Origin of the sequence: Caproicibacterium amylolyticum (assembly GCF_014467055.1) — a bacterium.
Lineage (GTDB): Bacteria > Bacillota > Clostridia > Oscillospirales > Acutalibacteraceae > Caproicibacterium > Caproicibacterium amylolyticum.
In genome coordinates, this window is the sequence record NZ_CP060696.1 from 1893882 (window position 1) to 1951552 (window position 57671).

Consider the following 57671-nt stretch of genomic DNA (forward strand, 5'->3'; position numbering starts at 1 on the left):
GATGGCTTATGTAAACGCAGACGGCAGTTGCTTTGGTGACATTGACGCTCCCTATAGTTATCATTCCTATTTCTCCTCTGACCAAAATCAGGCTATTTTTTCCTGTGCCGCAGTGGAAGATGATAAACTGATTTTTCAACATGCCGGAATGAACTATAATGCATTGCTGACCGAAAATTTCCGTACGCAGTCATTTCTGCTGAAAATTACGCTGCAAAATTTTAAAGTCACAGATGTAAAAATTCTGCAGGATGGCAACATTCTTAAACCAGAAGCCAGTGAATGGATTTTTAAACTCCGCAATAGTTTGCTTGGCATAACAATACCGGATTTTACTGACGAAAACCGTAAAATTACATCTGGGGTAAAATCCGACAAAGGCCGTACTTTCTACTTTACTATCACAGATTCACTTCCCAGCACCAATGTTTACAGCGCTTATGCTACTGAAAAGCAGCTATACAGAGGCATTACCGAAAATTCTGCTTTGCTAGCATTGGCAGTGCTGTTGCTTGCGGTCAGCATCCTCTTTTACCCAGGTAAGCAGAAAGGTGACCGTGCCTTTGCTTCCCTTGTAGGACACATTCCGATAGAGATTAAGCTGCTTCTGCTACTAGTGCTGTATATTTGCCCAATAATGTACTCTACTGGCCATCTGCATATCTTTACCGGTCTCGAAACTCTCCACTTTGCTTTGGTAAATTGCCTGTTTTACCTTTTGTGGTATGTATGGCTCACCTATTTTGTGGTAAACGATATTCGATACAAAACCTTTGCAAAGCATAGCATTATCCGCCGCCTGTGGCAAACCGCGCACGGCGCGGTACAGCAGAACAATGTAAAAACACCGCTTGCAAAGCAAATTCAACGCTGGCTGCTGCCGCTTTTCGTTTTGGTAGACATCTGCATGGTGCCATGTGTACTTTTCTTCGGCCTTTCAGACAACATCTTTGCTACTAGTTCCGGTTATCACCATTTACTGCGCCTTATCTTCTTCGGTGGACTTGCCGCGGCTGTCATTTATTTGGAGTACCGCATCTGGAAAAAGTCGAAATTTCTCGGCACACAAATGGCAAAGCTGACGGAACAGATTCGGCTGATTCGCAGCGGTGCACAGCCGCAGCCAATCCACGTTGGCGGATGCGACCAGCTTTCCGCAGCGGCGTATGACCTGAATGCGGTACAGGACGGCATTGAAGCCGCCGTGAATGAGCGCGTGCGCAGTGAGCGCATGAAAGTGGAACTGGTGACCAACGTCAGCCATGACCTAAAAACACCGCTGACCTCCATTATTAGCTACGTTGACCTGCTGGGGCAGGAGGAACTTTCCCCTACTGCCCGCGATTACGTACAGATTCTGGCACAGAAAAGTGACCGGCTCAAGGCTATTGTGCAGGATGTGTTTGACATTTCCAAAGCGGTCAGCGGCAACCTTGCCGTAAATAATAAAACACTTGACCTTGCAAAGCTTCTGCGCCAAACGCTTGCGGATATGGATGAACAGATTTCGGCGGCACCGCTCACATTCCGCGTGCAGCTGCCGGAACAGCCGGTATGGATTTACTCAGATGGTGACCGACTGTATCGCGTTTTCCAAAATTTAATTCAAAACGCTGTGCAGTATTCTTTGGAAAACTCACGGGTGTACATCACGCTGGCGGTTTTGCAGGGATACGCCCACGCAAAAGTGCGCAACACCTCTAAACATGAAATTGGTGACGCTCAGGCGCTGCTGGAGCGTTTCACCCGCGGTGACAAAAACCGTACCACAGAGGGCAGCGGCCTTGGCCTATCGATTGCGCAAAGTTTTACACAGGCCTGCGGCGGCACGTTTTCCGTTTCCGCCCAAGCTGATCTGTTTATAGCCGAAGTTGTTCTGCCACTTGGGCAGGCACCTCAAACAAACAATTCATCCGGTACGGTTTTGGAGCCCGTACTGGCCGACAGCCCCAAAAACACAAATACACCTGCTTCTTAAAAATACACCAATTACAAAGCATATCTTTTTGGCACAAAATTCCGCCCGGCACCGCCCTTTTGAAACATCTTTGGGGTAGTGTGCCGGGCGATTTTGTGCTATAATAATTTGGAATACGTTCCGTGTGGAAAATTCATGCGGCGAAAGGACGTGTGCGATGCATAACTTTGGCTCACGTGCAGCTGAATATTTTCGGCGCACTGATAAACTGCTTTGGATTGTCATGCTGGCAATTTCTGCTTACAGTTTACTGCTGTTAAAAACTGTTCCCAAAACGGGCGGCGGCCGCAGTTTCTTCTCTGTACAGCTGATAGCTATTGTTATTGGTTACATTGGTGCAATTATTTTAACTCTGATTGACTACCGCTCAATCAGCAATTACTGGTACTTGGTCGGTGTCTTTTGTATCTTTTTAATTTTGCTGACATTATTTAAAGGCATCACCATTGAAGGTTCTGACGGTGTACAGGCAAAGGCATGGCTTGCGATGCCGGGCGGACTGACTTTTCAGTCCAGCGAGCTGGTCAAAATCGGATTTTTAGTTACCTTTGGCAAGCATTTGGACATGCTTCAGGAGCGGGATGAACTGAACAAGCCGCTGCATGTACTGCTGCTGACCGCGCACGCGCTGATTCCAATGGGCTTGGTACATTTACAAAAGGATGACGGCACCGCCATTATTTTCGGTTTCATGTTCCTGTTTATGGCTTTTTCCGCAGGCATTAAATTGCGCTATTTTGCAGCGCTGGGCGGGATAATTGCTGTCATGCTGCCAGTTGCATGGAACTTTGTACTGGCAGACTACCAAAAAACCCGAATGCTGATTTTCCGCCACCCGGAGACCGACCCGCAGGGATATGGGCTGCAGCAGCTTGCAGGAAAAATGAGTATTTCCAGCGGTCAGCTGACCGGACGCGGCTTGTTTGTTTCCCCGCGCGTCAATTCCAGTGTTGTGCCAGTACAGGAAAGCGACTTCGTTTTCTCAGTGGCAGGTGAGCAGCTTGGTTTTGTTGGCTGTGTAGCGATTATCTTTCTGCTAATTACGCTGCTGCTGCTGTGCCTGCGCAACGCACACCGTGCCACTGATTTGCAGGGCAGCAGTATCTGTATGGGCTTCTTCGCTATGGTGTTTGCGCAGACGCTGTTTAACCTTGGGATGTGCCTCAACCTGCTGCCAGTTATGGGCGTAACGCTGCCGTTTTTCAGTTACGGTGGTTCCTCCGTGATGTGCCTGTACTTCGGCTTTGGATTGGTACAAAGCGTGATGATTCACCGCGAAGACGGCCGCAACAGTCGACGGCTGTTTGAATAAGGGACAAACAGCGACCAAAACTTTTTTCTGAAAAAATTATATAAAAATCCGCTTCATGCAAAACGCAGTAGCTTTGCTTAAAGCGGATTTTTTATAGTCAAAACATTTATCAGAGCAGCGAAAGCTGCTTCTGTGGTGTACACAAAAAGCTGCAGGGGCAGTTCTGGCGTAAGGTCTGAAACGCTGCTTCTGCCTTTTCTTTCGTATCAAACAGTCCAAAAACTGCCGAGCCGGAACCGGTCATGCAGGCACCCAGCGCACCGGCCCGCCGGAGCTGCTGCTTTAAATTCTGTATCTGCGACAAATTGACAACCGCTTCAAAAGCATTGCCGAACGCTTTACCAAGCTCCTGCAGACTGTTCATCTGCAGTGCCGCAAGAACACCGGGCGTATATGGTTCCGGTAAAGCTGCCGTCTCATCGGCGCGGCGGTACGCCTGTGCGGTATCTACGCCAACCGGTGGCTTGCATACCACAAACCAGCACGGCGGCAGGGATTCGAGCGACGTCAGCACTTCTCCGATTCCCTCCGCAAGCGCTGTTCCGCCCTGCACACAGAACGGTACATCCGCACCAAGGGTTTCTGCCATCTTATACAATGTTTCTGCGGGAAGCGAATGCTGATAAAGCCGACACAGGCCACGCAGAGCAGCGGCGGCATCCGCACTTCCGCCGCCCATACCAGCCTGACTCGGAATATGCTTTTCAACTAAAATCGTCACGTTCCTATCCGGCTCATCGGTTAGCTCAAAGAAAGCCTGCGCCGCGCGATACACAAGGTTGTCCTTTCCTTCCGGTGCCGCGGGGTTGCCGGACAGGATCCGGCTCTGGGCACAGTGCACCTGCAAACCGCCGGGCACACGCTCAAAAGCAAGCGTATCACACAAAGAAACACTTACGTTAACCATGCGCAGCAGATGGTACCCGTCCGCACGCTTTCCTGTAATGTCCAGTGCCAGATTCAGCTTTGCAAATGCGGGTTCTATCAGCACGGAAATCCTCCTTATAATGTATCAGCGTGATGATTCTGTACAAAATGGCCGATGCGGGAAAGTGCTTCTGTAATATGTTTGATGCTATAGGAATAGGAAACGCGCACAAAGCCTTCGCCGCAGTCGCCAAATGCAGAGCCGGGAACTACTGCAACATGTTCTTCCTGAATCAGTTTTTCACAAAAATCGTCGCTGGTCAGACCAGTGGAACGAATGCATGGGAAAATATAGAACGCGCCTTCCGGCTCAAAGCAAGTAAGTCCCAATTCGTTAAAACCGTCCACAATCAAACGGCGGCGCATATCATACTGTTCACGCATATAAGCGCTGTCGTTGTCACCATTTTTCATGGCTTCCACCGCCGCGAGCTGACTCATGGTCGGTGCGCTCATAATTGCATACTGGTGCAGCTTGGTCATCTGTTTAATAATAGGGGCCGGGCCAAGCGCGTAACCCAAACGCCAGCCGGTCATAGCAAACGCTTTGGAAAAGCCGTTAATGACAATCGTGCGTTCCTTCATATCCGGAATCGCCGCAAATGAAACATGGCGTGTGTCACCGTAAGTCAGTTCACTATAAATTTCATCGGAAAGCACCATGATATCTGTACTCCGGAGAACGTCTGCAATCGCATTCAGATGTTCGCGGCGCATCACCGCACCGGTCGGGTTGTTCGGATACGGCAAAACCAGCAGCTTGGTTTTGGGCGTAATTGCTGCTTTTAACTCCTCCGGCGTCAGCCGGAAGCTGTTTTTCGCCTTGGTTTCAATAATGACCGGCACACCGCCAGCCATTTCCGTCAGCGGCTGGTAACAGACAAAACTTGGCTGCGGAATCAGCACTTCATCGCCGGGCTGAATCAGGCAGCGCATGCAGCCGTCGATTGCTTCACTGCCGCCGACTGTAACCAGACATTCCGTTTTTGGTTCATATTCTAAGCGGTAATGATGGGCAAACCAGCGGCAGATTTCCTCACGCAGCTCAATAAAGCCGCGGTTTGGGCTGTACCAGGTTTTTCCGTCCTCCAAAGATTGGATGCCCGCCTGCCGAATGTGCCATGGCGTAACAAAATCGGGCTCGCCGATAGAAAGGGAAATGACATCTTCCATTTCGTTTGCAATATCAAAAAATTTCCGGATGCCGGAGGGCTTCAGCGCCTGTATCTCCGGATTAAGCCGGTTGGAATACTCAATCACAGGAAAGGTCCCTCCTCCCGTCCGTCTCCTCGGCGGCGTTCATAATAATGCCGTCTGCCTTGTAGCGGGTCAGGACGAAGTGCGTGGCTGTAGAAAGAACGCTGTCCAGTGTAGAAAGACGGCGCATTACGAACATGGCAACTTCCTGCATGGTGCTGCCGTGGATAATGACGGCAAGGTCATAGCCGCCGGAAACTAGGTAAACGCTGTCCACTTCCGGCAAGCTCATGATTTTATTGGCAATTTCATCAAAGCCGCGTTCACGTTTCGGGGACACGCGCAGTTCAATAATAGCAATGGCGTTGTTGCCATCCACCTTTTCCCAGTTGATAATTGCCTTGTAGCCGCGAATTACGCCATTCTTTTCATATTCGGTAATGGCGTTGCTTACATTTTCCTCAGTTTCATTGAGCATAACGGCCAGCTGTTTGGTTGTAAGCCGGGCGTTTTCATTCAGCAGTGTCAGAAGTCTATCCATTGCATTCACTCCTCATACATATTTCCCGAGCAAAAAGCTGCACGGACTTTGTTTTTTACAAATTTACTCTATCATAACACAAAACCCCGCAAAGCGGGGTGATTTTTTGCAGAATCTTACGAGAATTTTCGGTTTGCCGAACAAAGTCCATACTATGAAATAGGATACATGTCTGGCTCGCGGCCGGTGTAAACCGCAAAGTGTGTAAAGCCCAACTTTTCCAAAAGCCGCAGGCCATCTTCGATTCCGCTGCCAATGTCGCCCCACCGGTGGGCATCACTGCCCAAGGTGACGCGCTTACCGCCAAGCTCCCGGTAACGTTCCAAAATCGGCCTGTCCGGCAAAGTTGTGCCGATACGCTGGCGCAGACCGCTGGTGTTTACCTCCAGGCTTTTGCCCTGCCGAATCAGTTCCTGCAGCACAGCATCAATTTCCTGCTTGTATGGTTCGTAGCTGATTTCCATGTTGTTATGTTCACCGTGCGTGTAACGCCACGGATAGGTCATGTGTGCAAGCGAATCGAACTTTCCCCACCGCACCATTTCTAACATTTCTGCAAAATACTGATGCAGCAGCTCATGAATATTACACTTTGTGTAGTCTAAATCATAAAAATCAGGTGTATCCTTTATATTGTGGATACTGGCAAGCACAAAATCATAGTCACACAGGGAAAGTGCCTCTTCCGAAGCAGAATGATCCTGCAGCGGCTGGCCCAGCTCAATGCCTGCGCGAACGTGCAGTCTGCCGCGGAAAGCAGCAGCAGCCTTGCGTGCTTCAAAGTAAGACTGAAGCACCACTTTGTTGTAGCCTTTGTCCCAATATTCATTACATTCACAGTGGTCGGTCACTGTCAGGGAAAAAAGGCCCTGACGCACCGCACTGTCACACAGCATCATGGCGGAATCCTGCCCGTCAAAGCTGCAGTCCGTGTGGCAGTGTGAATCTGACATATAACGATACCGCATTTTTTGCCTCCTCTCTGTTTCCGCCGGAAAATACCGCAGCGGTGGAAATAGAAACTACCCGCAGTTTGTTGCTGCAGGCAAAATACCGTATTTATATTGTAACATATTGGTTCAAGGAATCCTACAGCTAAGGTTCACGTTTCGCCGCACCGCCTGCGAAATATTTTGAACACTTTGACAAGGCATTGACAAGACTGTGAAACTCGTTCATAATATGTTTATATTATTTTGCGCAGTAAAGCGCAACAAAAACCGGAGGAAAATAATATGCGTGCTGTCATAACCGTTCTTGGCAAAGACATGGTCGGTATTTTGGCCAAAGTTTCTGCCATCTGTGCCGAAAACAGTGTAAACGTCGTGGAAGTTACTCAGTCCGTTCTGCAGGACTTGTTTGCCATGATTATGCTGGTAGATATTTCCACAAGCAAAGTTCCCTTCAGCCAGCTTTCCGACACCTTTGTCGCACTTGGTGAAAAGGAAGGACTGACCATTCACGTTATGCACGAGGATATTTTTAATTCCATGCACAAAATTTGATATTTTCAAAAGATTGGGACGGTGAGAACATGATTGATACCCATGATATACTGGAAACAGTCCAGATGATTGACAATGAAAATCTGGATATTCGCACAATTACAATGGGCATTTCCCTGTTGGACTGCATTGACAGTGACCCGGACCGCGCCTGCGACAAGATTTACGACAAAATCTGCCGCTATGCCGGCAAACTGGTGCAAACCGGCGAAGACATCAGCAAGGATTACGGCATTCCAATCATTAACAAGCGCATTTCGGTAACGCCGATTGCCATGATTGCCGGTGCCTGCCCAGGCCGCGACCCAGTACGTTTTGCAAAGACGCTGGACCGCGCCGCAAAAGAAGTCGGTGTGGATTTGATTGGCGGTTACTCCGCGCTGGTTCAGAAAGGCTTTGCACCCGGTGACTACGCACTAATTGAAAGCATCCCGCAGGCACTTGCCGAAACTGAACGTGTCTGCTCCAGTGTCAACGTCGGTACCACAAAAGCCGGCATCAACATGGACGCTGTAAAAAAGATGGGGCAGATTGTTGTGCGGACATCTAAAGCAACCGCAGATCAGGGCTGCATTGGCCCTTCCAAGCTGGTCATCTTCTGCAACGCTCCGGAGGACAACCCCTTTATGGCCGGTGCATTCCACGGCACCGGTGAACCGGACTGTGTCATTAACGTTGGTGTTTCCGGCCCAGGCGTTGTGCGTGCGGCTCTGCACAAATGTCCGGACAGTGACCTGAGCGAAGTCGCCGACATCATTAAAAAGACGGCTTTTAAAATCACCCGCATGGGGCAGTTGGTTGCACAGGAAGCCAGCCGTCGGCTGTGCGTACCCTTTGGCATAGTTGATTTGTCACTGGCACCGACCCCTGCCGTGGGCGATTCGGTTGCTTATATTCTTGAGGAAATGGGTTTGGAAAGCTGTGGTGCCCACGGCACTACCGCCTGCCTTGCCCTGCTGAATGATGCCGTGAAAAAGGGCGGCATTATGGCAAGTTCTCATGTTGGCGGCCTTTCCGGCGCGTTTATTCCGGTTTCCGAGGATGCGGGTATGATTAATGCCGCTAAGTGCGGTTCACTGTCTATCACCAAACTGGAAGCCATGACCTGCGTGTGCAGCGTTGGATTGGATATGATTGCCATTCCCGGTGACACTTCTGCAGATATTATTTCCGGTATTATTGCGGATGAAGCGGCAATCGGCATGGTGAATTTGAAAACCACCGCTGTGCGTGTCATCCCCGCTCTAGGGAAAAAAGCCGGTGACGACCTGAACTTTGGCGGATTGTTCGGCCACAGCCCAGTTATGGAAGTAAACCCGTGGTCTCCCAAAAAATTCATTGACCGCGGCGGACGTTTGCCTGCTCCTATGCAAAGTTTGAAAAACTGAATTGAAAGCAGCTGCATTGGTATTTGTTACCGATCAGCTGCTTTTTTATACTGTATATCATTCTTGTGTAGAAGTTACGTGTATGCATTCATAACTATAATTTATGAATGCATAATTTAATTTCATCCTTTTATTCTTCTCCTGCCGAAATTTTGTAGTAAAAGTCGATAAGAATTAGTTAAACAACTGAAACTGGATTTTCGTTCACAGTTTAGAAACAAATCGGTATGAAAGAGTGATATAATGCTGGGATGAGCGTAACCTATATAATAAGTATAGGACCAACAAGCTAGGAGGCGCTGTTCATGAAGGATATGATCAAAGAGATCGTAGACATTGACCGCGAAGCGCAGCAGATTACCGATGCGGCTCAGCAGAAAAAGCTGAGCTCTGCTGAAGAAGTCGCCAAACGCCGGGAAGAGATTCGTGCTCAGTATCTTGACCGTGCACGCAAGCGCATCGCAAAAAATGAGCCGGCGGAGCGTGCTTCTGCCGAAAAAGAATGGGAAAAGACAGAAACACACTACGCTGCAGTCCGTGAAAAGCTGGAAGCGGACTATCAGAAAAACGGCGACCAGTGGATAAAAGAGCTCGTCAGCCGCGTGTTGGGAGCGTGAAAAAATGTCGAACACTGCCATTGTCAGTAAAGCGCGCGCCATGTACGGCCGCCGGCTGACACAAAGCGACTGGGAAGCGCTGCTTGCCTGCTCCTCTGTAGCGGAGGCAGCCGCCTACCTAAAGTCCAGCACAGCGTACGGTTCTGTACTCAACGGCATCAATGAAAGCAGCATTCACCGCGGCGAGTTGGAAGATCTGCTGCATCAGCGGCTCATGCAGGAAACTCTGCGCCTAAGCCGCTATGATTTGGGCATAGGTGAGCACACTGCAAACTACCTGCTTGGGCAGATAGAGGTTGACCAAATTCTTCATGCGGCCATCCGCATCAACTCCCATCAGGAAACCGATCTGACCCCGCCAAACCCTTACCTGAACAGCCACACTCGCTTTGACCAGCGGCTTGTGGATCAGGCAGCCACCTTTGAACAGCTGCTGGAAGCAGTACAGGGAACCCACTATTATAAGGTTCTGCTGCCTTTCCGCACTGCGGAAGGCGGTATGCAGAACTACACCGGGTTGGAACATGCATTGCTGATGGATTTATATACGCAGCTGTACAAGGTGATTGGCAAAGAATCACATGGTACAGAACGTAACGCTCTGCACGAAATGTTTGATGACATGGCCGACCTGCAGAATTATGCGAGAATCATCCGATTAAAGTCTTACTACCATGTTACAGATTCTCAGCTTCGCGCGTGCCTGCTGCCCTTTGGAAAATTGCCGAAAGCAAAGTTGGAACAAATGATTGCAGCAGATACACCGGCGCAGGCCACCGCAGTCATGGCAACCACACGACTTGGCAAGCGGGCATTTCAACTGCCGTATGACCTGCCGGGCGACTTGGTACTTCAGGTCCGCTATCGGGAATGCCACCGGAACATTTTCTTTAGTTCCGAGTCCAGTGTCGTGATGCTCTCCTACATCTTCCTGATGCAGACAGAACTAAACGGCCTTATCAATCTGATTGAGGGACTGCGCTACGGTGTTTCCAAAGCCGAAATCAAGCGGCTGCTGAATCCCTACGAATTTGGATGAAAGGAGAATCTGAATGTGGCTGTAATAAAGGTCAAAGTTGTCAGCATCATCGGCAGAATCGGTGAACTTGACAACGTTACGGAAATCTGCGGACGCAGCGGCGTGTTCCATCCCGACCACGCGCTCCAGTTTTATGACAGCGCTGAGCAGTTTTCGCAGTTGAATGAAGAAAACCCGTTTTCCTCCTCGCTGCAAAAACTGTTTGATTCTTTAAGTGTCATTGGTCAAACTCCCACCCTGCTGCCGGAAAAGGAAATTCGGAATCTATCCATTGTGTCCCAAGAAGCGCAGGACTATGTTTCATATTTTGCTCACAGCATGAATGACCTGCAAACCGAGCGGGCAGAAACGCAAAAAGGAATTGATGCCTGCGTCCAGGAAGCGCAGGACATGTCCCACTTTGTAGGCATTAACCTGAATCTGGACGAAATCCGCGAGTGCAAGTTCATCAAGGTGCGCTTCGGTTCCCTGCCAAAAGAAAGTGCGGAGTCCCTGAAAACAACCTATAAAGATAATCCCTATGTCACGTTTTTCCCCTGCACAGAGGATCAGCGGCATCTATGGGGCGTGTATATGTGCCCGATTGACCAAATTGCCGAAGTAGACAAGATTTTCAACAAACTGTATTTTCAGCGGCTGCGGCTGCGGGTGATTGCCGGCACGCCGGAAGAACTTGTAAAATCCCTGAAAGAAAAAACGGGCGAACTAAAAGCACGTCTGCAAGAGCTGCAGCAGAAGGCAGATGCTTTCTGGGCAGCAGAGCAAAAGCATTTTACAGAAGTTTATTCCTATCTTGCGGAGCGCAGCACTTACTTTGGTGTACGGCATTATGCCGCTTCCTACCATGACAGTTTCATTTTAACAGGCTGGGTTCCGGCAGAAAGTGAACGAAGTTTTACCACTGCGCTGGACGCACTTCAAACCGTTGAATACAGTTTGGAGGATGCCGACAACGTGCTGACACATTCGCCGCCGGTCAAGCTTAAGAATCACTCCATTGTGCGTCCGTATGAATTCTTTATCAATATGTACGGACTGCCAAACTACAAGGAAATTGACCCAACCCCGCTAGTCGCCATTATCTTCACCATTCTGTTTGGCGTCATGTTCGGCGATGTTGGACAAGGCTTGTGCCTTGCATTCTTTGGTTATTTCTATATGTGGAAGCACCGCAAAATGCCAATTGGCAAAATCCTGCTTCCCTGCGGTATTATGGCGACGCTGTTTGGCTTTGTGTTTGGCTCATGGTTTGGCAACGAACATTTTCTGGATCCGCTCTATCACGCCATGGGCTTTGCCCAAAAACCCATCAGCGTTATGGAAGGCAGCACAACCATAACCATTATTTTGATTTCCGTTGGTGTTGGCTTTGTCTGCATCTGCATTTCCATGCTGCTCAATATCTACTCCAGCTGCAAGCGCAAAAACTATGCACGTGCGCTGGTCGGGCAAAATGGTGTTGCCGCACTGGTGTTTTACCTTGCATTGGTACTCGGCCTGGTTGGCCAGGTGGTAACGGGAAAACAAATTGTAACTGTTCCCTACCTGATTTTCCTGATTCTGTTGCCGCTTGCCATTGTGTTCCTGCAGGAAATGTTCACAAGCATGATTCACCACGAAAAATTCCAGCCGGAAAGCTGGGGGCTGTTCTTTATGCAGAGCTTTTTCGAGTGGTTTGAATTCCTGCTTTCGCTGATGAGCAACACCATTTCATTCCTGCGTATCGGTGCATTCGTACTGGTGCATGCGGGTATGATGACCATGGTCGTTACCTTGGCACAGATGGTTGACCCCGCACTTGGTTTTGGCTGGTACGCCGTCATGGCCGTGGGCAATATCTTTGTCGGTGTTCTGGAAGCACTGCTGGTCAGCATCCATGTGCTGCGCCTCAACTTCTACGAAATGTTCAGCCGCTTCTATGACGGTGACGGCCGTGCATTTACACCAATTCATGTTAAAGGTCTGCTGAAAGCATAACCCGTAAATATTAACGGGTCTTGCATAAACTATTTATATTTTATTTATTTGGAGGAATCAATTATGCTGTTCAATGCAATTCTTCTCGCAGTTCCTGTCGTATTTCTGGTCGCTTCCGTTGCGCTTTCCGTGCGCGCTGTAAACCACGGCAGAAAGCCGAAAACCGCTTTGATGGCTCAGGTTTTTGCCTGCCTGCTGGTTGCAGCAGTCTGCATCGCAGCTCCTATGGGTGTACATGCGGCCACCGGTGCTGAAATGAATACCACCGGCCTGATTGCAATGGCTCTGGCCATTGGTATTGCCGGCATCGGCAGCGGCATTGCTGTTGGCCCCTCTGCAGCAGCAGCTATCGGCGCTACCAGCGAAGACCCGAAGAACTTCGGCAAGGCCATTATCTTTGTTGCTCTTGGTGAAGGTATTGCTCTGTACGGCTTGCTGGTTGCTATCCTGATCTTCACAAAGGTCTGATGAATCATGCGCTTTTATTTAATCAGTGACAACGTGGACACACAGGTTGGCATGCGCTTAGCAGGCATAGACGGTGTGGTTGTTCACACAGCAGATGAGGTTAAAAACGCACTGAAGGAAGCTGTAGCCATGGATGATGTTGCGGTCATTTTAATTACCGCAACCCTGCTGGCCCTGTGCCCCGAAATGGTGTATGACCTGAAGCTGAAAATGAAGCGCCCGCTGATCGTCGAAATCCCCGACCGGCACGGCAACGGGCGCACCAAAGACTCCATCACCGAGTATGTCCGCGAGGCAATCGGTGTAAAAATCTAACCGGGGAGGCTGCAGATGGATATGACTGAGGAAAAAGTTTTCAACAGTGACGAAAAAGTCAGCAAATTCCATGATGCCATCAACCATTACGCCACCGAACAGCGCAACAAAATTGAGCAGGAAGTGGCCGAGTACAAGGCACGTGAACTGGAAAATGCCGAAAAAGAAGTTTTAAACGAAGCCTACCGCCTGATTCAGGCGGAAATGGCCGATATGCGTAATAAAATTGCCCGCGAAATGGCACTGCGTGAGCAGGATGCCCGCCGCGAACTGCTTACACGCCGCCAGCAGATTACCAACGAGATTTTTGCCAAGGCAACCGATGCTATGAAAGCATTTGCCGCCTCTGACAAATACGATGCGTTTCTGACCAAAGCTGTTAAGGAAGCGGCACCGCTGTTTCACACAGAAGACACTGTTTTCTGCATGATGCCCGGCGATGAAGCACATCAGCAGGCCGTAAAAGCGGCATTTGGCGGCAGTTGTACATTCGCAGAAGATAAAACCATCCACCTGGGCGGTCTGCGCATTATGAGCAAGAGCCTGGGATTGACCGCCGACCAGACGCTGGACGCTATGCTTGAAGATCAGCGTGACTGGTTTGAAACACATTCCGGCCTGGCCGTAGTTTGATGAGGGGTGAGCAGATGAATAATGACGTAATCTTTGGCATCAACGGCCCGGTCATCACCGTAAAAGACACCCACACATTTGCCATGGGCGAAATGGTTTACGTCGGCAAGGAACGCCTTGTCGGTGAAATCATTGGTGTGAACAGCAAAATGACCACAATCCAGTGCTACGAGGAAACCACCGGCCTGCAGCCGGGCGAACCGGTAACAGGCACCGGTGCTTCCATGAATGTTACACTGGGGCCCGGCATTCTGGACAATATTTTCGACGGCATTGAACGTCCGCTGAAAAAAGTTGCTGAGCAGTCCGGTGCATTCATTGCACGCGGCTGTGCCGTATCTTCCCTGAATGAAGACCGCCTGTGGAATGTTTTTGTAACCGTAAAGGAAGGTGACAAACTTTCCGGCGGCGATATTTACGCAACCTGTCCGGAAACACAGATTATTGAGCACCGTTGCTTAGTGCCGCCGACGCTTTCCGGCACTGTCACCAAAGTAATGCCGAACGGCAGCTACAAGGTAAGCGACACGGTTGTAGAATTGACAGACGAAAACGGAGACGTACACAGTCTGACACTCTGTCAGCGTTGGCCTATCCGTACTCCACGCCCAGTTAAGGCACACTTGCCTATCAACATTCCGCTGATTACCGGCCAGCGTGTCATTGATACCATGTTCCCAATCGCCAAAGGCGGTGCTGCTGCAATTCCTGGCGGCTTCGGCACTGGCAAGACCATGACCCAGCATCAGCTGGCAAAATGGTGCGACGCTGATATCATTATTTACGTTGGCTGCGGCGAACGCGGCAACGAAATGAGTCAGGTCCTGGAGGAATTCAGCGAACTGATTGACCCGAAGAGCGGCCGCCCCATGACCGACCGTACCGTACTGATTGCAAACACCAGTAACATGCCTGTGGCCGCCCGTGAAGCTTCCATTTACACCGGCGTTACACTGGCAGAGTATTACCGCGACATGGGCTACCACGTAGCAATGATGGCTGACTCCACTTCCCGCTGGGCTGAGGCTCTGCGTGAAATCAGCGGCCGTCTGGAAGAAATGCCTGCTGAAGAAGGCTTCCCGGCGTACTTGCCCAGCCGTCTGGCAGAGTTTTACGAACGTGCCGGCATGGTGGAAACACTGAACGACAAGCAGGGCTCCATCACATTGATTGGTGCTGTTTCCCCTGCGGGCAGTGATTTCTCTGAACCTGTTACGCAAAATACCAAGCGTTTTACTCGCTGCTTCTGGGCACTGGACAAAGCACTTGCCTATGCGCGTCACTATCCGGCTATCAACTGGATGGAAAGCTACAGCGAATATCAGCCTGACCTTGAAAACTGGTACAATGAAAACCTTGGTCCTGATTTTGTAAAGTACCGCCAGGGTATCAATGCGATTCTGCAGGAAGAGAACTCCCTGATGGAAATCGTAAAGCTGATTGGTGCCGACGTTTTGCCGGATGATCAGAAGTTGATTATCGAAATTGCACGCGTGGTGCGTGTTGGTTTCCTGCAGCAGAATGCGTTCCATCAGGAAGATACGTTTGTGCCGCTGAAAAAGCAGGAATTAATGATGAAAGTCATCCTGCACCTGTATGAAAAAGCAAAGCAGCTGGTCAGCGCAAGTGTGCCGATTTCCAGCATTCTTGCAACCGGTCTGTTTGACAAGCTTGTAAAAATTAAGTATGATGTCCCGAATGACCGCCTGGATATGTTCGACGATTACATGAAAGAAATCGACGAAGCCATGGCCGGCATCGTGACCGCATAAGGAGGTGTGCATATGATTCTGGATTATGTAGGTGTAAAGGAAATTAATGGTTCCCTTATTGTCCTGGATAATGTGCCGAATGCCACTTCCGAGGAAATGGTCACGATTCGGCTTGACAATGGCACGACCCGTCAGGGACGTATTGTACAGATGGAAGGCAGCAAGGTCGTTATTCAGGTTTTCGAGGGCACTCGCGGCATTTCGCTGGACAACACAGAAACACGTTTGATGTGCCACCCGATGGAACTTTCCCTTTCCCCGGAAATACTCGGCCGTGTTTTCAACGGCGCAGGCAAGCCGATCGATGGACTGGGCGATGTTTTCCCGGTCAAACGTGCAGACATCAATGGCACGCCAATCAACCCGGTTTCCCGTGTTTATCCAAAAAACTTTATTAACACCGGTGTTTCCACCATCGACGTGCTGATGACGCTGATTCGCGGGCAGAAGCTGCCGATCTTCTCCGGCTCTGGTATGAAGCACAACGAACTCGCTGTGCAGATTGCACGTCAGGCAAAGATTTCCGACGAAAATGGCAGCAATGATTTCTGCATTGTGTTTGCCGCCATGGGCGTTAAGCAGGATGTTGCGGATTACTTTCGCCGCAGCTTTGACGAAAGCGGCGTTTTGGGGCGTGTTGTCATGTTCCTGAACCTCGCAAACGACCCGATTATTGAACGTACCCTGACCCCGCGCTGCGCACTGACCGCTGCAGAATACCTTGCTTTTGAGCAGGGCAAGCACGTTCTGGTTATTATGACCGATATGACCAGCTACTGCGAAGCACTGCGTGAGTTCTCTTCCAGTAAAGGTGAAATCCCCGGCCGTAAAGGCTTCCCGGGCTACCTCTACAGTGACCTTGCTTCCCTGTATGAACGTGCAGGTATTGTCCGCGGTAAAAAGGGCAGCGTTACGCAGCTGCCGATTCTGACCATGCCGAATGATGACGTTACCCATCCGGTGCCTGACCTGACCGGCTACATCACCGAAGGTCAGATTCAGCTGGACCGCAGCTTGGACGCTTCCGGTATTTACCCGCCGGTCAGCGTGCTGCCGTCCCTTTCCCGTCTGATGAAGGACGGTATCGGCGCAGGCTTTACGCGTGAGGATCACTCCGCGGTTTCCAACCAGCTATTTGCTTCCTACTCCAAGGTAATGGATGCCCGTTCTCTGGCTTCTGTTATCGGTGAAGAGGAACTCTCCCCTGTTGACAAGCAGTACCTTGCCTTTGGTAAGCTGTTTGAGGCAAAATTCGTCAACCAGGGCTTTAATGACAACCGTACGATTGAACAAAGCCTTGACCTTGGCTGGGAGCTGCTGACTTCTCTGCCGCGTGGCGAACTGGACCGTGTAGATGACGAGGTACTGGATAAGTACTATGAACCTGCTAAAAAGCGTGTGGAAGCACGCACACAGCAGAGCACAGAGGAAAAGGCCACTGCATAATTTCCGCATTTGACAGATAAGAGGTGTTCTTATGGCAAACACAACCGTGCCAACCAAAGGCAATTTGCTTGCAACCAAAAAGTCGCTGCAGCTCAGCCGCACCGGCTTTGAACTGCTTGACCGCAAGCGTAACATCCTCATTCGGGAAATGATGCAGCTGATTGACCATGCAAACAGTATTCAGTCAAAAATTGACGATGCCTACACTGCTGCCTATGCGGCTCTGCAAACCGCCAATATCACACTGGGTATCTGCAAGGAACTGGCCGCAACTGTGCCGCTGGACAACGGTCTGAACGTTGCTTACCGCAGTGTTATGGGTGTTGAAATTCCAATGGTCGAGCTGGAAAAGTCCGATGACGTGGAGCCGGTTCCGTTTGGCCTGCATAAATCCAACACCGCGCTGGACATTGCCTATCAACAGTTCCAGAAGGTAAAGGAACTGACCGCCGAGCTTACAGAGGTGGAAAACAGCGTTTACCGCCTTGCGGACGCAATCAAGAAAACCCAGAAGCGTGCAAACGCTTTAAAGAACATCATGATTCCCCGCTTTACAGCAACGGTTAAGTTCATTACCGAAGCGCTTGAGGAAAAGGACCGCGAGGAATTCTCCCGCATGAAGGTCATTAAAGCACAGAAGCAGAAAGCACAGCAACTTGAAGAAGAAATGAAAGCTGCCGCTGCTTCCTGAATCTGAACACAATATAAAAAACCGGCCGCAGTTTTTAAAGCTGCGGTCGGCTTTTTCGTTTCTTACAGTAAAACCTCACCGCCCTTTCAAGGGCGGTGAGGTTTTCAAGGCTCTGCGCTTGCGGCGTGGCTTCGCCGCCGCAGAGAACGTGCTGCTAGGTACTCATTTTTCGTATCAAGGGCTTTACGGTCAGAGGATAAGGCCGTGGGCTTCGCCCACACCTACCGCCTTTGAAAAGGCGGGTGAAACTTTTACTGTACAGTTATTCCTGTGCATATACCTCATACGCTATGTATTCATGGTTAAAGTGGTACCCCAGCTTTTCGGCAAGCCCAACTGACATGGTATTCTGCGCGTCCCAGCTGGGATACAGACCGCGGTCAAGGCACTCCAGAATCAGCCGTGCCGAACAGGCTGTGGCAAGTCCTTTCTGCCGATACTCCTTCTTCGTATCTACTTCAATTTCAATGCCGCTTTTATACACAATATAAGAAGAAGCGCCCGCCACAATCGTTTTACCGCATCTCGCAACAGCACCTACACCGCGCTGTTGAAAGTTCCCCCAATCACGGAACTGAGAGCAAAAGTCACGTGACCAGCTTTCCTTGCGAACCTCCTGATAGGCTTTCTCGTCAATCAACTGTAAGCTGTACTCTCTCCCCGGCAGTGCTGTAAGGGACTGCAATTTTTTGCGGTCAAACACATTTTTCTCTTTTTTGATGGCGTACCGCGTCACTTTTCTGCATTTTTCGCTGTAAACTGCTTCGATTAACGCTGCCCAATGATCATCCGGCGGAGTCATGATGATAAAATCATGTCCCTGTCGATTTTTAACTAATTCTTCATTCGGTTCACCGCCAAAAAAACAAAAATCGGCGTTCAAAATTTGGGCTGACTGCGGGCTTTTCGCACTGTCTGCCCAAGCCTGCCCCATACAGTTCTGAAGCGTTGACCAAATCATGGTTTCTTCCCAGTCTGCAAAAAGCGGTTCCAGCTTTTTTAGGTTGTTCCCCGTAATTCTTTGTATCATTTTATTCTTTCCGGTATTAGATACCTAAGTGATTCACATAATCGTCTACAGTGGCTTCCGGAAGCCCCATTTGTAAATCCGGAGAGTGAAACAATGCAATATTCTCCACATGGCGGATGCCCTCCCCCGCTTCCACGGTAAAGAGCGGAGAAAGCGTACGCAGTTCTGCGTAATCATCACAAATATAAGTTTCCAGTGAGGAACCAAAATCAGGGTACGGCTGACCGGTTGCATGTACAAAGCGCTTTACCAGTGTGCAGTTGTGGTTGGAATAGCCCGCCCAGCCCTGCAGGTCATTTACACCGAATTTTAAATTCCGGCCATACGGTGCCTGTTGTGCCATGATATACTTGTCCCCTAGAAACAGCCGTTCATCACGAAAGCTGGAAAAAGGCCACATACTGACATTTCGGTTCGGCTGATGCTTTTCCTCGTTCCCCATATTCTGCGGAATAATTACAACACCGCCCGGTGCCAACATGGTACTGCCGCACAGGGAAACTCGCTTACTTTCATGTGAGCAGTTCTTCATTTTGTTGATAATCATCACATCGGAAGCATCTGTACCCATCATGACCTCAAACGAAAGCTGCACATCGTTGCCTTTTTGTCGCGGAGGCGTAAAACGCACCCCTCCGCCCAGCAGACCGTAAATGACCGGATCATTATCCGGATAATAGCTCTGCGGCATGCGGTCCGGCGCCAGACTGACGCGGTGGCCACCATAGGCATAGTATGCCGTCTGCGGCCCATAGTAAGACTTCAGCTCCTCATTGGCAAAAACATTTCTGTGTTCCTCATCCCAATAAAGAAGATTTGGCCCATCCAAAAAGCCAATCCGCACGATACGCGGGCCGTAATCAATAGAAACCACAACATCAATAAAGTGGTTGCTCATTCGTATGCACCGTCCCTGTGCACCATATTCCACTTCTTTGATTTCGATACTCATGTGTCATACACACCCTTTTTCAAGTACAAGTATCCCGGCTGTCCGGTCAAGCCCCGCCGGTGCGGGTTTCGGACAGCAGAGCGCCCATATATCCGTCGCTCTGTTTTCTAATTCAACCACATTCTGCCCTCTGCTGTCAAGTTTTCTGCTGTCTGATGCGTGTGTCAGCAGCGGAAGTACTCCTTTTTGAGCAGCGCGGGCAAGCACTTCGCGGCCTTTCGGACCAAAACCCAGAATTTTCAGATAGGGTGGCGTACCCGCACTGTCCCCCGCCCGCAGCCCCAGAAATGCCGCCAGTACCAACCGCCGAAGCCGCGCATGACTGTAACGCTTGGTTTTAACCATATCGTACAGTTCTTCCAATGAACCGGCAGTATGAGCAACTGCATACAAACGGTTTTCAAGCCCCTCGCTGAGGTCTGGCAGCGTTTTATATTCCATCGGTGACATGACCCGCAGGCGGTACAAAACCGCACGTTCCACGCGTTGGAGTGAAGCAGGCGTATGTCCGGCCGCAAGTTCCTGCCGCACCACAGCCGCACTGCCTGACGGCAGGGATGCCTCCCACCCGCTGCCGGACTGTATCTGCGCACGTATGCGCGTTGCAGAAGGAAAATCACTCTCCTCCATGCTGCCGTGCCCTGCCCCTTGCCTTTTGACAGTAAAACATTCCATGCTGCATTTCTGCTGCTGCAGCGCTTTACAGTACTCAATTCCCAATATGTTGTTTGGCTGTTTCAAGAGCGCAGCGGTTTCTTCACCTGTCAGAAACGCCGCAGCGCGCTCTCTGGCGGTGGCAAACTGGATGCCTGCTTTCATATTTTCCCGCAGCTTTTGTCCCATCTGCGGGCTTTGCAGCAGTTTTGCCGCCCGCCACAGCTGTTTGGCATCCCCGCACTCGCTGCCAAACGCAAGAACATCCGCATTAAGCGCGTTAGCAAGGGCCACGCCGCCGCGGGCAAAGGTTTCCGCACCGGACACCGCCCAAGGCAGCGGCAACTCTGCTACTAAATCCACACCGCAGGAGAGTGCCTGCCGGGTGCGCGCCCATTTGGAAAGGCAGGCCGCGCTTCCGCGCTGCACGAAACTGCCGCTCATTACTGCGGCAACGTGCGTGGCACCTGCCGCCCGTACAGCTTTTACCAGGGCTTCGTGTCCTTTGTGAAATGGATCATACTCCGCAATAATCACCACAAGACGCATTTTTTAAGGCTCACCCCGCTTTCATGAAACCAGTTACTTGAATTTTCATCTATTTTGTATTATTATAAATCTATATGACGCTTCTTTTCAAGCGCTTCATGAGGAAATCCTATATATTTTGGAGGCATATAATTTATGAAAGTTCTTGTCATCAACGCCGGCAGCTCCTCCCTGAAATATCAGCTGATCGACATGGATACTGAAAAAATGCTGTGCAAAGGCAACTGCGAACGTATCGGCATGGATACCGGCCGCTTCGGCGTTAAAACCTTTGACGGACGTCATTTTCAGGATTTGAAAACACCGATTGCCAACCACAAAGCCGCTTTCCAGAAAGTCACGGAAATCCTGGTGCATCCAAAGTACGGTGTGATTAAAGATTTGAGCGAAATTTCTGCGGTTGGCCACCGTGTGGCACAGGGCGGCGATTTGTTCAAAACCTCCGTTCTCATTACCGATGAAGTGAAAAAGGGCATTGAAAGCCTGATTCCGCTGGCACCTCTGCACAACCGCCCGGAGCTGGACGCAATCAACGCCTGCCAGGAAGTCTTCGGCACCGAACTGCCGATGATTGCCGTATTTGACACTAGCTTTCATTCTACCATGCCCCAGAAAGCCTACATCTATCCGATTCCGTGGGAATACTACGAGAAATATAAAATCCGCCGCTATGGCTTCCACGGCACCAGCCACCGCTATGTTGCGCACCATGTTGCACACCTGATGCACCAGCCGATAGATGACCTGAAAATCATCTCCTGCCACATTGGAAACGGCTCCTCCATTACTGCCATTGCAAACGGCAAGGTTGTAGACACCAGCATGGGTCTTACCCCGCTGGACGGCTTCATGATGGGCACCCGCTCCGGTGCGCTGGATCCTTCCGTTGTCACCTATATCATGAAACAGGAAAACCTGACCCCTGACGAGATGGACAACATTCTGAACCGTCAGTCCGGTGTTCTGGGTGTTTCCGGCTATGCGGATGACCGCGATGTTACCGATGCAGAGATCAAGGGTGAGCCGCGTGCTGTGCTGGCACATCAGCTGATGTTCTATCAGATTGCAAAATATATCGGCTCCTATGCCGCCGCAATGAACGGTGTGGATGTCATTACCTTTACAGCCGGCCTCGGTGAAAACCAGCCGGAGTTGCGTTATGACGCCTGCCGTTATCTGCGCTTCCTTGGTGTTAAGATTGACGCTGTTGTCAATGACGAAACCATTCATGGCAAAGAGGGCAAGGTCAGCACATTTGATTCCCAGATTCCGGTGTATGTTATCAACACCAATGAGGAACTCATGATTGCCCGTGACACCCGCGCGATTGTGGACAAACTGAAGTATGCAAAAACAGAAGACAAAACAGTTATCGACCCGGAAGATATCTGATTTTAACATGCGACTGCTTTTGAGGTATCAAGATGAGCTTGGAATTAAAATTAGGCAACGTAATGGTTGACTGCGAGGACGGAATAAAGCTGCAGAACTTTTACGGCAAACTGCTTGGCTGGGAATGCTGTACCATGTATGACCTGCCGGCAGTGAAAAGTTCTAACGGCATTGTTTTCCTCTTTATCTCGGAGCCGGACTATGTTCGCCCTGTGTGGCCGGAGCAGGAAGCAAAGCAGCAAAAGCAAATGCACTTTGACTTTCAGGTGCCAAATGTTGCGGATTACGTTGCAAAAGCCAAAGCTTTAGGTGCGGTAAAAGCACCTGACCAATTCGGTGGTGAACACTGGGTCACTATGTTTGACCCCTCCGGTCATCCTTTCTGTCTGTGCAAAGCAGGCTGAATTTTCAGCAATAAAAAAGCAGGACCCAGCCGCTCTAAGCGACAGGTGTCCTGCTTTTTTATTACTTGAAAGCGTCAAGCTTTTGCCCAGCTTAATACCCCAGTTCTTCCCCGACCAGAATCACATGAATCCGCTCTGTGCGCTGATAGGCGGTGACAACGTAATTCACGCACATCCGGTCCGGCGAAGAGCAGCCGGCAGTCATGGGGCCGCCGCAGGCAATACAGCGGCCGGTTTTAACACAGGGAGTGTTTGTACCCAGCCGCACACCGTTTGCCGGTGCTGCAATTTCTTTAACACGCGCAATCGCAGCAGTCAAGTCAGGAACAATTTTGTTGTAACCCGCAACAATGACCACTTTTTTCGGGCCATGTGCTAATGCAGAAACACGGTTGGAATTACCATCCACATTGTAAAGCTCACCGTTTTCCGTAATGGCATTGCTGCTCATAAAGAAAACGTCAGCGTTGTGGGCCTGCTGCAGTTCTGCTGTTCCCTTGCTGCGGTCAATGTAATGATACCGGCCGTTCTTCATCAAATTCATTACACCGCTTTCCGTCAGTGTGACCGAGCCGCCGTTTCCGATGGTGCAGCCCTCTGTCAGCATGGACTCTGCCAGTTTCACCGCATCAGCTTTTGTGGGTGCGTAATATGCCCGGATATGATTTTTTTCCAAGGCAGCCATGGTTCCGCGAATTTTGCTTTCAATAATTTTCTGCTTATTTTCGTCCATTTTGTTTCATCCTTTCAGATTTATTATAAAAACAGCGCATCCAACAGCGTTTTGCCGGAAGTTGAGCGAAAGATATTTTTTCGCACATTCTGCACCGTTTCTTTGGAAGCGCCATCCTCATCCAGATTCACCAGGAAGTCCGCCTCAATCAGCAGCTGGCAGTCCTGCCCGTCAATGTTTGTATATGTGTGGTGCCTGCCAATCAGCTGACACACGCGCGCCGTCATTTCCGGTGAGACGCCGCGTTTTTCCAGCATTTCGCGGGCAATGGCAGGGCCTTCTTTTTCCTGGTACGGCCCTGCACTGGAGCCGTATTTCTGCTCCGCCGCGTGGATGCCAATATCATGCAGCGCCGCTGCAAATTCCAGCGTCAGCTGCTCTTTTTCGGGTAAATTCTCACTTTTTCCGAGCATACAGGCAAAGCCGTAAACTTTCAGCGCGTGGTTAACTCTGCGGACATCCGGTGCATTGTACACCGCCATATCCTGCAGTAAAAGCGCAGAAGAAACCATTTTCAGTCCTCCTTATGCTGTGCGAACCAGTCTTCAATTTCTTTTCGGGAAGCCTGCACGTTGCCCTGCACCAAGCCGGGCTTGCCGCCGCCGCGGCCGTTCAGTGCAGCATTCATTTCCTTGCCGAATGCACGTACATCAATGCCCTCTGCTCCGGCAACTGCGTATTGAAAATGTCCGTCTTCTCCGCTGAAAACAGCCGCCGCGCGTGCGCATTTCGGCACAAGCAGCGTACTGTAATGGCGCAGTGCATCTGGATTCAATCCTTCTTCAAACGTACAGAGCAATCCATTTGCTGCAGGCTGCATAGATGCCGCTTTCCCCGCAAGCAGGTCATTCTGCAGGGTACTCACCTGTTGTTTCAATGCGTCCTTTTCCTGCAGCAGACGCTCTACTGCATCCGCAACTGCTTCCGGTTTCGCGGAAAGCAAGCCGGAAACCGCTGTGACCGCAGCCAAACGTTCGCCGTAGTCCCGCAGCGCACGGCTGCCGCACAGCATGGAAATCCGAACGCCACCCTTGTAGTGCATAAAGCCAAGTACTTTAACCATGCCGATTTCACCGGTGCGTGCAACATGTGTACCACAGCAGGCACACACGTCATACCCGGGGATCGTAACAATACGAACCTGTCCCGTCAATTCCTTTTTGCTGCGGTAATCCAGCGTTTCCAACTCCTGTACACTGGGATAGCCGATTTCAATCGGCAGGTTTTGGTACACCGCTTCATTTGCCAGCCGCTCTCCCAGTGCGATTTGGTGCGCATCCAGCGGTTTGTCAAGGTCAAGCGTCACACAGGCGCTGCCCATGTGAAAACCGACATTATTGACACCGAAAAAGCGGTGCAGCACGCCGGAAAGGATGTGCTCGCCGCTGTGCTCCTGCATATGCATGCGGCGAAATGGCCAGTCAATTCCACCTGTCACCAACTTGCCGACCGACAGTGGTGCATTTGTGATATGCAGCACGACACCTTCCTTTTCTTTGGTATCCAGTACATTTACGCTGTCCAGCACGCCGCGGTCACCGGGCTGACCGCCGCCCTCCGGGAAAAAGGCCGTGCGGTTCAACACTACAAGCCAATGTTCCTTTTCTGCTTCGCAGGAAAGCACCTGTGCGCGAAAAGTGCGCTGATAAACATTTTCATAATATAATTTTTGGGTTTCCACAACTAACACCTCAGAATTTTCAATCTTGTTTCATTATAACGCAGGCAGCTTCCTATAATAATTCTGTATACGAATTATTATAGGAAAGCATCTTCGCTCATTTGCTGCTCTGCGTCTTTTTTACCTTTTCTCTGCCATCTTCTTGAACAAGATGTAAAGAATGTTTAAAATATATTCTCACTGCATTGCAAAGTGCAACAGTCTGCTGTACAATCGTATCAGAAATTCAAATTCATGAATTTACTAACATGGCACAGAAGGGATACTTACAAATGGAATGGCTGCAAAAATTCATGTACGGACGCCACGGACCAGATCAGCTTTCCATTGGCCTGTTCGTCCTGTTTCTGATACTTTCCTTCGTCGATTTATTCATACGGGGCCCTGCGTACCTGATCATTGAACTGCTCACTGTATTCATCGCTGTACTTTCCCTTTGGCGTATGTTTTCCCGCAACAACCAGAAACGTTGGGATGAAAATCAGAAATTTGTGACTGCGATGCAGCCGCTTTCCCGCGCTTTTCAGCAGCTGCGAAGCCGCTGGAAAGACCGCAAAACCTACCGTTACTACCACTGCCCCAAGTGCAAAGCAACACTTCGTGTGCCGCGCGGGCGGGGGAAAATATGCATTAAATGTCCTGTATGTAAAAATGAGTTCATTAAAAAAGCATAACGAAACCGCTGCCCCTTGCTTCTGGGAGCAGCGGTTTTATTTTCGTCCTATTGGTCAAACAGGAGTATTGCCGCTTGCAAGCGGCAGCCGAACCGTAAAGACTGTTCCCTCGCCGACTTTGCTTTCTACACTGATGTCACCGCCGTAAAGCACTGCAATGTGCTTTACAATGGACAGCCCCAGCCCTGTACCGCCAATTTCACGGGAACGGCTGGTATCTACACGGTAAAAGCGCTCAAACAGGCGGGGAATATGCTCTTCCGCGATGCCGATACCAGTATCCCGAACCTTAATCACAGCAATTTCCTGCTGTGAAGCACCTGTAATCTCAACCCGCCCGCCGGGTTTGTTGTATTTGATTGCGTTTTCCACCAGATTCGTAAAAAGCTGTTCCAAACGGGTTGGTGCGCAGCGAACGTACATTTTGGGATCTACGTGAAAATCAATGGAAATTTGATTTTTGACTGCGGTAAGACTAAGGCGCTCCACACTGTCCCGAACGGTTTCTTCCACATTAATTGGCTGTGCCGCCGAATCCTCCCGCATGTTTTCCAAACGGGAAAGCACCAGCATATCATCAATCAAATGCTGCAGCCGTTCTGCTTCCATATCCAGTACATCGTAAAAATAACTGCGGGTCTGCTCATCGCGGTCACTGCTTTTCAGCAGTTCAATGCTTGCGCGGATGGAGGTCAGCGGTGTTTTCAGCTCGTGGGTAACATTGCCCACGAATTCACTGCGCATTTGCTCCAACCGCTTCATGCGGCTGATGTCACTGACTACCGCAAGAACACTGCTCCCATCCTCCACCACGGCGGCATAAACCGTAAATTGCTGCTCGGCAGTTACACCGGCAATCTGTTCTTTGCAGGACTTCCCGCTGTCCTTTGCCGCCTGCATAACATTTGCCACATGGCTTAGCAGCAGACTGCTGTCCAGCGACGCACCCACACACAGGTTAGGGCAGGAGAGTAAAGTACGCACCCGCTCGTTAAAGAACAATATGCGGTCATCCCTGTCAACGGCAAGCACTCCGTCATCCATACCTTCCAGCAGACCTTTCAAGCGGCTCTGATTTCGGTCCAGTTCTGTGATGGCATTTTCCGTACTGCGGGTCATGCGGTTAAAGGAACGTGCCAAACGACCAACTTCGTCTTTGGCATCCTTTACCGCAACACGGCTGGTAAAGTGCCCTCGGCTGATCTCCTCTGCCGCATCTGTCAGCTCCTGCAGTGGATGCAGCATCCGGGAAACAAGCGGCAGCGTGGCAAGGCACGCCACCAGAATACCAATCAGCATGCAAATGCTAGCACCGCCTACCAGCCCGCGCATCACGTTATCCATTTCCGTAGTACGCAGTGCCGCGCGCACCAGATACTTTCCATCCACCCGCTGCGCCGCATAAAGATAACGCTGATGTGTTGTTTCACTCAAGCGCATATCATAACCGCGGCCGTTTTTCAGCGCTTCCTGTATTTCAGGCCGCTGCAGATGATTTTCATTGATATCCTGCTGCGCGCTGTCACCCAGTACCCTGCCGTTTTCTGCAATAATACTGATGCGCACTGCCTGGCCGGATTTCTGCAGGGAATCACCCAGCAGCTTGGCTTCTTTCTGCGGATTTTCGGAAATTTCCGCTGTATCCAGCGAGGAAAGGGAAAGTACCGCATCCAGCCTGCGGGTAAATTCCTGTTCATACTGGTTATGTACCTGTACTGCGCACAGCAAGAACGCCACCGCGAAACTTACTACGACAATCGCTGAATTGAGCAGAGCCATCTTCTTCTTCAAGCAGGTTCTCCTTCCTGTGCACAGAATTTGTAGCCCACCCCGCGCACGGTCAAGATTCTGAGCGGTTCATCCGGGTCATCCTCAATCTTCTGGCGCAGGTAGCGCACATGAACATCAACTGTTCGCGTATCACCAAAGTACTCGATTCCCCAGACTTTGTCCAGCAAAGTATCCCGCGTGAGCACCTTTCCAGCATGCCGCATCAACATACACAGCAGGTCAAATTCCTTGGCCGTCAGCTCAATCAGCTTTCCGTCTTTATGCACAGTATGCCGGGTGATATCCACCTGAATACCACTGGCGGAAAGCACTTGCTCCTTTGGGTCATCCTGCCGCGCCGCCCGGCGCAGGACCGCCCGCACGCGCGCACACAGCTCCTTAATGCCAAAAGGTTTTGTAATGTAGTCATCCGCGCCCATTTCCAAACCAAGGACTTTATCGATTTCTTCTCCTTTTGCTGTCAGCATCAGCACCGGAATTGCACGGGTCTGTTCATCCTCACGCAGTGTGCGGCAGATCTGCAGGCCATCCATGCCCGGCATCATCCAATCAAGCAAAATCGCATCCGGCTTTCGCAGACGAATCCCCTGCAGCAGTGCTTCCCCATCTGGAAACTCCCCAGTTTCAAAACCGGCATCCTTCAGACCAAATGCTACCAGTCTGCGGATATTCAGTTCATCGTCGGCGATATAAACCAGCGCCACGGCTGCTACCCCCTTTACAATTTTGTACGCAAACTGTATTTTTAAAAAATGTATCAGTCGGCTGACTTGAACGCATCGTCACCGTCATTTAATTCCGGGTGTTCGCCGGTTACCATATAAATGACCCATTCCGCAATATTGGTTGCGTGGTCGCCCATGCGCTCCACATACTTGATGATAAACAGCAAGTCAACGTCCTGCATAACTTCCTTTGGATTCTGCGTAAGTGCTGAGGAAACTTCCAGCACAATTTTACCGAAAGCGGAATCGATTTCATCATCCGCCACACAGATGCTTTTCGCCTTCTCAATGTCGCGGCTCAGAAAAACATCCATGGAACCGGTAAACATATCGTGCACCTTTTCCAGTGCGTTCACAATGTGACTGACCGGCAGACGCTGGCTGTCCGCCATACCACTGGTGGTAATGATTTCGCAGATATCCGCACACTGGTCGGCTTCACGCTCCATATCCGTCAGAATTTTCAAACTGGCCGCAATAATGCGCAGGTCACTTGCGATTGGCTGCTGGCTTGCAATCAGATTCATGCAGAGTTTTTCATTTTCATGTTCCAGCCGGTCAATTTCATTGTCTCCGGCTGCAACCTGCTGCGCCAGCTCCGTATTTCCGGTACGCAGTGCCTGAATGGTCGTTTCAATACGGCCGTTAATGACATCCCCCATGGCTGTAATGCGCTTTGTAAGCAGCTCCAGTTCCTGGTCAAAGTATTTTCTGGGCATCTTTGGCGCCTCCTCAATTATATCATAAATAAATATTTTCAGATACACAGCAACAGTATACTATGTATCCACCGAATTTACCAGCAGAAAACCAGACGGAATTCTCAGCCGAAACGGCCCGTAATATAACGCTCTGTGCGCTCATCGGCGGGATTGTTAAACATATCAGTGGTATTGGTGTATTCCACCAGCTGGCCCAGCAGGAAAAACGCTGTGTTGTCAGCAATACGCGCTGCCTGCTGCATGTTGTGCGTGACAATAATGACCGTGTACTTTTCACGCAGATCCCCCATCAGGTCTTCGATTTTTAACGTGGAAATCGGATCAAGCGCACTCGTCGGTTCATCCATCAGCAGCACATCCGGCTGCACAGCCAGCGCACGCGCAATACACAGGCGCTGCTGCTGACCGCCGGACATACCCAGAGCGCTTTGCTTCAAACGGTCTTTTACCTCGTCCCACAAAGCGGCAGCTTTCAGGCTCGTTTCAACGATTTTATCTAGTTCAGTTTTGCTCTTAATGCCGTGCACCTTCGGGCCATAGGTAATATTATCATAAATGCTCATTGGAAACGGATTTGGCTTCTGAAACACCATGCCCGCACGTTTGCGCAAAAGTGTTACATCCGTGCGCGGGTCATAGATGTCTTCGCCGTCAATCGTAATTTTACCGGTAATGCGGCAGCCTTCCACCAAATCATTCATGCGGTTCAGGGTTTTTAAGCAGGTGGATTTGCCGCAGCCGGAGGGACCGATAAACGCGGTCACACGATTCGCCGGAATCTCCATATTCAATCCCTTGAGTGCATGGAAGTCTTTATAATATAGATTCAAATCTTTAATGGATACCTTAATATCTTCACTGCCGGAAATATTGCCGTAAGAGGTTTTCACCGGCGTTTCGCTTTTCTGGGCAGTTTCCAATGCGGTTGTTTCCTGTTTCATTTTCTCATCATTCATTTTCATACACCATTATCCCTTTCTGAGAGCTTTGGAAGCAAGGCTTGCCAAACGATTCAGCACAAACACCAGAATCAGCAGGACAGCCGCTGTTGCAAAAGCGACATTCAGTGTGTTCGGCCCGGTGGAGTCCATTGCGGTTGTGTACAGATGCAGGGTCAGCGTACGGCCGGACTCCATGATGTGGTCCATTGCACCGGACGCGCCCTTGCCCGGCATATTGAAACCAAGGCCGGAAGTAAACAACAGCGCGGCGCTTTCGCCCACGATTCTGCCGACTGCCAAAATGACACCGGTCAGCACACCGGGCATAGCACATGGCAGAACAATTCCCATAATCACGCGCAGCTTGCCTGCGCCGAGTGCCATCGCACCTTCTTTGTAGTTCGACGGAACAGAAATCAATGCTTCCTCTGTCGTACGGATGATGGTCGGCAAAATGCAGATTACCATTGTCAGGCTGCCTGCCAGAATACTTGTCTGCAGGCGGAACATCACGCAGAACACTGTATAGCCGAACAAACCAAAAATGATGGACGGAATACCCGCCAAGATTTCCGTCGTAAAGTCAATGGCGCGCACCAGCCGGCCTTTGCGCGCGTACTGCGTCAGGTAAATGGCAGAACAGATACCGACTGGAACGGAAATCAACAGCGTTATAATTACGATGTAAAGTGTATTGAGAATCATAGGTAAAATGCCCTGACGATTCTGATCCAGTGTAGAATAGTCTGTTGTCAGGAACTGCCACGAAATATGTGGAATGCCTTTTACTAAGATGTAGGCAATGATGCCGACTACGATTACAACGGTAATGACCGCCGCCGCGTTGATTAGCCCTTTAAGCACTGCGTCCGCGGGACGTTTGTGCTTTGCGTAAAGTGACTCCGTACCTTTTTCATTCAGCATCCATCTGCACCCCTTTCCTTGAGATATAGGTAAACAGGACATCGACCAGCATAATAAACACGAACAACACCAGTCCAATGGCAAACAGCGCCTGCCGATGCAGACCGGAAGAATAGGATAGTTCCAGCGCAATGCCAGTGGTCAGGAACCGCACACTGCCCAACAGCTTCGGCATATTGGCAACGTTGCCTGCCACCATGATGACAGCCATTGTTTCACCGATGGCACGGCCCACACCCAGAATTACACCAGAAAGCACACCGGAGCGCGCCGCCGGAATTGTCACCTTAAAAATTGTCATGACCGGTGTTGCACCCAATGCCATGCTTGCTTCGCGGTAGGAAACCGGCACTGCACGCAAGGCTGTTTCAGAGACATTCACAATAGTCGGCAAAACCATGACCGCCAAAATCAGAATTGCCGCCAGCAGGCTGTCGCCCTGTGTGTTCCAGTGGAAGAATTCACCGCACTGCTTAATGAACGGAACAATTACCAACATGCCAAAGAAGCCATAAATGACCGAGGGAATTCCAGCCAACAGCTCCACAGCAGGATGTACAATTTTGGTAACTGCCGGACGCGCGGTTTCTGAAAGAAAAACTGCTGTTAAAATTCCCACTGGCACACCGAGCAATATGGCACCCGCAGTCGCCGCAATGGAGGAAAGGATCATGGGCAGAATACCGAACTGATTGCTGCCTGCTGCCCATGTTTCTCCAAAGAGAAAATTACCAAGGCCAATTTCCGCAATCGCCGGTGCACCGGACACAATGACATAAATCGTGATAATTACCACGGAACCGATTGATACGCAGGCACACACCAGAAAAACAGACTGTGCCAAGCGTTCCGGTCCCATTGTCCACAGCGCCAGAACCGCACAGACAACCCCCAGCAGCAGCACAAGCAGAAAAGGAGCCAAATAGCGCACGGACATCTGGGTCACATTCAGCTGCGTCACCGCCGACTGAATATCACTGGTCGAAATCAGCACAATCAGCGGGGTTAAAGCAGAAAGGATATAACAGGCACCTGCAGGCGCCGCTTTTTTCAGCAACATCAACACCACACCGGCAAGCGCGAGCACCACCCCTGCCAGTACCGCAATACGGGTAAGTACGGGAATTGAAACAATACCGGTCAGCTTTGGCCCAGCTACGCGCATACCGCGTACTGTCAGCAGCTGCAAGGCACTGACCGAGTAAACTTGTTTCTTAAAAACAAAAGTAATGTACGGAAAAAAGAAGGAAGCGGCAGAAACAACCCCCAGCACGATTGCAAGGATGCGCACAATTCTTGTTTTTTGCGCTTTGCGTCTGTCGCGTTGTGCATCAGTCAGGCGATTTTCCATCTTCTATTTGCACCTCATTATAACGCCAAAAGGCACCGACACAGTTTTCGGCTGCACCGGCGCTTTCAGCAGACTCATTTGCTGGTTATTCTATTTTGTACAGCTGCCATCAGGCCTTGGAAGAAGCGCTGCCGGCAGAAATACCATTGCCCTTCTCATCTGTAGCAATCAGCTTGCAGTCCTGAATAATCTTTTTTCCTTCTTCGGAATAAACGAATGTAAACCATGCGTTAATCAGATCATCTTCGCTGCCCTTTTTGCAGATTTCAATGAATGGACGGTGTGCTTTGTAAGTACCGTTGTTGATATTGTCTTCTGTTGCATCTACACCGTCAACCTTAACCGCTGTTACGGTGTTGTCCACGTTGCCAAGGGAAATGTAGCCGACAGCAGCTTTATCGCTGGAAACCTTGGTCTTTACAGCGCCCGTACTGGTCAATTCGGAGGCATACTTGCACTTTTCCTTGCACTTAAAGATGGACTCAAAGCCATCGCGGGTGCCGGAAGCAGATTCACGGCCGATGACGTTGATTGCCGCGTCGTCGCCGCCGACTTCTTTCCAATTCTTAACCGCGCCGGTGAAGATCTTTGTAATCTGGTCGGTTGTCAGGTTCTTTACCTTGTTGTCCTTGTTCACAGCAATGGCAATGCCGTCGATTGCGATTGTCTTTACATCAAAATCGTCCGGTTTTTCTTCGTCTTTCAGCTTACGGGAAAGGTCGCCGATGAGTGCGGTGCCGGCTTCAACAGCCTTTGGCGCATCGCCGGAGCCATTGCCGCTCTTATCCACCTTAACATTCGGATATTTCTTCATGAATGCTTCGCCAAGTGCCTGGCAAACTTCTGCCATAGAGGTAGAACCGTTCAGTGTCAGGTTGCCGGAAATTTCAGTGGAAGCTGCTGCGGAAGCATCGGAAGAACCCGCGGCAGAAGCCTCTGAAGAAGATGCAGCCTTTGTAGAAGAAGCGTCCAGCACCTGCGAACCGCCGCAGCCCGCAAACATGAACGCGGAGCACGCAACTGTTGCGGCCAAAACTGCACTTACAAGTTTTTTCATTCTTTGAAATCCCCTTTTCTTATGTTCGTGTAAGATTTGCTCACGCCCTGTGAACAATTTCAATTTTATCGGTGCAATGTAAAATCTATGTTAAGTCCTCTTTAGATTGCAATTAAGTTTGCTTTTTATACGAATTTCCGTTACAATAGATAAAACATTGTTTGTTTTCTATAAATTTGCAGTAATCATTTTGTTGATTTCGTTATTTTGCTGCTTCTTCATCGAAATTTTTTTAATTTCAAACTATCTTTTTTAAGAACTATTAAAGTGAGGGACCTCTTTTATGCATGACCGCAGATTTTTAAAGCTGCTTGGCAAGACCTATCCAACAGCGCAGGCCGCCGCCGCTGAAATCATTAATTTAAAAGCAATTCTTAGCCTGCCCAAAGGTACTGAGTATTTTTTCAGCGACCTACATGGTGAAAGCGATGCTTTCCTCTATCAACTGCGCAGCGCCAGCGGTGTTGTACGCCGCAAAATCAATGAACTCTTTGAGCAGAGCCTGAGCACCAGCGACCAGGATGAGCTGGCAAACCTGATTTACTACCCGGAAGCCGGACTTGAAAAAGCACACCGCAGAAAAGAAAATTACGGAGACTGGTGCCGTATCCTCATTTACCGGCTGGTGGAAGTCTGCCGCGAGGCCAGCAGCAAATATACCCGCAGCAAAGTTCGAAAGAAGATGCCGCAGAACTTTGCCTATATTATTGACGAACTTCTGCACGCAGACGGTGGAAACAACAAATCACACTATACAAATGAAATCATTAAAACGATTATTGAAACGGGCATGGGAGATGAATTCATCACCGCGCTGTGCTACCTGATTCAAAGCCTGCTGATTGACCGCCTGCATATTATCGGTGACATCTTTGACCGCGGCCCGCACGCTGACCTAATTATGGACGCACTGATGGCACAGCACGACGTTGACATTCAGTGGGGCAACCATGACATTTCCTGGATTGGTGCCGCCTGCGGCAATCCGGCGCTGGTTGCAAACGTTGTGCGTCTGGGCATAAGCTACAACAACTTTGATGTGCTGGAGGACGGTTACGGAATCAACCTGCGTCCGCTGTCTGATTTTGCCGCACGCATCTACTGCGATGACCCCTGCACCTGCTTTGAGCCGCATACCCTGGACGAAAACGAATATGACCCGGTTGACTTGCCGCTGGCCGCAAAAATGCACAAGGCGATTGCCATTATCCAGCTGAAGCTGGAGGGACAGCTGATTCACTGTCACCCGGAGTATCAGATGGACAACCGGCTGCTGTTGGAAAAAATCGATTTCAAAAACGGCACCGTTATTGTTGACGACACTGTCTGTCCCCTGCGGGACACCTGCTTCCCAACGGTTGACCCGCAGGCTCCGCTTGCGCTGACAAATGAGGAGCAGGAACTGATGCACGCCTTGCAGTCCTCTTTCCTACATTCGGAACGTCTGCAGCGGCACATTCGCTTTTTGTACTCCAACGGCGGCATGTACCTCTGCTGCAACTCGAATCTTTTGTACCACGGATGCATTCCACTGAATGAAGACGGTTCTTTCGCTTGTGCCGCGCCGGACGGCAGCCCCCACTGCGGCAAAGAATATCTGGACTACATAGACCAAACAGCACGTGCTGCGTTTTTCTCCACTTATGGAACCACAGAACAGCAGTCCGCCGCCGATTTTCTCTGGTACCTCTGGTGCGGCCCGCTTTCTCCCCTTTTCGGCAAAAGCAAGCTCGCCATGTTTGAACGGTACTTTCTGAACGATGCGCAGACACATACGGAAATTATGAATCCCTACTACCGCCACCTGGAAAGCCGAACCACCTGCGAAGCAATTCTGCGGGAGTTCGGGCTGAATCCCGGTGCCAGCCACATTATCAACGGGCATGTTCCTGTGCGGCTCAAAGAAGGGGAATCTCCGGTCAAAGCCGATGGTCTGCTGTTCATGATTGACGGCGGCATCAGTAAGGCTTACCAAAAACAAACCGGCATTGGCGGGTATACCTTCATTGCAAATTCACGTTATCTGGCCTTGGCGCAACATATGCCGCTTTCTCCCGGTAAACTTGTGGAAGATCACAGTCCAAAGGTGCAGGTGGTAGAAGCTATTAAAGAACGCATTACCGTAGGTGACACCGATACCGGCGCGGAACTGCGCCTGCAGATTGCAGAGTTGGAGGAACTGCTCGCCTCTTACCGTTCCGGCCAATATCAGGAACACTACTGAAAATAAACAAAAAAGGACAGACCTGATTCATGTACGTCAGGCCTGTCCTTTTTATCATTCTTATAAACGAATAAACGAAATAAAAAGCAGTGAAAATTGCGGTCTGCTTACCACCTGTGGCTTGCCGGCCGCTCGTATTCCTGCTCGCAGTAAATGCAGCGGTAACGGCGGGTCTTGGCGTCACAAAGCTTAAATACTTGGTCAACACCCTCTTCAATGGTCGTAATGCAGCGCGGGTTTTTGCACTTGATTACATTTTTAATGTATTCCGGCAAAGAAAGCGTCTTTTTTTCAACAATGTGGCCGTCTTCAATGTAATCCACAGTGATATTGGGATCAATAAAGCCCAGTACATCTAAATTGATATCTACTTTGCCCTCAATTTTGATGATGTCCTTACGGCCAAACTTGCTGCTGCGGGCATTTTTGATAACCGCCACACAGCAGTCCAGCTTTTCCAAGTCCAGCAAATCGTAAATCCGCATACTGGTGCCGGCCTCAATGTGGTCAATCACTATGCCGGTTTGTAAGGAATCAATATTCAGCATGGCAGTTTCACCCCCAGCAGCGTTAAAATAAGTGCCTGTCGCACATAAACGCCGTTCTGCACCTGATCAAAGTAAGCGGCGCGCGGGTCGTCGTCCACATCCAGCGAAATTTCATTAACACGCGGAAGCGGATGCAGCACATACATATCAGGCTTTGCTGTTTTTAGCTTTGCTTCCGTTAAAATATAGCTGTCTTTCAAACGAACATAATCCGCTTCGTTGAAGAAACGCTCTTTCTGCACGCGGGTCATGTACAGAATGTCCAGATTCGGCAGAACCGCTTCAAGATCGGTCACTTCTTCAAACGGGATATTATTCGGCTTGAGCACTTCATCAATCATATAGCTTGGCACACGCAGTTCTTCCGGCGAAATCAGCACAAACCGAATGCCAGTATAGCGGGCAAGTGACTTAATGAGGGAATGAACCGTCCGGCCAAACTTCAGGTCACCGCACAGCCCGATGGTGAGGTTGTCCAGCCGGCCGCGTTTGCTGCGAATGGTCATTAAATCCGTCAGGGTCTGGGTTGGGTGCTGATGGCCGCCGTCACCGGCGTTGATGACCGGTATCTTGGAAAAATGCGCGGCACGGCGGGGTGCACCCTCTTTAGGGTGCCGCATGGCGCAAATATCCGCAAAGCAGGACACCACACGAATGGTGTCCGCCACGCTTTCTCCCTTCGTCGCGGAGGAAGTGTCACCGGAATGGAAGCCCATTACATTACCGCCCATGTTGAGCATTGCGGTTTCAAAACTCAAGCGGGTGCGGGTACTGGGTTCATAAAAAAGGGTGGCAAGCTTTTTGCCGTCGCAGACGTGCGCGTATTTCTGTGGGTGTGCCGCAATATCGTCCGCAAGGTTCAGCATGGTATCGATTTCTGAAACAGACAGATCCAGCGGGTCTATCAAGTGTTTTATCATGGTTCCTCCTGCTTTTGCTGAAATCAGCTTCGTTTCTTATTCACCGAGCGGTTTGCAGGCTTCACGCAGCCAACTGCATTCTTCTTTTGTGAGTTCCGGAGAGAGCTTTTCGTAAACAGTTTTGTGATAATTGTTTAGGTAAGTGGTTTCTTCCGGAGAAAGAAGTTCCGGCAAAATCGCAGCGCGGTCAATCGGGAAAAGCGTCAACGGGCGGAACGCATAGAACTGACCGTACTCAGTCTTTTCGTCTTCCACCACTTCCAGTGTATTTTCGGTACGGATACCGAAGCGGCCCTCCATATAAAGGCCGGGTTCGTCGGTAATAGACATGCCGGGCACGAGCGGGGTGATGTCACGGAAGCCCTGCGGGCCCTCATGCACGGCGCCCATGTAACCAACACCATGGCCGGTGCCGCAGCGATAGTCCAGTCCATGCTTCCATACCTGCACACGGGAAAGCGCATCCAAATCCTTGCCGGTAGTACCCTGCGGGAACTTTGCGTCTGCAAGGTCAATGTGTGCTTTTAGCACCCAAGTAAAGCACTCTTTTTCTTCCTGTGTCAGCCCACCCAGTACAAAAGTACGGGTAACATCTGTCGTACCGGTCAGGTACTGTCCGCCGGAATCCACCAGCAGGAAGCTCTTTGGCTGCAGGGAAGAATGGATTTCCGCTGTTGGACCGTAGTGCATCATTGCCGCGTTTGGTCCGTAAGCAGCAATCGTTTCAAAGCTGTCGCCGCGGTTGTCCGGCATCTGCGTGCGGTACTTGTGCGCAATTTCAGAAGCGTCCCACTCTGTCAGCGCTTCACCTGCCGCCATGCGGTATTCCAGTTCCATCTTAAAGCGCACCAGTGCTACACCGTCATAAACATGGCAGATACGCATATTTTCACACTCTGTTGGGTTTTTCACCGCCTTCAGGTGTGTTACAATATCCTTGCCCTCTAAGATTTCAATATTCTTGTTCGCGGTAAGACAACTGTAAAGTTCAAAGCTGACATCCGTTTTGCTGACCAAAACTTTTTTGGCACCAAAACCGTTTTTCAAGTCAGCGGGGAGCTGTGCGTAAGGACGTACTTCCACACCGGACTGTTTTAAATAAGCAGCAGCCGCTGCTTCCAGACGGTCTGCATCCAAATACAGATAAGCAGATTTTTCAGTCACCAGCAGAAATGCGATTGCAAACGGATTGCACGCAATATCGGAAGCACGCAGATTAGTTGCCCATGCAACATCGTCCAGCAAACTGTAAAGCTGCGCGTCTGCACCTTCTTTTTTCAGTTCAGCACGCACCTGTGACAGCTTGTCGGCGCAGGCTTTGCCGGAATAGCGTTCCTCCAGCAGATAAACCGGAGTAGCAGGCAGCGCCGGACGGTCCTCTGTCCAGATATCCTTAATAAGATCAACATTGACCAGAGAAGCGCCGGACTCAGCCAGCTTTTTCTGCAGACTTTCCGCCGCCTTTGCAGAGTACAGACGGCCATCCACCGCCGCCTTGCCGTTTTGAATGTGTGCGGCGAGGTACTCCTCAATGGTCGGCACACCCGGCTCCCGCATGCGCATCAGTTGAATCGGTGTTCCGGCAAGCTGCTGGTTCGCCTGAATGAAGAACCGGCCGTCTGTCCACAGCAGGCTCTCTCCTTTTGTAACTACCAATGTGCCGGCATCCCCAGTAAAGCCAGAGAACCAGCGGCGGGACTCCCAGTGTGCCGGGATGTACTCGCTCATGTGCGGGTCACTCGTCGGCAGGATTACTGCATCCACACCATTATTTCCCATTTTTTGCCGCAAAGCTTCGATTTTTTCCGCTACAGTCATTTCTGCTCCTTCCACGCGCACACAGAATGTTTTGGCCTGCAGAAAAAGCTCACCCGAAGAAGTTCCTGCTCTTCGGATGAGCTTTTTCTCTGCAAGCGGCATTCGCGCCGCGATTATGTGAATTTGTACAGAACCTATCCTTTAGATATCCCGAAAATCAGGCCTAACACAGTATACGAGTTTTGCCGTGCCATGTCAAGGCAAAGCAGGCTAAACCTGCACGCAGTGTTGTCTTTTACTCTCTGCTCTCCATAGGGATATACGGGCGATGAGAAGCAACGGTTTTGTACGCCGGACGAATAATCTTGCCGGCATTGATGCGTTCTTCCAGCAAGTGCGCGCTCCAGCCCGCAATACGCGCCATGGCGAACACCGGGGTGAACAATTCCATTGGCAAACCAAGCATATTATAAACAAAGCCGGAATAGAAATCGATATTTGCGCTGACACCTTTGTAGGTTCTGCGTTCTTTACCGATAATCTGCGGTGCCAGCCGCTCTACCAGTGCGTACAGGCCATACTCTTTCTGCATGCCCTTCTCTTCCGATAAATTTTTAACAAATTTGCGGAAAATTGTTGCACGCGGATCGCTGATGCTGTAAACCGCATGCCCCATGCCGTAAATCAGGCCCTTGTGGTCAAAGACCTTTCCGCGCAGTAAACCGCTTAGGTAATTGCCGACTTCCTCTTCGTCTTCCCAATCTTTCACGTTCTGCATCATATCAACAAACATCTGCACAACCTTGATGTTTGCGCCGCCGTGTTTCGGGCCTTTCAAAGAGCTGAGTGCCGCCGCAATGACAGAGTAGGCGTCTGTACCGGAGGAAGCCACCACATGGGTCGTAAAGGTAGAGTTGTTGCCGCCGCCGTGCTCCGCGTGCAGCACCAGTGCAAGGTCAAGGATCCGTGCTTCCAGCTCTGTGTACTTGTTATCAATCCGCAGCATGTACAGGATGTTTTCCGCGACAGATAAGTCGCTGCGCGGTGTATGAATAAAAAACGGCTGACTTGGGTCTGTATCATGCACATAAGCCTGATAGCCGTAAACCGCTAACTGTGGAAAAAGCGCAATCATTTCAATACACTGCCGCAAGGTATTTTCAAGGCTGGTGTCATTTGCTTTTTCATCATAAGCATACAAAGTCAGTACACTGCGCGCCAATGTGTTCATCATGTCGCTGCTGGGCGCTTTCATAATAATGTCCCGCACAAAATTCGTCGGCAGTGTGCGGTACTTGTTCAGCAGGCCCCGAAACTCTTCAAGCTGCGGTACAGTCGGCAGATCCCCGAAAAGCAGCAAATAGGTGGTTTCTTCAAAACCAAACCGCTTTTCTGTTAAAAAACCTCTGGTCAGGTCATTAATGTGGATTCCCCGGTAGTAAAGTTCACCCGGAATCGGCACTTTTTTGCCGGCAATCGTCTTTTTGGCACGCACCTCACTAATGTCCGACAGTCCGCACAGCACACCTTCGCCATTTAAATCGCGCAGGCCGCGCTTGACATCATACTCAGCATAAAGTGACGGGTCAATCGTATCTTTGCGTATGCACAACTGCGTCAGGTTGGTAATTTCAGGCGTAATCTCAAAAAATTCGTCCTCATTATTCTTTTTAACCAAATGCCTCACTCTCTTTCTATAAGATTTTCTGCAGTGTCCCTGTACACCTTATAACGTCAGAATTTTCCAATGCGCTGTAATGAAACTTATATTTTAGTTTAACATAATTCCCTTGTGAAGTCAATCTGTCGCAATTTAGTGAAATTTATATGAATTATTTATGAACAGTATATAAATCAGGATAGCAAAAATCCCACTGCTCCAAAAAAAGAGCGGCAGGATTTTGATAGGTTTCGGTTCACTTTTCACTCAAACTGCAGCTGCGCACAGCTTTGCGTACAGCAAGCACGCTTTTCGGATTGACGGAAAGTTCATCAATTCCCATGCGCAGAAATGTTTCTGTCAAGGACAAATCCGCCCCCATTTCTCCGCAGATGCCAACCCAACAGCCGTGCCGGTGGCCTGCTTCAACTGTCATCTGAATTTCCCGAAGCACTGCCGGATGATGCGGGTCACAGAAAGGCTCCAGCTTTGCGTTCTGCCGGTCCAGCGCACAGGTGTACTGCATCAGGTCATTGGTACCGATGGAGAAAAAGTCACACTCCTGTGCCAGCTCATCAGCACACAAAACCGCCGCCGGAGTTTCAATCATGGTTCCGATTTCAACCGTACCTAAAGCAGCGCCCTGCTGCTCTAGGTCTTTACGGCATTCCTCCAGCAATGCTTTACATTTCTGCAGTTCCTGTACACTGATAATCATAGGAAACATGATAGACAAATTTCCAAAGGCAGAAGCACGCAGAAGCGCACGCAGCTGTGTTTTAAAGAAATCATGGTTTGTCAGACAAATACGTACCGCGCGGAAGCCGAGAGCAGGATTCGCCTCCGGTTCCAGTCCCATATAATCTACTGTTTTATCTGCACCAATGTCGCAGGTACGCACAATGACTTTTCTGGGTGCGAGTGTCTGCACCACCTTTTTGTATGCCGTAAACTGTTCCTCTTCCGTTGGATAATCGCGGCTGTTCAGGTACAAAAATTCAGAACGGAAAAGTCCCACACCGCCGGCGTCATTCTCCAGCACCGCACTTACATCCTCCGGACTGCCGATATTGGCGTAAACGTGCACGGTTTTTCCGTCTGCTGTGGTGTCGGATTTACCCTTGAGTTCCTGCAGAAGCGCCTGTTTTTTCAGATCCTCCTGCTGGCGCTGCCGCAGCTTTTCCAGCAAATCCGGCTCTGGAGCAAGGTATACACAGGAGCTGTAACCGTCAATGACCGCTAATTTGCCGTCCCAGTTCTCCTTCACATCGCTGCACTGAATCAGTGCCGGAATGTTCATGCTGCGGGCAAGAATCGCTGTATGGCTGTTTGTGCTGCCCCCGCGGGTCACAAAACCAAGCAGCAGTTTTTTGTCCAGCCGCACCGTTTCAGAAGGAGTCAGGTCATCGGCTGCCAAAATGCACGGCTCGCTGCCCTGCAGCTGCGTATCCTTCCCCTGCAAAATGTTTAACATTGCCTGCCCAATGTCCTGCACATCCGCACTGCGCGCCTGCATATAAGCATTGTCCATAGAGGCAAACACTGCTGCCTGGTCGTCACTTGCCTTTTTTACAGCATACTCCGCACTTTTCTGATGCTCAACGATCAGTTTTTTAATTGCATCCACATAATCATCATCTTCCAGCATCATGGCATGAATCTCAAACACTTCTGCAATGTCTGCATTTGCCTCGGTCTGCGCTTTCTGATACAGTTCCTGCTGCTGTTTTACAGCCTGCTGCTGTGCGTTCAAAAAGCGCTTCATCTCTGTTTTGCTGCTGGCAGCTGCTGCATCGCTGATGTTGAAATCTGCTTTGCGAACAAAGCGAATCCTGCCAATCGCGATACCGCCCAGCACACTTTTTCCTGCTGCGACCTGCATGTTCAATCTCCTCTCTGCAGGGCGCTGTTCAAAGCAGTGCTCCTGCCGGTTGTAACATCATCAAAGATTTTTCTGAAAATACGTTTCCACTGCCTGTGCGCAGGCTTCTTCATCGCTGCCTTCTACTTTTACAGAAACTGTATCGTTCTGCTGCACGCCAAGGCCCATCAGCGCCATCAGCTTCTTCATATCACAGCTTTTTCCGCCCGCAGTAATGGTCGCTGTGCTGGAAAAACCTTTCACAAGTTTTACCAAAACGCCCGCCGGACGTGCGTGGATTCCACAAGCATCTTTTACTGTATACTGAAATTCTTTCATCGTAAACCCTCCGTCATTTTATTCTGCATTTTTTGTTTTTTACTGATCTAAATTACGCCTTTACTGCAAGCAGGTCTTCTCCAGCCTTGACTGTACCGGTGTGCAGCGGCTTTACAGACGCATAATCTTCTGTATTGCAGACGATCATCGGTGTTGTTGTTTTGTATCCCGCTGCCTGAATTGCCTGCAGGTCAAAAGTAATCAGCAGGTCACCCTTGTGCACTTTATCATTTTCCTGAACATGGTACTCAAAATATTTTCCGCCGAGTTTTACGGTATTGATGCCAACATGCAGCAGCAGTTCCGCACCGGTGTCCGTTGTCAAACCGATTGCGTGGCCGGTATCAAACAGAGTAGAAACCGTTGCATCCGCCGGAGCATACAGATTGCCGTCTGACGGCTCCACTGCAACGCCATCGCCAAGCACACAGGCTGCAAAAGCTTCGTCCTCCACCTCGGACATCAGCTTCATCGTGCCATTTGCACAGGCGCCAAACACGGCATCCTGCTTTTTCTCAGCGACAGGTACATCCGTCTGTGCCGCAGGGGCAGGTACTGTTTGGGGTTGTACCGCCTCCTCCATAATGTGTTGGGCTTCCGGTGTTTCCATAAAGTCCTCCAACTTCGACTTAATGACAGAAACCTGCGGGCCGTAAACGACCTGCACACCGTTGCCTCTGTGAATTACGCCGGAAGCACCGCTTTGCTTGAGCAGGTCATCGCTGACCTTGCCGCCATCCAAGACAGTCACACGCAGACGTGTTGCACAGCAGTCAACATCGGAAAGATTATCCAAACCGCCAAGGCCGCGCAGAATGAGTGCGCTCACTGTATTGGCTGCCGCAGAAGTACCTTTGCTTTCGTTTTGTTTGTTCATGTCTTTACGGGTGTACAGCTTCACTTCCGCATCGTCACGGCCAGGTGTTTTGTAATCAAACTTCTTAATCATAAATTTGAATACAAAGTAGTACAGGAAGAAATATGCCACACCGACAACTACGACCCAAAGCCAGTGGCTCTTTTCATTGCCCTGCATAATGCCAAACAGCGTCAGATCAATCAGGCCGCCAGAGAACGTCATACCCACACCAACGTTGAGAATGTGCATCAGCATATAGGACAGGCCGGCCAGCACACAGTGTACTGCATAAAGCGGCAGCGCAACAAACAGGAACGTAAATTCAAGCGGCTCGGTAATACCGGTCAGCATAGAAGTCAGTGCTGCGGAAATCAGCAGTCCGCCAACCTCTTTTTGCTTGTCCTTGCGTGCACACTGATACATAGCCAGTGCTGCACCCGGTAAACCAAAAATCATAAGCGGGAATTTGCCCGACATAAAACGGGTTGCAGCTACTGAAAATTCCGTAGTGTTTTTGGAAGCCAGTTCCGCAAAGAAAATGTTCTGTGCGCCGGAAACTGTGTTGCCGTCAATAACCGCTGAACCACCCACGGCTGTCTGCCAGAAAGGCATGTAGAAAACATGGTGCAAGCCAAAGGGAATCAGTGCACGTTCAATAATACCGTAAATCCATGTGCCAATATAACCGGAACTGAGCACTAAATTGCCAAGCCCTGTAATTCCGCTCTGCACAACCGGCCAGATAAAAAACATCAGAATGCCAACCATCAAGAATACAACTGCGGAAATAATCGGAACGAAGCGTGTGCCGCCAAAAAAGGAAAGTACCTGCGGCAGCTGTATCTCGTAGAAGCGATTATGCAGAGCCGCAACACCCAACCCAACGATAATGCCGCCAAACACACCCATCTGCAGTGTAGTGATGCCAAGCATAGTCGTTGTGGAGTTTGGTGCCATAGCCTGAACACCGCCTTTGGCAGCAATGAGAGCGCTGATGGCCGTGTTCATAACCAGGTAAGCAACTGCACCGGACAATGCCGCAACTGCTTTTTCTTTCTTCGCCATGCCGATGGCAACACCCATGGCAAACAGCAGCGGCAGGTTGTCAAACACCACGCTGCCCGTTTTGCTCATAATAGTCAAAACCATATAAATAACGGTACCTTTGTGAATCACACCGGTAAGTCCATATGTCGCGAGCATCGTTTCATTCGTAAAGGAACTGCCGATACCCAGCAGCAAACCGGCGATAGGCAGCAGCGCGATTGGCAGCATAAAGGATCTGCCCACACGCTGGAGAACGCTGAACGCCTTGTCTTTCATTGACTTTTCCCCCTGATTATTTTAATAAATTTGTTATAAAGGTAAAGCAGCCTTACTCATTTTGACCGGCCGCGCCAAAATGGGTATATAAAAACCCATATGCATCTATGGCTATTCTGCACAGATGCATATGGGTTTAGCCCAAAAGGTAACTATCCCAAACGGATTTTTATTTTGTTGTCTGTTCACTGGAAAGATTGATGCGTTTTAAATGAATCGTCAGAAAAAGCAGTTCTTCTTCTGTCAGTTCCTGATTCCAAGTTTCCGCCACATACGCGGCAATTTTTTTTGCACACTCGTAATGTTCTTTACAGCTGCTGGCAATCAGCCGGCGAAAGTCCTGATCCTGCATAGAGTCATCACTTTCCTGTTCGTGCTGAAAAAGGCGCTGCGCAAAGAAGCGCAGATGCACAGCAAGCCGACTGAACGCCAGCGATTCGTGGTCGAATGTCCTGCCATAGTAGGACTCTACCACCTTCACACAGCCGTCCACAAAGCGGGTAATGTCATTCGTAATGCTCATGGTGGTGTTCAGCTCCGCGTTTACGATATGCAGTGCAATGAAGCCCGCCTCATCTTTCGACAAATCAACAGAAAGCTTTTCTTGAATCCGCTGCACACACGCCTTACCCATTCGGTACTCCTCCGGGTAATACTCCCGGATGGATTCGAGCAGCGGGTTCTTGAACTCCACTCCCTGCTCCTTACGTTTGATGGCAAAGCTGATATGGTCAGCCAGGGTAATCAGAAGGCCTTCGTTCAGCGTATATGGGATTTTTTTGCGAATTTCACTAACCAACTCATCCGTCAGTAAAAAGTGGTCATACGGTATTTGTTCCAGCAAATCCATCAGCTTCTGCTGCACAGGCATACTGGCCATGTGGTAAATCTTCTGAACTGCGTCAGAGTTCACCGGCTGGCCAGCTTTATGTCCAAAACCAATCCCGCGTCCGGTAACAATCATTTCGTTGCCGCCTGCATCCGTTACGCAGAGGATATTGTTATTGATGACCTTTTTGATTGTAAAGACCATAAAAATCTCATCCTCCTAAAAGAAAAACCAACTCCCACAGTGCATCTGCTGGCATTTACACCAGTACCACAGCTGTAAGGAGTTGGTTAAGCCCGCCGAACGGTAACATTCCAACATCCAGATTAATTCTGTTTAAAGAGTATCACAGTTTATGGCATACTGTCAAGATATTTTTTGAAATGTTGATATTTTTGGTGATATGTACATATTTTTTTAATTCTATTGTACACTCCAACCATGGAAGCCAACCACAATATCTTTTAAAGCCAGAGCTTTCATATTTCTGCATAAAAAATCCGGGCTGGCTGCCCGGTGGATATCTGATTCAATCAGGCATACTTTTTTGTTTCGCTAAACCGCAGAGATATGAACAATAATATAACACATTTCGACTTTCTTTGCAAGGCTTCTTTATCAGCTGGAAAATACACCTCGGTCACTTACCAAAAGCCCTCTGAAGCCGCACACTGACTGCATAAAATTTTCAGAGCAGGCAAGTTTTGTTCACAAAATAGCGCTTGTCAAACAGCTATAACTATGCTACTCTAAATATGGAGGCACAAAGCTATGAAAATTCATGAATCTGCGGAAGATTATCTCGAATCCATCCTGATGCTGAAAGAACAGCTTGGCATGGTTCGTTCCATTGACATTGTCAACAAAACCGGCTACTCAAAGCCCAGTATCAGCGTTGCTATGAAGCATCTGCGCGAAAATGGATACATTAAAATGGACACAGAGGGCTACATTACATTAACTGACAGCGGAATGAAAATTGCCAGCAATATTTATACCCGTCACCGCGTTTTAACAAAACTGTTGGTAAGCCTTGGCGTGGATGAGGAAACCGCTGCAGCAGATGCTTGCCGCATGGAACATGACTTGAGCGAAAAATCCTTTGGAAAAATCAGGGAACATGCTGAACAGCATTTAAAATAGCCCTTACAAAAGCGACCCGCGAAAAAGCAGGGTCGCTTTTTGCTGCACGGCAGTTAAAATTTGTACGGATGAATTTGTACGATGCTATAGATTTCCACTGCTTTCATTGTTTTTTGTACTGCTTCATGCTATAATGCTTCGGATTAATATCGTAATTTTCCCCAATTTTTCGAATGGACAGAATTTTGTTAAGTGTTTCGGCAGGAAAGTTAAAGGAGTGTCAGAATGAAACAACTTTTTAATGATAACTGGTACTTTCGCAAAGCACCGCTGCAAACCCCAATGGAAGCCTTTTTCCATGCAGACGACTGGCAGGCTGTAGATGTTCCGCATGACTGGATGATCTACAACAGTCAAAATTTATATGAAGGAGCGGTTGGCTGCTACAAAAAGACTTTTTGCGCAGACACACTCGGTACTGACCGCCTTTCCCTTGTTTTTGAGGGCGTTTACCACGATACTACACTATATTTAAATGGAAAAGAAATTTTCAACTGGAAAAACGGTTACTCCCGCTTTGAAGTTGACCTTACGGATGAAATTCAGCCCGGCAAAAACACCATTCTTGTACGCTGCATTTACCGCAACCCGAACAGCCGCTGGTATCCCGGTGCCGGCATTTACCGAAACGTATGGCTAATACGCCGCCCCGCTGTGTGCTTCACCACAGGCGGAGGCTACCTTTCCACTGCACAGAACGGTTCCAATTGGACACTGTTTGCGGATTTTGAGGTTTACAACCACCTGAATACCCCCGCCAAAGCATCCATCCGTCATACCATTCTGGATGCAGCGGGCAAATCCGCCTGCACCCAGACCTCTGCTTTTTCCGCTGCTGCCGGACTGAATGTAGACAAGCAGCAGATGGCTTTCCACGCGCCGAAGCTTTGGGATGTGGAGGAGCCAAATCTGTACCGTCTGCGTTCCGAACTGCTTTTGGACGGAAAAGTTGTCGATACAGAGGAACAGCGTTTCGGTTTCCGCACCATTCGCTTTGACCCGAACCAGGGACTTTTTTTGAACAGCCGCAGTTTAAAAATCAACGGTTCCTGCGAACATCACACATTTGGTGCGCTGGGCGCCGCCATGAACAAAGCCGCTCTGCGTCGGCAGCTGCAGGCTTTGAAAGATATGGGTGTCAATTCCATCCGCAGCGCCCACAACATGCCCTCCGAAGAAATGCTCGATTTGTGCGACGAAATGGGTCTTCTGCTTTACACGGAAAGTTTTGATATGTGGGAAACCTGCAAAACCGACTATGACTACGGCAATTTCTTCAATAACTGGTGGGAAAAGGACGTTACCAGCTGGGTGCGGCAGGACCGCAGCCACCCCTGTGTGTTTATCTGGAACATCGGCAACGAGATTCCAGACACACATCAGCCGCGCGGACTGGAAATCACACAAATGCTGCGGGACGCGGTACGCAGACTGGACTACCGTTCAAATGGAGCCATCACCATTGCCAGCAACTTAATGGAATGGGAAGGTGCGCAGAACTGTGCCGATGCAGTTGACCTTGCAGGCTATAATTACCTTGACAGCCTGTATCAAAAGCATCATAAAGAGCATCCCGACTGGTGCATCTTCGGCAGCGAAACCGCGTCAACCGTACAGAGCCGCGGAATTTACCACTTCCCGCTCAGCAAACGCCTGCTGACCTATGATGATGCCCAATGTTCCACGCTTGGAAACTGCACAACCAACTGGGGTGCCAAAAACATTGACCACGTGATTGCCGCTCACCGCGACTGCAGTTTCTGCTTTGGCCAGTATATCTGGACTGGTTGGGACTACATTGGTGAGCCTACCCCCTATTTCAGCAAGAATTCCTTCTTCGGTCAGATTGACACCGCCGGTTTTCCAAAAGACACTTATTATCACTATCAGGCAGAGTGGACAGACTTCCACACAAAGCCCATGGTACATCTGCTGCCCTACTGGGACTTTAATAAGGGACAGCTGATTGACGTCCGTGCCTACTCCAATGCTCCAAAAGTAGAATTGTTCTTTAACGGAGAATCTATGGGTGCACAGCAGATTGACCATGCACATGGTACCGTACTGGAGGGCAACTGGCAGCTGCCCTACCGCAAAGGCGTACTGAAAGCGGTCGCCTACGATGAGCAGGGCAAAATTGCCGCCACAGATGAACAGTCGTCCTTTGGTGACCCGGTGTGCGTTAGCCTGAAAGCAAACAAAATGCAGCTGCTGGCAAACGGTGAAGACCTGCTGTTTGTGGAAATTGATACGCTTGACAAAGACGGAAACTTTGTTGCCAACAGCCGCAGCCGGGTAAACGTCACTGTCACCGGTGCAGGGCGGCTGGTCGGTCTGGACAACGGCGACAGCACCGATTATGAAGAATACAAAGGTACATGCCGTCGTCTTTTCAACGGACGGTTGATGGCAATGATCGCAGCAAAAACAAAACCGGGTGAAATTCACATTGAAGTTGCTTCTCCTTCTCTGAAATCAGCTGTCCTGACCATTCCGGCTGTACCTGCGCCGGTACGCTCCGGCATTTCCTGCTTCATGGAAAATACTGCTTCCTCCAAAAAAGATGACATTCCGGTGCGTAAAATTGAACTGACAAACCACGGTGTCAGCCACCTGGACAAAGAACATCCGCAAACCACAGTGACCGCGAAAATTCTGCCGGAAAACGCCACTTTCCGTCAGCTAGTCTTTGGGGCAAAAACCTTGGATGGTGTGGACAGCAACAGCGTAAAAATCGAAGTAAAGGGAAATACCGCCCAGATTAAAGCAGTCGGCGACGGCGCATTCCGTCTGTGCTGCTCCTGCAGCAATGACAAAGACCACCCGGAAATCATTTCTGAGCTGGAATTTGACGTTTCCGGTCTGGGCAGAGCCACCTTTGACCCTTACAAACTAGTCAGCGGCATTAACTGTACGGAATGCACCAGCGAGGCAAAGCTGAGTTTTCAGGGCGGTATCTACATTACTTCCAATGAACGCACCAACGTTGTTTTTGAAAACGTTGATTTTGGCGAATACGGTGCCGATGAAATCCACATTCCGATTTTCTCTTTTCACGACCAGCTGCCCATTGAAATCTGGCTTGGAAACGCTGAAAAGGGCGGCACCTGCCTGCTGCGTGCGGAATACAAAGCAAAAAGCTGGTACAACCATTACCAGGAAAACACCTACCGCCTGCCGCAGCGACTGAAAGGTGTGCAAACCATCACCATTGTGGTAACTCCCGACATTAAAATGTCCCTGCAGGGCTTTTACTTCACAAAACTTGAAAAAGCCTACGGCAAAAATGAAGCACTGGAAAACAACCGTATCACCGGCGATATGTTCCAAATTGAAAAAGACGTAATTACCGGCATCGGCAACAATGTCACCCTGGAATACGAAAATATGGACTTCGGCGAAGTGGGCTGTTCCTCACTCACCATCTGCGGACACTCCCCCATTGACCGCAACATCATTCATGTACGTTTTTACGGTGATGACGGCTCAGAGGTAAATCAGATTGCAGAATTCCAGCACAACGAGAGCTATGAAGAACAAACTTTCCAAATCAACGGCTTCAGGGGCAAAGGCAAAGTAAACTTCATCTTTATGCCCGGCAGTAAATTTGACTTCCGCTGGTTCCGATTCAATCGGCAGTAATAAAATTTACATTTTTTATTGACAATACTAGCATTTTATGCTAGTATTTTTTTAGGAAATATTTCCACAATATTAAAAAATGTAATGATTTTATGAAAAAAGTAGTTTCATCCATTCTGTTGGCAGCTATGTTATTTTGCACAGCAATTATGCCAACATATGCGTCTAGTCCGGCAAACAATGTTTCTCAACCATATGTAGTTTCAAAATCAGAAGTTGAATGCCCATCAAGTGATAAAAACGTCAGTACCAGCAAATACATTACAAAATTCAGCAATGGCTATTCTTATATTGATGTAATCAGTCTGAAGAAGGAACAAAACATTGTACCTTATAAAAATTCTGTGCAGCTCATGTCTGCACTAAGTGGATATAGTAATCGATATGTATTAGATGCATATCGGTACATAACTGGTACAGGTAATAACGTCCTTGTCGAAGTAAGGGTTCAAGGAACATTTTACGCAAATCGAAGTGCGAACAAGGTATACTGCAATACAACATATGGAACAGGATACACAATTAGGGCTTCCGGTATAAGTTGTGCCTCTTTTAAGGATTTTGCTGAGGGAACTATCAATAATCCGGCTAATATCTCTTACGCAGGTGCAAATTATACTTTTTCTAACCAGTTTGGCTGGGGAACTCCGGGTTCATTTAAGGTTGGCTGTGACTGCAATGGCAAAAAATATGTAGTGTAAGTAATTGCAAAGGAGGTCTGGTATGATGAAGAGTTTTGGGAAATCAGCTGCATTGTTACTTTCTGCAGCCATTCTGCTGTCAGCTTCCGCTTGTGGTGCTGCATCAGGCGCAAAAGCAGCAGAGGCAGCGCCAAACCAAAATGCTGCCGGAAAAAACAATCCTGTACAAACTTCTTTTAGAGCTTTCATTTGGACAAACACTACCGACGCAGGTGAAGGCGGCGAAGGCACCGCAACTTACGTCACTCTGAAAAAGAGCGGCAAAGACCCCCTGAAAGTAGAACTGCCGTGGCAGCTGTATGAACTTTCCTCAAAATTAAAGAACTGCGTGCTTACGCACAGTGAAGTTTCAGCTTCATCTGATTCACCTGCGCTTGACATTTGCTATGATATAGAAAAAGCACCCGGTACAACCGACACGGAAAGTGCACAGCACTACAAATGGGAAAACGGTACTTTTACTTACAGTGGAAAATTCAGTGAAAGTCAAAGTACTTGGCCGCTTGGAAAATATGAATCTTCTCAGGCAGCCGAAGTCATTAATACGCTTTATGATAAATTTTCCAAGGAATCGGGACTTGAGAATTATTCACCGCAAAGTGCTAAGTTAAACAATCTTTTTTCCAATGGAGTGCTGCCACAACAAATTGAGTTGGTTCGCGTAAAACATGGTGAGGCTATTATCACCGGTACTGCATCAGGCGAAACAACGAATCATACAAAATTGCTTACCAACAAGGCAGATATTGTAAAGTTCATAGACAAGCTCAATAATTGCACACTGTCCAAAACAAGCACGCCTGACAACGGATACAGTTATTCTCTCATTCTCAAAATGGAAAATGGCAGTTTTTATACATGGGAAAATAATTTATCTACAACACACGGCAGCTTTGTTCCAGAAGCCGGTATACCGATTGGTGAATATTATTCAGTGAAAATACAAAAATTGATAGACAGCTATTATACTTCTAGATAAAATATCAGACTGTTAAAATCAAACACATTCATCATGTTGTACAAGCAAATCAAAATGATAGATAAAAGCAGAGGACGCTTCACACAGAAGCGTCCTCTGCTTTATTTGCCGCTTTGTTCTCTGCCGCAATGCGGCGCTTGAGCCAGCCGCCTTTTAGGTAATAAATTACAAACAGCAGTGAAGCAATTACCCAAGAAATCGGGTAACTGAACTCCACCATCTCCACCGTGTGCTGCAGCGGCACCGCAATCAGCAGCCATGCCATACGCAAGCCGCAGACACCGAAGCAGGTAATCGCCGTCGGCACTGCCACATCCCCGCAGCCGCGCAGCGCACCGGAAAGAATTTCAATGCAAATATAGGTAATATATACCGGGACCAAAAAGTGCATCATCTGGATGCCCTGCGTCACAACTGCGCTGTCCTGCGAAAACAGGCGGAACAGCAGTCCACTCGACGGATATAATACTCCACTGATCACCACTGTAATTACAGTCGCCAATCCCAGCGAAACCATAGTTCCTTTTTTCACGCGTGCATACTGCCCCGCGCCAAAGTTCTGCCCCACAAAGGTGGTAACGGCAATGCCCAGTGAGCTAATCGTCATCCAGAACAGAAAATCGATCTTGCCGTAAACGCTCCAGGCTGCTACGGCAGTTGTACCAAAACTGTTGATTCCGCTTTGAATCAAAATATTGCTAATACTGTACAGCGAGCTCTGCATCGCCGCAGGCAAACCAATCCGGCAGATACTATTTAAAATCTTTTTGTCAATCCGAATTTGTGAACGATGGATTTCCCATGGTACCCCCTGCGAACCTATCAGGCAGCGTAGAGTCAGCCATGCACTCACGACCTGACTGATAACAGTTGCCAAAGCCGCACCAGCAACACCCCAGTGAAACACCGCCACAAATAGCAAGTCCAGCACAATATTGACAATCGATGCAATAATTAAAAAATACAGCGGTCGTTTGGAGTCACCAACCGCGCGCAGAATACTGGCACCCATATTGTAAATCATCTGCGGAATCATGCCTAAAAAGTAAATCCGCAGGTAAAGCGCCGCCATATCCGCAATATCTGCCGGCGTACCCATCCAGTCCACTGCAGGGCGGGCAACCAACAGTCCCAGAATTGTCAACGCCGCACCGCCAATTAAAGACAGAGCTAGCGAAGTATGTACCTGCCGATTGACCATATCCCGGTCTTGCGCACCATAACTTTGTGAAATAACCACACTTGCGCCGCTGCACAATCCTACAAAGAATCCCACAAGCAGCTGCACAAAGGAACCGGTAGCTCCAACAGCTGCCAGAGCCTGTGTTCCCACAAAGTTGCCGACAATCAGTGTATCCGCCGTGTTGTACATTTGCTGAAAAAAGGTGCCAAACCAAATGGGTAGAAAGAACAGCATCAACTGCTGTGGTATTTTTCCTGTCAGAATGCTGTTGGCGGAATTGTTTTGTTTCATCTCTTTCTCTCTCTGTCTCCTCTCATATGTTGTAAATAATTTTCAATATGAAATATCCGCAAAAAATTTTCATATGTCTTTTAGTGTACGACATTATTTTCATAAAGTAAACCCCAAATTTTTCGTTGGCTTAGACATTGGTGCCGCAGCATCACTTGACATATTTATTAAAATGTTTATAGTTAAAAGAAAATATGAAAATTTTGGAAGATGAGGTTTATATGGAACAGAAAAGTCTTGTAGTCTACTATTCCCGTTCCGGAAACACAAAGGCACTTGCGAAACTGATCGCCCAGCTTGCGGGAGCAGATTTGTTTGCACTGGTACCTGTTGATTCCTACCCCACTGAGAATAGTGCAGCAATCGAGCAGGCAGAAAAGGAAATTCGCAGCGGATTTCAGCCTAAGCTGCAAGGTCTGCCGTATCTGGAAACTTATGATACCATATTTGTCGGCACACCAAACTGGTGGGGTACAGCTGCACCGCCGGTAACTGCCTTTTTAAAGCAGTGCTGCCTTTCCGGTAAAAAGATAGCGCCTTTTTGGACCAGCGGCGGTGATGGTACACAACATATTTTACAGGATCTTATGGAGCTTTGTCCTGATTCGGTTTTTTTACAGTATTTCACCGCAGTGAACAAGTGCTTTTTGAAAGAACAGGTCGTACAGTGGCTGCAGAAAATCGGTTACCACTGAAAAAAAGCACAGACCGAAGCTGCTTCTGCAGCTCTCAGCCTGTGCTTTTTCTGTGCCGTTTGCTTACTCTTTCAGCCAGGTTTCAAAATCATCCGTGGAAATCTTGCCTTCCAAACACTTATCCCGCAGTGCACGCGCACGTGCAGACCACTCCAAAAACTCCTCGCGAGTTATGCGCCCGTAACGAATGCGTGCATTATGTGTTTTGTAAGCACGGTTGTAAAGCCGCAGAATTGGATCCTTCATCTGCTTCTGCTGATAAACACGCACCGCACCCATCTGGCGGCAGGTTTTCTGAGAACCTTCAATTTTCCTGTCACAGTACTCAGCGTTCATGCTGCCGTTGACTGCAAAATAGCGGCCGCAGTTTTTGCAGACCTTAAAGCAGACTCCCTGCTTTAAATAACCGGATATCAGGAAATGATACAGATCCTGCAGAGAGCGCGGATAGAGCGCATCCACCATTTCCAGCGGCACTTCCTGTGCGCGCAGTTCCTGCAGCGTGGGAATTACCGGATAATCACAGCCTTCTTTTTTCCACAGGGGGAACTGCACCGTCGGCAGAAACTCTGTAACAACCATGGAGTATTTCAGCGGTGAACGGTCGCCCAGCCTATGCGTTAAAACCAAGTCTGCATAGCGGTCAACGTAAGTAGAGGCTTTTTGGTCTTCCGCATTCATGCAGTCTTTTACCAAAAGCATCAGGTTGCCGCGCATCTGCTTGTAAAGCGGAACCAACCGTGAAAGCAAACGCATATCAATTGCAATCGTCTGGCCTGCCGCCTGCGAAAGGATTTGGCTCGCAAAGCCAAAAAACGGATGCCGATTTATCAGTTCCAACGCCAGCTTACGTAACTGATCCCAATGTGCGTGCACTTGGAGCCCCGCATTAATTTCTAGAAAAACCGTTTCTGTGCGGCGAAGCTCCTCATATACATCTTCAAAATCATCATAGATAAAGGAAATAACCGACTCCCCAATCGGCATTTGCTGAGCGGATACCTGCAGCTTTTTATCATCTTCATAAGTTTGCAGTTCAAACGTTTCCTCTTTTCCCTGAAAATAGATTCGCAGAGTAGTATTATTTAAAATATCCGGGTTTGCCAAAATCGCTGCACCTCTTTCATTTCAATACAACAAAACCATCTTTACTAAGTGAATGATTATTTCTAGTTATATAATCACTATAATTTTATATGTTCTAATTTAATACAAAGCATACGTGCAGAATTTGAATATAGACAAATAATCTATGTTCGGTTTAGATAATCTGAATAATTAAGTTTTATATCCGATATTCTAAGAGTATAACACTCATTTTACTATTTTTCAAGCACTTGTATGCACAAGTGAATCATTTTTATATTAATTTTTAGTGATTTTCAAAACAGAACAGCAAAAAGCAGTGCTTTTTTTGCCACATTCGGCACAAAAGCACTGCTTTTTCAGTTATATGTCAAATTATTTTAAAAATCCGTCAATAATTTTAGACTCTGCTTCCTTTTCTGTAAGTCCAAGCGTCATTAACTTAATCAGCTGCTCACCGGCAATCTTTCCAATCGCCGCCTCGTGAATCAGAGAAGCATCCACACTGTTTGCTGTGAGTTCCGGAATCGCATGCACCACACCATGATCCATCACGATTGCGTCACACTCTGAATGACCGGTACAAACTGTGTTGCCAATAATCCGGGAACGGAAAGTCTGCTGGCTGTGGCCGCGCGCAACGGAATGGGAAACCAAATCCGCACCGCTTCCTTCGCCGTTCAGTTCCACTTCAAACGCACTTTCGGCAAGCTGATTGCCGTGCGTCATAATTTTTTCCCGAATCACCATACGAGCGTCTTTATCAAGCTTTGCTTTGGTCAAGCGGCTAGTGGAATCCACACCCTTAATCTGGGTCGTGTTCATTTCCATATAAGAGCCTTCCGCAAGTTCTGCCCACGTCTGCGGGTTAATAATGCGCTGACCGGTTCCGCTGCCAATACCGATGTGTTTTTCAAGGTAAACCACATGTGCACCTTTTTCCAGAAAGAAGCGATGAATGCCGTTGTGCTTGGATTCCTCCTCACCGTCCGTATGCACACCGCAGCCCGCAACAATAATCACATCTGCACCGGCCGCAACGTAAAAATCATTGTAAACCAAATCTTCCACGTTGCTGTGTGTTACACAGGCAGGAATATAGACTTTTTCACCTTTTGTACTGCCGTCAATATGGATATCGATGCCCGGCTTATCCGTCTTGGGCGTAATTTTAATATGTTCAGAATTCTGACGTCCAGCGCAGGCACCATCTTCACGAATATTGTATGCCCCCTGCGGCACATCCTGCAGGTCAGAAACCAATCCCAGCAGTTGCTTCGTTATCTCATTCATGCTTTTGGTCCCTCCTTCGGGCAAAATGAACAGCTGTTTTCACCGCTGAGCAGTGTCGGATAAATCTCATCACGCGGGCCGTGTGCAGCGATGCTGCCGCCGGAAATCACAACGATTTCATCCGCAATATCCAAAATGCGCTCCTGATGAGAAATAATCAGCACAGAGCCGTTGATTTCACGGCGAAGCGAACGAAATACATCAATCAGGCTGTTAAAACTCCACAGGTCAATGCCCGCTTCCGGTTCATCAAAAATCGTCAGCTGTGTTTTGCGCGCCAGCACCATCGCGATTTCAATACGCTTGATTTCACCGCCGGAAAGACTGCCGTTTACTTCACGGTCAACGTAGTCGCGTGCGCACAGTCCCACGTCCCGCAGATAACCGCACAGCTCTGTGTAGGAAAGTTTCCTGTCAGCTGCCAACTCGATCAAGTCCCGCACGGTAAGACCTTTAAAGCGAACCGGCTGCTGAAATGCATAGCTGATTCCCCTGCGGGCACGTTCCGTAATGGAAAGTTCTGTAATGTCCTCTCCGTCCAGCAAAATGGTACCCGCTGTTGGAGCTGCAATTCCCGCAATGATTTTTGCAAGTGTGGTTTTACCGCCGCCATTTGGCCCGGTAATGACCACGAACTTCCCATCCGGCACCGTTAAATCAACATTTTTCAGGATTTCCTTTTCATCGGGAAGCTCCAGCGATATGTTTTTCAGTTCCAGCATAACTTTATCTTCTCCCAATTTATAATTTGTTCTGAAAGGCAGTGGGAAAGCACTGACCGTTTTTTCTCAAAAAATCCAGTAATTCCGGCAAAAAATGACTCTACTTATTATAGCAAAAAATATGCATTTGTCAAAGTACAGACAAGCTGCAATTTAGCATTGCATTTCCATTGTTTGCATGGTAAAATACAAATATATTATGGGTTGGTATGACTATATTATGTAATCT

51 protein-coding genes (1 of these 51 only partly in view) are annotated in these 57671 nt (G+C 49.1%); 22 read left to right on the forward strand and 29 right to left on the reverse strand.

The annotated features are described in order from the left end of the window. Positions 1–1978, forward strand: the 3' portion of a protein-coding gene (locus tag H6X83_RS09110) for a sensor histidine kinase (protein WP_212506179.1). Its footprint begins 254 nt before the window's first position; only the last 1978 of its 2232 coding nucleotides appear in the window; its start codon lies off the left edge, out of view; the stop codon is at positions 1976–1978. A 157-nt stretch (positions 1979–2135) separates the two neighbouring features. Then, positions 2136–3290 (forward strand): FtsW/RodA/SpoVE family cell cycle protein, encoded by a 1155-nt coding sequence (locus tag H6X83_RS09115; RefSeq protein ID WP_212506180.1) that lies wholly within the window; start codon positions 2136–2138, stop codon positions 3288–3290. 109 nt (positions 3291–3399) lie between these two features. On the opposite strand, the gene ispE is transcribed toward H6X83_RS09115, so the two are convergent. The 4 genes from ispE to H6X83_RS09135 form a co-directional block, all read right to left on the reverse strand. Then, on the reverse strand, positions 3400–4281 hold the full coding sequence (gene ispE / locus H6X83_RS09120; RefSeq protein WP_212506181.1) for a 4-(cytidine 5'-diphospho)-2-C-methyl-D-erythritol kinase: 882 nt from the start codon (positions 4279–4281) through the stop codon (positions 3400–3402). An 11-nt stretch (positions 4282–4292) separates the two neighbouring features. Beyond that, positions 4293–5477: a pyridoxal phosphate-dependent aminotransferase gene (locus H6X83_RS09125; RefSeq protein ID WP_246419158.1), complete on the reverse strand. Its 1185-nt coding sequence runs from the start codon at positions 5475–5477 to the stop codon at positions 4293–4295. Continuing rightward, positions 5470–5955, reverse strand: a complete 486-nt coding sequence (locus H6X83_RS09130) for an Lrp/AsnC family transcriptional regulator (RefSeq protein WP_212506182.1) — start codon at positions 5953–5955, stop codon at positions 5470–5472. The genes H6X83_RS09125 and H6X83_RS09130 overlap by 8 nt, the downstream gene beginning before the upstream one ends. Positions 5956–6107: 152 nt before the next feature. Then, the gene (locus tag H6X83_RS09135; RefSeq protein WP_212506183.1) at positions 6108–6923 is read right to left on the reverse strand and encodes a histidinol-phosphatase HisJ family protein; all 816 of its coding nucleotides are present in this window, start codon (positions 6921–6923) and stop codon (positions 6108–6110) included. A gap of 267 nt (positions 6924–7190) precedes the next feature. Between H6X83_RS09135 and H6X83_RS09140 the strand changes: the two genes are divergently transcribed. The 11 genes from H6X83_RS09140 to H6X83_RS09190 all read left to right on the forward strand — a co-directional run bounded on the left by H6X83_RS09140 (position 7191) and on the right by H6X83_RS09190 (position 17806). Further along, entirely contained in the window at positions 7191–7460 is a 270-nt protein-coding gene (locus tag H6X83_RS09140) for an ACT domain-containing protein (RefSeq protein WP_212506184.1), read from the forward strand. A gap of 29 nt (positions 7461–7489) precedes the next feature. Then, the gene (locus H6X83_RS09145; protein WP_212506185.1) at positions 7490–8848 is read left to right on the forward strand and encodes a PFL family protein; all 1359 of its coding nucleotides are present in this window, start codon (positions 7490–7492) and stop codon (positions 8846–8848) included. A 305-nt stretch (positions 8849–9153) separates the two neighbouring features. After that, positions 9154–9465 carry a hypothetical protein gene (locus H6X83_RS09150; RefSeq protein WP_212506186.1) on the forward strand — a complete coding sequence of 104 codons (312 nt, stop codon included), beginning with the start codon at positions 9154–9156 and terminating at the stop codon, positions 9463–9465. A gap of 4 nt (positions 9466–9469) precedes the next feature. After that, positions 9470–10504: a V0D/AC39 family V-type ATPase subunit gene (locus H6X83_RS09155; RefSeq protein ID WP_212506187.1), complete on the forward strand. Its 1035-nt coding sequence runs from the start codon at positions 9470–9472 to the stop codon at positions 10502–10504. A gap of 15 nt (positions 10505–10519) precedes the next feature. Beyond that, positions 10520–12481, forward strand: coding sequence for a V-type ATP synthase subunit I (locus H6X83_RS09160; protein ID WP_212506188.1), 1962 nt, complete (start codon positions 10520–10522; stop codon positions 12479–12481). A 63-nt stretch (positions 12482–12544) separates the two neighbouring features. Continuing rightward, complete coding sequence (locus H6X83_RS09165) at positions 12545–12949, forward strand: ATP synthase subunit C (RefSeq protein WP_212506189.1); 405 nt, start codon at positions 12545–12547, stop codon at positions 12947–12949. A 6-nt stretch (positions 12950–12955) separates the two neighbouring features. Beyond that, positions 12956–13264 (forward strand): V-type ATP synthase subunit F, encoded by a 309-nt coding sequence (locus H6X83_RS09170; protein ID WP_212506190.1) that lies wholly within the window; start codon positions 12956–12958, stop codon positions 13262–13264. Positions 13265–13279: 15 nt separating this feature from the next. Beyond that, positions 13280–13897: a V-type ATP synthase subunit E gene (locus H6X83_RS09175; RefSeq protein WP_212506191.1), complete on the forward strand. Its 618-nt coding sequence runs from the start codon at positions 13280–13282 to the stop codon at positions 13895–13897. A gap of 14 nt (positions 13898–13911) precedes the next feature. Beyond that, positions 13912–15669, forward strand: a complete 1758-nt coding sequence (locus H6X83_RS09180; protein WP_212506192.1) for a V-type ATP synthase subunit A — start codon at positions 13912–13914, stop codon at positions 15667–15669. Between the two features lie 12 nt (positions 15670–15681). Further along, positions 15682–17115, forward strand: coding sequence for a V-type ATP synthase subunit B (locus H6X83_RS09185; RefSeq protein ID WP_212506193.1), 1434 nt, complete (start codon positions 15682–15684; stop codon positions 17113–17115). Between the two features lie 31 nt (positions 17116–17146). Continuing rightward, positions 17147–17806: a V-type ATP synthase subunit D gene (locus H6X83_RS09190; protein WP_212506194.1), complete on the forward strand. Its 660-nt coding sequence runs from the start codon at positions 17147–17149 to the stop codon at positions 17804–17806. Positions 17807–18068: 262 nt separating this feature from the next. Here H6X83_RS09190 and H6X83_RS09195 read toward each other — a convergent pair whose 3' ends face one another. Genes H6X83_RS09195 through H6X83_RS09205 form a run of 3 tightly spaced genes read right to left on the reverse strand, consistent with a single transcriptional unit; the run spans position 18069 to position 20991 of the window. Further along, positions 18069–18836: a GNAT family N-acetyltransferase gene (locus H6X83_RS09195; protein WP_212506195.1), complete on the reverse strand. Its 768-nt coding sequence runs from the start codon at positions 18834–18836 to the stop codon at positions 18069–18071. Between the two features lie 16 nt (positions 18837–18852). Then, positions 18853–19788, reverse strand: a complete 936-nt coding sequence (locus tag H6X83_RS09200; RefSeq protein ID WP_212506196.1) for a hypothetical protein — start codon at positions 19786–19788, stop codon at positions 18853–18855. 3 nt (positions 19789–19791) lie between these two features. Next, on the reverse strand, positions 19792–20991 hold the full coding sequence (locus tag H6X83_RS09205; RefSeq protein WP_212506197.1) for a tRNA(Met) cytidine acetate ligase: 1200 nt from the start codon (positions 20989–20991) through the stop codon (positions 19792–19794). 135 nt (positions 20992–21126) lie between these two features. On the opposite strand from H6X83_RS09205, the gene H6X83_RS09210 reads away from it, so the two are divergent. Both H6X83_RS09210 and H6X83_RS09215 read left to right on the forward strand, forming a co-directional pair. After that, the gene (locus tag H6X83_RS09210) at positions 21127–22383 is read left to right on the forward strand and encodes an acetate/propionate family kinase (protein WP_212506198.1); all 1257 of its coding nucleotides are present in this window, start codon (positions 21127–21129) and stop codon (positions 22381–22383) included. Positions 22384–22415: 32 nt separating this feature from the next. Further along, positions 22416–22787, forward strand: a complete 372-nt coding sequence (locus H6X83_RS09215; protein ID WP_212506199.1) for a VOC family protein — start codon at positions 22416–22418, stop codon at positions 22785–22787. A gap of 91 nt (positions 22788–22878) precedes the next feature. Here the strand turns inward: H6X83_RS09215 and H6X83_RS09220 are convergent, their stop codons facing one another. The 3 genes from H6X83_RS09220 to H6X83_RS09230 are packed head-to-tail and all read right to left on the reverse strand — an operon-like array spanning position 22879 to position 25201. Continuing rightward, complete coding sequence (locus tag H6X83_RS09220; protein WP_212506200.1) at positions 22879–23520, reverse strand: lactate utilization protein; 642 nt, start codon at positions 23518–23520, stop codon at positions 22879–22881. Between the two features lie 23 nt (positions 23521–23543). Next, a complete protein-coding gene (locus H6X83_RS09225) occupies positions 23544–24032 on the reverse strand; it encodes an HD domain-containing protein (protein WP_212506201.1) in 489 nt (162 codons plus the stop codon). Between the two features lie 2 nt (positions 24033–24034). After that, the gene (locus H6X83_RS09230; protein ID WP_246419161.1) at positions 24035–25201 is read right to left on the reverse strand and encodes an alanyl-tRNA editing protein; all 1167 of its coding nucleotides are present in this window, start codon (positions 25199–25201) and stop codon (positions 24035–24037) included. A gap of 272 nt (positions 25202–25473) precedes the next feature. On the opposite strand from H6X83_RS09230, the gene H6X83_RS09235 reads away from it, so the two are divergent. Further along, complete coding sequence (locus H6X83_RS09235; protein ID WP_212506203.1) at positions 25474–25875, forward strand: hypothetical protein; 402 nt, start codon at positions 25474–25476, stop codon at positions 25873–25875. 54 nt (positions 25876–25929) lie between these two features. Here H6X83_RS09235 and H6X83_RS09240 read toward each other — a convergent pair whose 3' ends face one another. From H6X83_RS09240 to H6X83_RS09270, 7 genes are all read right to left on the reverse strand, one after another. Further along, positions 25930–27666: a HAMP domain-containing sensor histidine kinase gene (locus H6X83_RS09240; protein ID WP_246419164.1), complete on the reverse strand. Its 1737-nt coding sequence runs from the start codon at positions 27664–27666 to the stop codon at positions 25930–25932. Next, complete coding sequence (locus H6X83_RS09245) at positions 27663–28370, reverse strand: response regulator transcription factor (protein WP_212506204.1); 708 nt, start codon at positions 28368–28370, stop codon at positions 27663–27665. Before H6X83_RS09245 ends, H6X83_RS09240 begins: the two co-directional genes overlap by 4 nt. A 53-nt stretch (positions 28371–28423) precedes the next feature. Next, positions 28424–29110, reverse strand: a complete 687-nt coding sequence (gene phoU / locus H6X83_RS09250; RefSeq protein WP_212506205.1) for a phosphate signaling complex protein PhoU — start codon at positions 29108–29110, stop codon at positions 28424–28426. 104 nt (positions 29111–29214) lie between these two features. Beyond that, positions 29215–30075 carry a phosphate ABC transporter ATP-binding protein PstB gene (pstB, locus tag H6X83_RS09255; RefSeq protein WP_246419173.1) on the reverse strand — a complete coding sequence of 287 codons (861 nt, stop codon included), beginning with the start codon at positions 30073–30075 and terminating at the stop codon, positions 29215–29217. 6 nt (positions 30076–30081) lie between these two features. Further along, positions 30082–30978, reverse strand: coding sequence for a phosphate ABC transporter permease PstA (gene pstA / locus H6X83_RS09260; RefSeq protein ID WP_212506206.1), 897 nt, complete (start codon positions 30976–30978; stop codon positions 30082–30084). After that, positions 30968–32329, reverse strand: coding sequence for a phosphate ABC transporter permease subunit PstC (gene pstC, locus H6X83_RS09265; protein ID WP_212506207.1), 1362 nt, complete (start codon positions 32327–32329; stop codon positions 30968–30970). The genes pstA and pstC overlap by 11 nt, the downstream gene beginning before the upstream one ends. A 109-nt stretch (positions 32330–32438) precedes the next feature. Then, positions 32439–33386: a phosphate ABC transporter substrate-binding protein gene (locus tag H6X83_RS09270; RefSeq protein ID WP_212506208.1), complete on the reverse strand. Its 948-nt coding sequence runs from the start codon at positions 33384–33386 to the stop codon at positions 32439–32441. A gap of 283 nt (positions 33387–33669) precedes the next feature. Between H6X83_RS09270 and H6X83_RS09275 the strand changes: the two genes are divergently transcribed. After that, positions 33670–35610, forward strand: coding sequence for a fructose-1,6-bisphosphatase (locus H6X83_RS09275; protein WP_212506209.1), 1941 nt, complete (start codon positions 33670–33672; stop codon positions 35608–35610). 107 nt (positions 35611–35717) lie between these two features. Here the strand turns inward: H6X83_RS09275 and H6X83_RS09280 are convergent, their stop codons facing one another. From H6X83_RS09280 to licT, 8 genes are all read right to left on the reverse strand, one after another. Then, positions 35718–36158, reverse strand: a complete 441-nt coding sequence (locus H6X83_RS09280; RefSeq protein ID WP_212506210.1) for an aspartate carbamoyltransferase regulatory subunit — start codon at positions 36156–36158, stop codon at positions 35718–35720. Further along, positions 36152–37075: an aspartate carbamoyltransferase gene (pyrB, locus tag H6X83_RS09285; RefSeq protein ID WP_212508550.1), complete on the reverse strand. Its 924-nt coding sequence runs from the start codon at positions 37073–37075 to the stop codon at positions 36152–36154. The genes H6X83_RS09280 and pyrB overlap by 7 nt, the downstream gene beginning before the upstream one ends. Before the next feature lie 39 nt (positions 37076–37114). Next, complete coding sequence (locus H6X83_RS09290) at positions 37115–38896, reverse strand: aminopeptidase P family protein (protein WP_212506211.1); 1782 nt, start codon at positions 38894–38896, stop codon at positions 37115–37117. Positions 38897–39131: 235 nt separating this feature from the next. Next, complete coding sequence (locus H6X83_RS09295) at positions 39132–40514, reverse strand: citrate/2-methylcitrate synthase (protein WP_212506212.1); 1383 nt, start codon at positions 40512–40514, stop codon at positions 39132–39134. Positions 40515–40752: 238 nt separating this feature from the next. Then, entirely contained in the window at positions 40753–42378 is a 1626-nt protein-coding gene (gene ptsP / locus H6X83_RS09300) for a phosphoenolpyruvate--protein phosphotransferase (RefSeq protein ID WP_212506213.1), read from the reverse strand. A 60-nt stretch (positions 42379–42438) separates the two neighbouring features. Next, the gene (locus tag H6X83_RS09305) at positions 42439–42696 is read right to left on the reverse strand and encodes an HPr family phosphocarrier protein (protein WP_212506214.1); all 258 of its coding nucleotides are present in this window, start codon (positions 42694–42696) and stop codon (positions 42439–42441) included. Between the two features lie 52 nt (positions 42697–42748). Continuing rightward, positions 42749–44878, reverse strand: a complete 2130-nt coding sequence (locus H6X83_RS09310) for a PTS sugar transporter subunit IIABC (protein WP_212506215.1) — start codon at positions 44876–44878, stop codon at positions 42749–42751. Positions 44879–45047: 169 nt separating this feature from the next. After that, complete coding sequence (licT, locus tag H6X83_RS09315) at positions 45048–45911, reverse strand: BglG family transcription antiterminator LicT (RefSeq protein WP_212506216.1); 864 nt, start codon at positions 45909–45911, stop codon at positions 45048–45050. Positions 45912–46478: 567 nt separating this feature from the next. On the opposite strand from licT, the gene H6X83_RS09320 reads away from it, so the two are divergent. The 4 genes from H6X83_RS09320 to H6X83_RS09335 all read left to right on the forward strand — a co-directional run bounded on the left by H6X83_RS09320 (position 46479) and on the right by H6X83_RS09335 (position 52172). Then, positions 46479–46850 (forward strand): metal-dependent transcriptional regulator, encoded by a 372-nt coding sequence (locus H6X83_RS09320; RefSeq protein ID WP_212506217.1) that lies wholly within the window; start codon positions 46479–46481, stop codon positions 46848–46850. Between the two features lie 225 nt (positions 46851–47075). Next, positions 47076–50492: a DUF4982 domain-containing protein gene (locus H6X83_RS09325; protein ID WP_212506218.1), complete on the forward strand. Its 3417-nt coding sequence runs from the start codon at positions 47076–47078 to the stop codon at positions 50490–50492. 92 nt (positions 50493–50584) lie between these two features. Further along, positions 50585–51193, forward strand: coding sequence for a hypothetical protein (locus H6X83_RS09330; RefSeq protein ID WP_212506219.1), 609 nt, complete (start codon positions 50585–50587; stop codon positions 51191–51193). Positions 51194–51215: 22 nt separating this feature from the next. Further along, complete coding sequence (locus H6X83_RS09335) at positions 51216–52172, forward strand: hypothetical protein (RefSeq protein WP_212506220.1); 957 nt, start codon at positions 51216–51218, stop codon at positions 52170–52172. A gap of 79 nt (positions 52173–52251) precedes the next feature. Here the strand turns inward: H6X83_RS09335 and H6X83_RS09340 are convergent, their stop codons facing one another. After that, complete coding sequence (locus tag H6X83_RS09340; RefSeq protein ID WP_212506221.1) at positions 52252–53646, reverse strand: MATE family efflux transporter; 1395 nt, start codon at positions 53644–53646, stop codon at positions 52252–52254. Between the two features lie 221 nt (positions 53647–53867). On the opposite strand from H6X83_RS09340, the gene H6X83_RS09345 reads away from it, so the two are divergent. Then, positions 53868–54341: a flavodoxin gene (locus tag H6X83_RS09345; protein ID WP_212506222.1), complete on the forward strand. Its 474-nt coding sequence runs from the start codon at positions 53868–53870 to the stop codon at positions 54339–54341. 63 nt (positions 54342–54404) lie between these two features. Here H6X83_RS09345 and H6X83_RS09350 read toward each other — a convergent pair whose 3' ends face one another. From H6X83_RS09350 to H6X83_RS09360, 3 genes are all read right to left on the reverse strand, one after another. After that, on the reverse strand, positions 54405–55448 hold the full coding sequence (locus tag H6X83_RS09350; protein WP_212506223.1) for a DUF6076 domain-containing protein: 1044 nt from the start codon (positions 55446–55448) through the stop codon (positions 54405–54407). Positions 55449–55802: 354 nt separating this feature from the next. Then, positions 55803–56720, reverse strand: a complete 918-nt coding sequence (locus H6X83_RS09355) for a SufB/SufD family protein (protein ID WP_212506224.1) — start codon at positions 56718–56720, stop codon at positions 55803–55805. Next, entirely contained in the window at positions 56717–57442 is a 726-nt protein-coding gene (locus tag H6X83_RS09360) for an ABC transporter ATP-binding protein (protein WP_212506225.1), read from the reverse strand. Before H6X83_RS09360 ends, H6X83_RS09355 begins: the two co-directional genes overlap by 4 nt. Positions 57443–57671: the final 229 nt, after the last annotated feature.

Bases quoted from the DNA above. Each gene is read 5' to 3' on its own strand.
- H6X83_RS09280 (WP_212506210.1), bottom strand. From the start codon at position 36,158: ATGCTGAATATTGATTCCTTACAAACCGGCATAGTGATTGACCACATT.
- H6X83_RS09360 (WP_212506225.1), bottom strand. From the start codon at position 57,442: ATGCTGGAACTGAAAAACATATCGCTGGAGCTTCCCGATGAAAAGGAA.
- H6X83_RS09355 (WP_212506224.1), bottom strand. From the start codon at position 56,720: ATGAATGAGATAACGAAGCAACTGCTGGGATTGGTTTCTGACCTGCAG.
- phoU (WP_212506205.1), bottom strand. From the start codon at position 29,110: ATGCCCAGAAAATACTTTGACCAGGAACTGGAGCTGCTTACAAAGCGC.
- H6X83_RS09325 (WP_212506218.1), top strand. From the start codon at position 47,076: ATGAAACAACTTTTTAATGATAACTGGTACTTTCGCAAAGCACCGCTG.
- H6X83_RS09335 (WP_212506220.1), top strand. From the start codon at position 51,216: ATGATGAAGAGTTTTGGGAAATCAGCTGCATTGTTACTTTCTGCAGCC.
- H6X83_RS09330 (WP_212506219.1), top strand. From the start codon at position 50,585: ATGAAAAAAGTAGTTTCATCCATTCTGTTGGCAGCTATGTTATTTTGC.
- H6X83_RS09345 (WP_212506222.1), top strand. From the start codon at position 53,868: ATGGAACAGAAAAGTCTTGTAGTCTACTATTCCCGTTCCGGAAACACA.
- H6X83_RS09275 (WP_212506209.1), top strand. From the start codon at position 33,670: ATGCATGACCGCAGATTTTTAAAGCTGCTTGGCAAGACCTATCCAACA.
- H6X83_RS09190 (WP_212506194.1), top strand. From the start codon at position 17,147: ATGGCAAACACAACCGTGCCAACCAAAGGCAATTTGCTTGCAACCAAA.
- H6X83_RS09175 (WP_212506191.1), top strand. From the start codon at position 13,280: ATGGATATGACTGAGGAAAAAGTTTTCAACAGTGACGAAAAAGTCAGC.
- H6X83_RS09135 (WP_212506183.1), bottom strand. From the start codon at position 6,923: ATGCGGTATCGTTATATGTCAGATTCACACTGCCACACGGACTGCAGC.
- pstC (WP_212506207.1), bottom strand. From the start codon at position 32,329: ATGGAAAATCGCCTGACTGATGCACAACGCGACAGACGCAAAGCGCAA.
- H6X83_RS09205 (WP_212506197.1), bottom strand. From the start codon at position 20,991: ATGCGTCTTGTGGTGATTATTGCGGAGTATGATCCATTTCACAAAGGA.
- H6X83_RS09170 (WP_212506190.1), top strand. From the start codon at position 12,956: ATGCGCTTTTATTTAATCAGTGACAACGTGGACACACAGGTTGGCATG.
- H6X83_RS09310 (WP_212506215.1), bottom strand. From the start codon at position 44,878: ATGAAAGACAAGGCGTTCAGCGTTCTCCAGCGTGTGGGCAGATCCTTT.
- H6X83_RS09235 (WP_212506203.1), top strand. From the start codon at position 25,474: ATGGAATGGCTGCAAAAATTCATGTACGGACGCCACGGACCAGATCAG.
- pstA (WP_212506206.1), bottom strand. From the start codon at position 30,978: ATGCTGAATGAAAAAGGTACGGAGTCACTTTACGCAAAGCACAAACGT.
- ptsP (WP_212506213.1), bottom strand. From the start codon at position 42,378: ATGCAGGTCGCAGCAGGAAAAAGTGTGCTGGGCGGTATCGCGATTGGC.
- H6X83_RS09320 (WP_212506217.1), top strand. From the start codon at position 46,479: ATGAAAATTCATGAATCTGCGGAAGATTATCTCGAATCCATCCTGATG.
- H6X83_RS09165 (WP_212506189.1), top strand. From the start codon at position 12,545: ATGCTGTTCAATGCAATTCTTCTCGCAGTTCCTGTCGTATTTCTGGTC.
- H6X83_RS09210 (WP_212506198.1), top strand. From the start codon at position 21,127: ATGAAAGTTCTTGTCATCAACGCCGGCAGCTCCTCCCTGAAATATCAG.
- H6X83_RS09130 (WP_212506182.1), bottom strand. From the start codon at position 5,955: ATGGATAGACTTCTGACACTGCTGAATGAAAACGCCCGGCTTACAACC.
- H6X83_RS09200 (WP_212506196.1), bottom strand. From the start codon at position 19,788: ATGAGTATCGAAATCAAAGAAGTGGAATATGGTGCACAGGGACGGTGC.
- H6X83_RS09270 (WP_212506208.1), bottom strand. From the start codon at position 33,386: ATGAAAAAACTTGTAAGTGCAGTTTTGGCCGCAACAGTTGCGTGCTCC.
- H6X83_RS09140 (WP_212506184.1), top strand. From the start codon at position 7,191: ATGCGTGCTGTCATAACCGTTCTTGGCAAAGACATGGTCGGTATTTTG.
- H6X83_RS09305 (WP_212506214.1), bottom strand. From the start codon at position 42,696: ATGAAAGAATTTCAGTATACAGTAAAAGATGCTTGTGGAATCCACGCA.
- H6X83_RS09115 (WP_212506180.1), top strand. From the start codon at position 2,136: ATGCATAACTTTGGCTCACGTGCAGCTGAATATTTTCGGCGCACTGAT.
- H6X83_RS09225 (WP_212506201.1), bottom strand. From the start codon at position 24,032: ATGGTTTCTTCTGCGCTTTTACTGCAGGATATGGCGGTGTACAATGCA.
- H6X83_RS09340 (WP_212506221.1), bottom strand. From the start codon at position 53,646: ATGAAACAAAACAATTCCGCCAACAGCATTCTGACAGGAAAAATACCA.
- H6X83_RS09290 (WP_212506211.1), bottom strand. From the start codon at position 38,896: ATGACTGTAGCGGAAAAAATCGAAGCTTTGCGGCAAAAAATGGGAAAT.
- H6X83_RS09180 (WP_212506192.1), top strand. From the start codon at position 13,912: ATGAATAATGACGTAATCTTTGGCATCAACGGCCCGGTCATCACCGTA.
- pstB (WP_246419173.1), bottom strand. From the start codon at position 30,075: ATGAAAATGAATGATGAGAAAATGAAACAGGAAACAACCGCATTGGAA.
- H6X83_RS09150 (WP_212506186.1), top strand. From the start codon at position 9,154: ATGAAGGATATGATCAAAGAGATCGTAGACATTGACCGCGAAGCGCAG.
- H6X83_RS09185 (WP_212506193.1), top strand. From the start codon at position 15,682: ATGATTCTGGATTATGTAGGTGTAAAGGAAATTAATGGTTCCCTTATT.
- H6X83_RS09220 (WP_212506200.1), bottom strand. From the start codon at position 23,520: ATGGACGAAAATAAGCAGAAAATTATTGAAAGCAAAATTCGCGGAACC.
- H6X83_RS09195 (WP_212506195.1), bottom strand. From the start codon at position 18,836: ATGATACAAAGAATTACGGGGAACAACCTAAAAAAGCTGGAACCGCTT.
- licT (WP_212506216.1), bottom strand. From the start codon at position 45,911: ATGGTCTTTACAATCAAAAAGGTCATCAATAACAATATCCTCTGCGTA.
- H6X83_RS09145 (WP_212506185.1), top strand. From the start codon at position 7,490: ATGATTGATACCCATGATATACTGGAAACAGTCCAGATGATTGACAAT.
- H6X83_RS09215 (WP_212506199.1), top strand. From the start codon at position 22,416: ATGAGCTTGGAATTAAAATTAGGCAACGTAATGGTTGACTGCGAGGAC.
- H6X83_RS09155 (WP_212506187.1), top strand. From the start codon at position 9,470: ATGTCGAACACTGCCATTGTCAGTAAAGCGCGCGCCATGTACGGCCGC.